Origin of the sequence: Photobacterium marinum, assembly GCF_000331515.1 — a bacterium.
In the GTDB taxonomy this organism is placed as follows: domain Bacteria; phylum Pseudomonadota; class Gammaproteobacteria; order Enterobacterales; family Vibrionaceae; genus Photobacterium; species Photobacterium marinum.
Window position 1 is genome coordinate 115,343 of sequence record NZ_AMZO01000033.1, and the last position, 57,671, is coordinate 173,013.

The 57,671-nt window shown below is 52.2% G+C and carries 58 protein-coding genes (2 of these 58 running past the window's edge); 20 read left to right on the plus strand and 38 right to left on the minus strand.

Annotation, left to right across the window (positions count from 1 at the left end; genetic code table 11):
* The 3 genes from trmH to C942_RS19605 all read left to right on the plus strand — a co-directional run.
* Positions 1-533 carry the 3' portion of a tRNA (guanosine(18)-2'-O)-methyltransferase TrmH gene (trmH, locus tag C942_RS19595; protein ID WP_007469464.1) on the plus strand. Its footprint begins 175 nt before the window's first position, so the window shows 533 of its 708 coding nt (coding positions 176-708); its start codon lies off the left edge, out of view; the stop codon is at positions 531-533.
* A gap of 20 nt (positions 534-553) precedes the next feature.
* On the plus strand, positions 554-2,635 hold the full coding sequence (recG, locus tag C942_RS19600; RefSeq protein ID WP_007469466.1) for an ATP-dependent DNA helicase RecG: 2,082 nt from the start codon (positions 554-556) through the stop codon (positions 2,633-2,635).
* 375 nt (positions 2,636-3,010) lie between these two features.
* Positions 3,011-4,381, plus strand: a complete 1,371-nt coding sequence (locus tag C942_RS19605) for a uracil-xanthine permease family protein (protein ID WP_036801282.1) — start codon at positions 3,011-3,013, stop codon at positions 4,379-4,381.
* Positions 4,382-4,463: 82 nt separating this feature from the next.
* Here the strand turns inward: C942_RS19605 and envZ are convergent, their stop codons facing one another.
* Together envZ and ompR are read right to left on the minus strand one after the other, a co-directional pair.
* Entirely contained in the window at positions 4,464-5,801 is a 1,338-nt protein-coding gene (gene envZ, locus C942_RS19610) for a two-component system sensor histidine kinase EnvZ (protein WP_007469468.1), read from the minus strand.
* Positions 5,802-5,828: 27 nt separating this feature from the next.
* Positions 5,829-6,551 carry an osmolarity response regulator transcription factor OmpR gene (ompR, locus tag C942_RS19615; RefSeq protein WP_007469470.1) on the minus strand — a complete coding sequence of 241 codons (723 nt, stop codon included), beginning with the start codon at positions 6,549-6,551 and terminating at the stop codon, positions 5,829-5,831.
* 406 nt (positions 6,552-6,957) lie between these two features.
* Here ompR and C942_RS19620 point away from each other — a divergent pair, with 406 nt between their 5' ends.
* The 4 genes from C942_RS19620 (at position 6,958) to C942_RS19635 (ending at position 13,262) form a co-directional block, all read left to right on the plus strand.
* A complete protein-coding gene (locus C942_RS19620; protein ID WP_007469472.1) occupies positions 6,958-8,001 on the plus strand; it encodes an SGNH/GDSL hydrolase family protein in 1,044 nt (347 codons plus the stop codon).
* Complete coding sequence (locus C942_RS19625) at positions 7,998-10,097, plus strand: methyl-accepting chemotaxis protein (RefSeq protein WP_036801239.1); 2,100 nt, start codon at positions 7,998-8,000, stop codon at positions 10,095-10,097. Before C942_RS19620 ends, C942_RS19625 begins: the two co-directional genes overlap by 4 nt.
* 220 nt (positions 10,098-10,317) lie before the next feature.
* Positions 10,318-10,791: a transcription elongation factor GreB gene (gene greB / locus C942_RS19630; RefSeq protein WP_036801242.1), complete on the plus strand. Its 474-nt coding sequence runs from the start codon at positions 10,318-10,320 to the stop codon at positions 10,789-10,791.
* 143 nt (positions 10,792-10,934) lie between these two features.
* Complete coding sequence (locus C942_RS19635; RefSeq protein ID WP_007469478.1) at positions 10,935-13,262, plus strand: Tex family protein; 2,328 nt, start codon at positions 10,935-10,937, stop codon at positions 13,260-13,262.
* Between the two features lie 84 nt (positions 13,263-13,346).
* Here the strand turns inward: C942_RS19635 and C942_RS19640 are convergent, their stop codons facing one another.
* From C942_RS19640 to bioH, 3 genes are all read right to left on the minus strand, one after another.
* The gene (locus C942_RS19640; protein WP_036801245.1) at positions 13,347-13,808 is read right to left on the minus strand and encodes a hypothetical protein; all 462 of its coding nucleotides are present in this window, start codon (positions 13,806-13,808) and stop codon (positions 13,347-13,349) included.
* Positions 13,809-13,849: 41 nt separating this feature from the next.
* Entirely contained in the window at positions 13,850-14,221 is a 372-nt protein-coding gene (locus tag C942_RS19645) for a hypothetical protein (RefSeq protein ID WP_007469484.1), read from the minus strand.
* A gap of 108 nt (positions 14,222-14,329) precedes the next feature.
* A complete protein-coding gene (gene bioH / locus C942_RS19650; protein WP_007469486.1) occupies positions 14,330-15,100 on the minus strand; it encodes a pimeloyl-ACP methyl ester esterase BioH in 771 nt (256 codons plus the stop codon).
* 313 nt (positions 15,101-15,413) lie between these two features.
* Here bioH and C942_RS25540 point away from each other — a divergent pair, with 313 nt between their 5' ends.
* Positions 15,414-15,854, plus strand: a complete 441-nt coding sequence (locus tag C942_RS25540; RefSeq protein ID WP_232428199.1) for a ComF family protein — start codon at positions 15,414-15,416, stop codon at positions 15,852-15,854.
* Positions 15,855-15,977: 123 nt separating this feature from the next.
* The gene (nfuA, locus tag C942_RS19660) at positions 15,978-16,556 is read left to right on the plus strand and encodes a Fe-S biogenesis protein NfuA (protein WP_007469490.1); all 579 of its coding nucleotides are present in this window, start codon (positions 15,978-15,980) and stop codon (positions 16,554-16,556) included.
* Between the two features lie 184 nt (positions 16,557-16,740).
* Here nfuA and C942_RS19665 read toward each other — a convergent pair whose 3' ends face one another.
* The 6 genes from C942_RS19665 to C942_RS19695 form a co-directional block, all read right to left on the minus strand.
* Positions 16,741-17,133: a 3D domain-containing protein gene (locus C942_RS19665; protein WP_007469491.1), complete on the minus strand. Its 393-nt coding sequence runs from the start codon at positions 17,131-17,133 to the stop codon at positions 16,741-16,743.
* A 104-nt stretch (positions 17,134-17,237) separates the two neighbouring features.
* Positions 17,238-18,587, minus strand: coding sequence for an MATE family efflux transporter DinF (gene dinF / locus C942_RS19670; protein ID WP_036801248.1), 1,350 nt, complete (start codon positions 18,585-18,587; stop codon positions 17,238-17,240).
* 153 nt (positions 18,588-18,740) lie between these two features.
* Positions 18,741-19,658: a heme o synthase gene (cyoE, locus tag C942_RS19680; RefSeq protein ID WP_007469498.1), complete on the minus strand. Its 918-nt coding sequence runs from the start codon at positions 19,656-19,658 to the stop codon at positions 18,741-18,743.
* Between the two features lie 4 nt (positions 19,659-19,662).
* Positions 19,663-20,715, minus strand: coding sequence for a COX15/CtaA family protein (locus C942_RS19685; protein ID WP_007469500.1), 1,053 nt, complete (start codon positions 20,713-20,715; stop codon positions 19,663-19,665).
* Between the two features lie 9 nt (positions 20,716-20,724).
* Complete coding sequence (locus C942_RS19690; protein ID WP_007469502.1) at positions 20,725-21,264, minus strand: hypothetical protein; 540 nt, start codon at positions 21,262-21,264, stop codon at positions 20,725-20,727.
* On the minus strand, positions 21,261-21,938 hold the full coding sequence (locus C942_RS19695) for an SURF1 family protein (protein WP_007469505.1): 678 nt from the start codon (positions 21,936-21,938) through the stop codon (positions 21,261-21,263). The genes C942_RS19690 and C942_RS19695 overlap by 4 nt, the downstream gene beginning before the upstream one ends.
* Before the next feature lie 24 nt (positions 21,939-21,962).
* Here C942_RS19695 and C942_RS19700 point away from each other — a divergent pair, with 24 nt between their 5' ends.
* Positions 21,963-22,169: a DUF2909 domain-containing protein gene (locus C942_RS19700; RefSeq protein ID WP_007469507.1), complete on the plus strand. Its 207-nt coding sequence runs from the start codon at positions 21,963-21,965 to the stop codon at positions 22,167-22,169.
* Positions 22,170-22,210: 41 nt separating this feature from the next.
* On the opposite strand, the gene C942_RS19705 is transcribed toward C942_RS19700, so the two are convergent.
* From C942_RS19705 to lexA, 6 genes are all read right to left on the minus strand, one after another.
* Positions 22,211-23,116 carry a cytochrome c oxidase subunit 3 gene (locus tag C942_RS19705; protein WP_007469508.1) on the minus strand — a complete coding sequence of 302 codons (906 nt, stop codon included), beginning with the start codon at positions 23,114-23,116 and terminating at the stop codon, positions 22,211-22,213.
* Positions 23,117-23,125: 9 nt separating this feature from the next.
* Entirely contained in the window at positions 23,126-23,689 is a 564-nt protein-coding gene (locus C942_RS19710) for a cytochrome c oxidase assembly protein (protein WP_007469510.1), read from the minus strand.
* Positions 23,690-23,698: 9 nt separating this feature from the next.
* A complete protein-coding gene (ctaD, locus tag C942_RS19715) occupies positions 23,699-25,309 on the minus strand; it encodes a cytochrome c oxidase subunit I (RefSeq protein ID WP_007469512.1) in 1,611 nt (536 codons plus the stop codon).
* A 13-nt stretch (positions 25,310-25,322) separates the two neighbouring features.
* Positions 25,323-26,432: a cytochrome c oxidase subunit II gene (gene coxB / locus C942_RS19720; RefSeq protein ID WP_086004408.1), complete on the minus strand. Its 1,110-nt coding sequence runs from the start codon at positions 26,430-26,432 to the stop codon at positions 25,323-25,325.
* A gap of 367 nt (positions 26,433-26,799) precedes the next feature.
* Positions 26,800-27,597, minus strand: a complete 798-nt coding sequence (locus C942_RS19725; protein ID WP_007469516.1) for a class I SAM-dependent methyltransferase — start codon at positions 27,595-27,597, stop codon at positions 26,800-26,802.
* Between the two features lie 143 nt (positions 27,598-27,740).
* Complete coding sequence (gene lexA / locus C942_RS19730) at positions 27,741-28,361, minus strand: transcriptional repressor LexA (protein WP_007469518.1); 621 nt, start codon at positions 28,359-28,361, stop codon at positions 27,741-27,743.
* Between the two features lie 333 nt (positions 28,362-28,694).
* Here lexA and plsB point away from each other — a divergent pair, with 333 nt between their 5' ends.
* Entirely contained in the window at positions 28,695-31,145 is a 2,451-nt protein-coding gene (gene plsB / locus C942_RS19735) for a glycerol-3-phosphate 1-O-acyltransferase PlsB (RefSeq protein WP_007469520.1), read from the plus strand.
* A 360-nt stretch (positions 31,146-31,505) separates the two neighbouring features.
* Here plsB and ubiA read toward each other — a convergent pair whose 3' ends face one another.
* Both ubiA and C942_RS19745 read right to left on the minus strand, forming a co-directional pair.
* A complete protein-coding gene (gene ubiA / locus C942_RS19740) occupies positions 31,506-32,366 on the minus strand; it encodes a 4-hydroxybenzoate octaprenyltransferase (RefSeq protein WP_007469522.1) in 861 nt (286 codons plus the stop codon).
* Positions 32,357-32,905, minus strand: a complete 549-nt coding sequence (locus C942_RS19745; RefSeq protein ID WP_007469524.1) for a chorismate--pyruvate lyase family protein — start codon at positions 32,903-32,905, stop codon at positions 32,357-32,359. Before C942_RS19745 ends, ubiA begins: the two co-directional genes overlap by 10 nt.
* 169 nt (positions 32,906-33,074) lie before the next feature.
* On the opposite strand from C942_RS19745, the gene C942_RS19750 reads away from it, so the two are divergent.
* Positions 33,075-33,488 carry a flagellar basal body-associated protein FliL gene (locus C942_RS19750; protein WP_007469526.1) on the plus strand — a complete coding sequence of 138 codons (414 nt, stop codon included), beginning with the start codon at positions 33,075-33,077 and terminating at the stop codon, positions 33,486-33,488.
* Positions 33,489-33,560: 72 nt separating this feature from the next.
* Here C942_RS19750 and glpD read toward each other — a convergent pair whose 3' ends face one another.
* The 9 genes from glpD to ftsY all read right to left on the minus strand — a co-directional run bounded on the left by glpD (position 33,561) and on the right by ftsY (position 43,451).
* Positions 33,561-35,081, minus strand: coding sequence for a glycerol-3-phosphate dehydrogenase (gene glpD / locus C942_RS19755; RefSeq protein WP_007469528.1), 1,521 nt, complete (start codon positions 35,079-35,081; stop codon positions 33,561-33,563).
* A gap of 207 nt (positions 35,082-35,288) precedes the next feature.
* Complete coding sequence (locus tag C942_RS19760; protein ID WP_007469530.1) at positions 35,289-36,050, minus strand: DeoR/GlpR family transcriptional regulator; 762 nt, start codon at positions 36,048-36,050, stop codon at positions 35,289-35,291.
* A 97-nt stretch (positions 36,051-36,147) separates the two neighbouring features.
* Positions 36,148-37,521, minus strand: a complete 1,374-nt coding sequence (gene glpT, locus C942_RS19765) for a glycerol-3-phosphate transporter (RefSeq protein WP_007469532.1) — start codon at positions 37,519-37,521, stop codon at positions 36,148-36,150.
* Between the two features lie 265 nt (positions 37,522-37,786).
* On the minus strand, positions 37,787-38,629 hold the full coding sequence (glpG, locus tag C942_RS19770; RefSeq protein ID WP_007469534.1) for a rhomboid family intramembrane serine protease GlpG: 843 nt from the start codon (positions 38,627-38,629) through the stop codon (positions 37,787-37,789).
* Between the two features lie 21 nt (positions 38,630-38,650).
* On the minus strand, positions 38,651-38,980 hold the full coding sequence (gene glpE / locus C942_RS19775) for a thiosulfate sulfurtransferase GlpE (RefSeq protein ID WP_007469536.1): 330 nt from the start codon (positions 38,978-38,980) through the stop codon (positions 38,651-38,653).
* A 521-nt stretch (positions 38,981-39,501) separates the two neighbouring features.
* On the minus strand, positions 39,502-40,362 hold the full coding sequence (gene rpoH / locus C942_RS19780; protein WP_007469540.1) for an RNA polymerase sigma factor RpoH: 861 nt from the start codon (positions 40,360-40,362) through the stop codon (positions 39,502-39,504).
* A gap of 133 nt (positions 40,363-40,495) precedes the next feature.
* Positions 40,496-41,422 carry a permease-like cell division protein FtsX gene (gene ftsX / locus C942_RS19785; protein ID WP_007469542.1) on the minus strand — a complete coding sequence of 309 codons (927 nt, stop codon included), beginning with the start codon at positions 41,420-41,422 and terminating at the stop codon, positions 40,496-40,498.
* Complete coding sequence (gene ftsE / locus C942_RS19790; RefSeq protein ID WP_007469544.1) at positions 41,412-42,080, minus strand: cell division ATP-binding protein FtsE; 669 nt, start codon at positions 42,078-42,080, stop codon at positions 41,412-41,414. Before ftsE ends, ftsX begins: the two co-directional genes overlap by 11 nt.
* A gap of 3 nt (positions 42,081-42,083) precedes the next feature.
* The gene (ftsY, locus tag C942_RS19795; protein WP_007469546.1) at positions 42,084-43,451 is read right to left on the minus strand and encodes a signal recognition particle-docking protein FtsY; all 1,368 of its coding nucleotides are present in this window, start codon (positions 43,449-43,451) and stop codon (positions 42,084-42,086) included.
* A gap of 84 nt (positions 43,452-43,535) precedes the next feature.
* Here ftsY and rsmD point away from each other — a divergent pair, with 84 nt between their 5' ends.
* Together rsmD and C942_RS19805 are read left to right on the plus strand one after the other, a co-directional pair.
* Entirely contained in the window at positions 43,536-44,141 is a 606-nt protein-coding gene (gene rsmD / locus C942_RS19800; protein ID WP_036801253.1) for a 16S rRNA (guanine(966)-N(2))-methyltransferase RsmD, read from the plus strand.
* A complete protein-coding gene (locus C942_RS19805; RefSeq protein WP_007469550.1) occupies positions 44,138-44,404 on the plus strand; it encodes a DUF1145 domain-containing protein in 267 nt (88 codons plus the stop codon). Before rsmD ends, C942_RS19805 begins: the two co-directional genes overlap by 4 nt.
* A 69-nt stretch (positions 44,405-44,473) precedes the next feature.
* On the opposite strand, the gene C942_RS19810 is transcribed toward C942_RS19805, so the two are convergent.
* From C942_RS19810 to C942_RS19830, 5 genes are all read right to left on the minus strand, one after another.
* Entirely contained in the window at positions 44,474-45,061 is a 588-nt protein-coding gene (locus C942_RS19810) for a YhgN family NAAT transporter (protein ID WP_007469552.1), read from the minus strand.
* A 154-nt stretch (positions 45,062-45,215) separates the two neighbouring features.
* A complete protein-coding gene (locus tag C942_RS19815; protein ID WP_036801287.1) occupies positions 45,216-45,455 on the minus strand; it encodes a YecH family metal-binding protein in 240 nt (79 codons plus the stop codon).
* 86 nt (positions 45,456-45,541) lie between these two features.
* On the minus strand, positions 45,542-45,859 hold the full coding sequence (locus C942_RS19820; RefSeq protein WP_007469556.1) for a putative signal transducing protein: 318 nt from the start codon (positions 45,857-45,859) through the stop codon (positions 45,542-45,544).
* An 85-nt stretch (positions 45,860-45,944) separates the two neighbouring features.
* A complete protein-coding gene (locus C942_RS19825; protein WP_007469558.1) occupies positions 45,945-46,568 on the minus strand; it encodes a lysoplasmalogenase in 624 nt (207 codons plus the stop codon).
* A 1,018-nt stretch (positions 46,569-47,586) separates the two neighbouring features.
* Positions 47,587-47,952, minus strand: coding sequence for a hypothetical protein (locus C942_RS19830; protein WP_007469560.1), 366 nt, complete (start codon positions 47,950-47,952; stop codon positions 47,587-47,589).
* 251 nt (positions 47,953-48,203) lie between these two features.
* Here C942_RS19830 and C942_RS19835 point away from each other — a divergent pair, with 251 nt between their 5' ends.
* A complete protein-coding gene (locus C942_RS19835; RefSeq protein ID WP_007469562.1) occupies positions 48,204-48,536 on the plus strand; it encodes a DUF2500 domain-containing protein in 333 nt (110 codons plus the stop codon).
* Between the two features lie 32 nt (positions 48,537-48,568).
* Here the strand turns inward: C942_RS19835 and C942_RS19840 are convergent, their stop codons facing one another.
* Together C942_RS19840 and C942_RS19845 are read right to left on the minus strand one after the other, a co-directional pair.
* Entirely contained in the window at positions 48,569-49,573 is a 1,005-nt protein-coding gene (locus C942_RS19840) for an acyltransferase (protein WP_007469564.1), read from the minus strand.
* 120 nt (positions 49,574-49,693) lie between these two features.
* Positions 49,694-50,416 carry an SDR family oxidoreductase gene (locus C942_RS19845; RefSeq protein ID WP_007469566.1) on the minus strand — a complete coding sequence of 241 codons (723 nt, stop codon included), beginning with the start codon at positions 50,414-50,416 and terminating at the stop codon, positions 49,694-49,696.
* A 241-nt stretch (positions 50,417-50,657) separates the two neighbouring features.
* Here C942_RS19845 and C942_RS19850 point away from each other — a divergent pair, with 241 nt between their 5' ends.
* Positions 50,658-51,494 carry a LysR family transcriptional regulator gene (locus tag C942_RS19850; protein ID WP_007469568.1) on the plus strand — a complete coding sequence of 279 codons (837 nt, stop codon included), beginning with the start codon at positions 50,658-50,660 and terminating at the stop codon, positions 51,492-51,494.
* A 67-nt stretch (positions 51,495-51,561) separates the two neighbouring features.
* Here C942_RS19850 and C942_RS19855 read toward each other — a convergent pair whose 3' ends face one another.
* Both C942_RS19855 and rhtB read right to left on the minus strand, forming a co-directional pair.
* Complete coding sequence (locus C942_RS19855) at positions 51,562-52,809, minus strand: EAL and HDOD domain-containing protein (RefSeq protein ID WP_007469570.1); 1,248 nt, start codon at positions 52,807-52,809, stop codon at positions 51,562-51,564.
* A gap of 94 nt (positions 52,810-52,903) precedes the next feature.
* Positions 52,904-53,521 (minus strand): homoserine/homoserine lactone efflux protein, encoded by a 618-nt coding sequence (rhtB, locus tag C942_RS19860; protein ID WP_007469572.1) that lies wholly within the window; start codon positions 53,519-53,521, stop codon positions 52,904-52,906.
* 230 nt (positions 53,522-53,751) lie between these two features.
* Here rhtB and C942_RS19865 point away from each other — a divergent pair, with 230 nt between their 5' ends.
* Both C942_RS19865 and C942_RS19870 read left to right on the plus strand, forming a co-directional pair.
* Positions 53,752-54,753, plus strand: coding sequence for an alpha/beta fold hydrolase (locus C942_RS19865; protein WP_007469574.1), 1,002 nt, complete (start codon positions 53,752-53,754; stop codon positions 54,751-54,753).
* Between the two features lie 100 nt (positions 54,754-54,853).
* On the plus strand, positions 54,854-55,654 hold the full coding sequence (locus tag C942_RS19870; RefSeq protein WP_007469576.1) for a Cof-type HAD-IIB family hydrolase: 801 nt from the start codon (positions 54,854-54,856) through the stop codon (positions 55,652-55,654).
* Positions 55,655-55,755: 101 nt separating this feature from the next.
* Here C942_RS19870 and C942_RS19875 read toward each other — a convergent pair whose 3' ends face one another.
* A complete protein-coding gene (locus C942_RS19875) occupies positions 55,756-56,214 on the minus strand; it encodes an EVE domain-containing protein (RefSeq protein ID WP_007469578.1) in 459 nt (152 codons plus the stop codon).
* Positions 56,215-56,275: 61 nt separating this feature from the next.
* Here C942_RS19875 and C942_RS19880 point away from each other — a divergent pair, with 61 nt between their 5' ends.
* Positions 56,276-57,304 (plus strand): COG3650 family protein, encoded by a 1,029-nt coding sequence (locus tag C942_RS19880; RefSeq protein WP_007469580.1) that lies wholly within the window; start codon positions 56,276-56,278, stop codon positions 57,302-57,304.
* A gap of 98 nt (positions 57,305-57,402) precedes the next feature.
* Positions 57,403-57,671, plus strand: the 5' portion of a protein-coding gene (locus C942_RS19885) for a tRNA-uridine aminocarboxypropyltransferase (RefSeq protein WP_007469582.1). The gene runs 310 nt beyond the window's last position; 269 of the gene's 579 nt are visible here — the first part of the coding sequence; the start codon lies at positions 57,403-57,405; the stop codon falls past the right edge of the window.

A 57,671-nucleotide genomic window follows, 5' to 3' on the forward strand; every position in this document is an offset into this window, starting at 1 on the left:
TCCTGAGCAATACATCAGCCGGTGCCCGTAACTGGGTTGAGCTGGAAACCCACGATTCCATGGTTAATGCCGTCAGTACCCTGAAAACCCAGGGTATGCAGGTGCTGGCAACCAACCTGTCGGATACCGCCATTGATTTCCGTGAAGTGGATTACACCAAACCGACGGCCATTATCCTCGGCGGCGAGAAAAATGGGATCACGCCTGAAGCACTGGCCCTAGCCGAGCAGGACATCATTATTCCAATGGTGGGTATGGTACAGTCTCTTAATGTTTCGGTTGCCAGTGCCCTGATCCTCTACGAAGCGCAGCGCCAGCGCCAGCTTGCCGGCATGTACGACAGGGAAAAGACCCAACTGCCGGACGACGTAGTCCACCGTATTCTGTTCGAGCGCGGCCACCCGGTACTGGCCAAAGTTGCCCGCCGTAAAGGCCTGCCTTACCCACCGCTGGACGAACAAGGCCAGATTGTCGCTGACGATGAATGGTGGAGCATCATGCAGGCAACCGAGCCGAAGCGAAAAGCCAAATAACAGCGAAAACAGGAACAGCAATGAGCGGACAACTACTTGATACCATAGCCCTGACCGAACTGTCCGGCGTTGGGGCCAAGATGGCAGAAAAGCTTGAAAAAATTGGCCTGCACACGGTCCAGGATCTGCTGTTCCACCTCCCCCTCCGCTATGAAGACCGCACCCGGATCTGGCCGCTGGCCAACGTAATGCCCGGTCAGCACCTGACGGTGCAGGGCGAGATCCTCAGCAGCAATATCAGTTTCGGTAAACGTCGAATGCTGACGGTGAAAATCAGCGACCAAACCGGTACGGCAACGCTGCGTTTTTTCAACTTCAACGCCGCAATGAAAAACAGCCTGAGCGAAGGTAAGCAGGTCAAAGCCTATGGTGAGATCAAGCGGGGCAAGTTCGGGCTGGAAATCATCCACCCTGAGTACCGGGTCTTTTCCGAACCAACAGAACTCAGCGTTGAAGAGACCCTGACCCCGGTCTACCCGACCACCGACGGCCTGCGCCAACTGACCCTGCGTAACCTGACCGATCAGGCAATGGTTCTGCTCGACAAAGCCGCAGTGCGCGAGCTGCTACCGGAAGGTTTGTATGACCGTCAGATGACACTGTCTCAGGCCCTGCACATCATGCACCGCCCGACACCGGACGTTTCGCTCGACCAGCTTGAAGAAGGCAAACATCCGGCCCAGCAACGGCTGATCCTTGAGGAGCTGCTGGCCCAGAACCTGTCGATGCTGGCTGTGCGTAACAAGAGCCAGCAACATGACGCCTGGTCGCTGCCGCCAAGCGATACCCTTAAACAGAAACTACTCGACAGCCTGCCGTTCAGCCCGACCGGTGCCCAACAACGAGTAGTAGCCGATATTGAGCACGACCTGGCCCAGCCGCATCCGATGATGCGCCTGGTGCAAGGGGATGTCGGTTCAGGCAAAACCCTGGTCGCCGCCCTCGCCGCCTTGCGGGCTATCGAGCACGGCTATCAGGTTGCCCTGATGGCTCCGACCGAACTCTTGGCTGAACAGCACGCCATCAACTTTGCCAACTGGCTGAAACCAATGGGAATTGAAGTTGGCTGGCTGGCTGGCAAGCTCAAAGGCAAAGCACGCGACAGTGAACTGGCTCGGATTGAAAGCGGCGAAGCCAAAATGGTCGTCGGCACCCATGCCCTGTTCCAGGAGCAGGTGGTGTTTAACAACCTCGCACTGGTGATCATTGATGAGCAGCACCGCTTCGGTGTCCACCAGCGGCTGGAACTGCGGGAAAAAGGGGCCAGCAACGGCCATTACCCGCACCAGCTGATCATGACGGCTACGCCAATCCCGCGAACCCTGGCGATGACCGCCTATGCCGACTTGGAGACGTCCGTCATCGACGAGTTGCCGCCGGGCCGGACACCGATCCAGACCGTCGCCCTACCGGACTCGCGCCGGGCTGAAATTATCCAGCGGATCCACTCTGCCTGCCTCAACGAAGGCCGTCAGGCTTACTGGGTCTGCACCCTAATTGATGAATCCGAAGTACTGGAGGCCCAAGCCGCCTCCGATACGGCCGATGAGCTAACAGCCCAGTTGCCGGAGTTGAAAATCGGGCTGGTACACGGACGGATGAAACCGGCAGAAAAACAGGAAGTGATGCAACGCTTTAAAGAAGGTGAACTTCACCTCCTGGTTGCCACCACTGTGATTGAAGTCGGGGTCGACGTGCCTAACGCCAGCCTGATGGTCATTGAAAATCCGGAGCGCCTGGGTCTGGCTCAGCTCCACCAGTTGCGCGGTCGCGTCGGTCGGGGCAATGTCGCCAGCCATTGTGTCCTGCTCTATCATGCCCCGTTGTCCAAAACAGCCCAGAAACGCCTGGGCGTACTGCGCGAAAGCAGCGACGGCTTCGTGATTGCCCAGCGGGATCTGGAAATCCGCGGCCCCGGTGAACTGCTCGGCACCAAGCAAACCGGTATCGCGGAATTCAAGGTTGCCGATCTGGTCCGCGACCAGCATCTGATCCCCCAGGTCCAGAAACTGGCGCGCTATCTTCACGACAATTACCCGGATAACACCAAAGCGATTATCGATCGCTGGCTGGGTCAGCGAGAAAATTACTCCAACGCCTAACGTCAGCTTAATTGCGGCCAGAAACTGTAAAAAACAGGCTTTCTGGCCCGCTTTTCCATTGATACATTCGATTTGATTCGCCACTGTGATCCCGGCATCCCAGTCAACATCTGCAACTACACACTTTACTTAACTTTTCCGACCTTAACCCCGGCTTCTCCTGCTAACAGAAAATAATTCAAACAAAATCACGCAAACGTTTGCTATTTGCAGAAAGATAATTACAATAGCGCACAAATTTCATCCACCCCCTCTCTCCCGGTGACGGTCTGGATCTGATTAACAGCAATCACAGAGTTATCCATCCGCCACGGACTGCTACCCATTCAGCGTAATAGTCGGGACCACAGAGAGACACCAAGGAAATACATGGCCATGACTCGCCAACACAGTGATATCGAAACACCTGTAAAGTCCGATCTGATTTACCGTCTTGAGGACCGTCCGCCCCTACCGCAAACCTTGTTCGCCGCGGTCCAGCACCTGCTGGCCATGTTTGTTGCCGTCGTCACCCCGTCGCTGATCATCTGCCAGACCCTCGGCATTCCGGCAGGCGATACCAATACGATCGTCAGCATGTCACTGTTTGCTTCAGGCATTGCCTCTTTCATCCAAATCCGCACTTTCGGCCCGGTTGGCTCCGGCCTGCTCTCGATTCAGGGCACCAGCTTTAATTTCCTTGGTCCAATCATCGGTGCCGGGCTGGCATTGAAAGCCGGTGGCGCAGACGTGCCGACCATGATGGCGGCAATTTTCGGCACAATTCTGGTTGCCTCTCTGACAGAAGTACTTATCTCCCGCGTCCTGCAACACGCCCAGCGCGTGATCACCCCACTGGTGTCCGGCATTGTGGTTACCCTGATCGGCCTGACCCTGATCCAGATCGGCCTAACTTCCATGGGCGGCGGCTATGCCGCGATTGAAAACGGTACCTTCGGCAGCTTGGATAACCTGATGCTAGCCGGTACGGTTCTAGGCCTGATTGTGCTGTTGAACCGGGTGAAAAACCCGTACCTGCGCGTCTCATCCATTGTGATAGCCATGGCTGCCGGCACCCTGCTTGCCTGGATGAACGGCATGGTAGACAGCTCCCGTATGAGCAACGCCGAACTGATTGCGATCCCACAGCCAATGCAGTACGGACTGGGCTTTGAGTGGTCGTTGCTGATCCCGTTGGTCATTGTCTTTGCGATCACATCACTGGAAGCCATCGGTGATATCACTGCGACATCAGAAACCTCTGAGCAGCCGGTTGCCGGCCCGGTTTATATGAAACGCATCAAAGGCGGCGTGTTGGCAGACGGTATCAACTCGGCAGTGGCCGCAGTGCTCAACAGCTTTCCGAACTCCACCTTCAGCCAGAACAACGGCATCATCCAGCTGACCGGAGTTGCCAGCCGCTACATCGGCTACTTCGTGGCGGGTATGCTGGTTCTGCTTGGCCTGTTCCCTGGGGTTGCTAACCTTGTTCAGCTGATCCCAGAACCGGTGCTGGGCGGTGCGACCATTGTAATGTTCGGCACCATTGCCGCTTCCGGCGTACGGATCATCTCCCGTTGCGAGCTGGACCGCCGCGCCATCCTGATCATGGCCCTGTCTTTCTCTATGGGTCTGGGTATCGCCCAAAAGCCGGAGATTCTTCAGTTCATGCCGGAATGGATTAAGAGCATCTTGTCATCTGGAATGGCGGCAGGCGGTATCACGGCGATTATCCTGAATCTGGTTTTGCCGGAAGAGAAAAAATAACAGCAAGAAATAAAGCCGATAAAAAGAAAGCGAGAGCCACACAGGCTCTCGCTTTCTTTTTATGTAGACGAATTCTAGATAATTAAAGCTTCTTAGCTGCGTCCAGCGGCAGGTTAACCTGTACCTTCAAACCACCATCACTGCGGTTGGTAACGGAAATCGCCCCTTCATGCTGATCAATAATCCGCTTTACGATTGCCAGGCCAAGACCGGTCCCTTCCGATTCACAACCACGGGCAGTATCTCCCCTAGTCAGCGGCTGAAACATCTTCGCTACCTGATCCGGTTCAATCCCCGGGCCGTCATCTTCAACACAGAACCAGGCAGTCTTGCGATCGGCGGTTACACCGCTGGCAATCCTCACCCAGCCGTTACCATAACGCAGGGCATTGGTTACCAGGTTGGCTACCGAACGCTTGATCGCAACCCCGTTAACGTGCACCACGCCGGGAATATCATCCAGCGCCAGCTCAATCTCATGTTCATAACCGCCTTCGGTTTCCGCCACTTCCTGCAGCAGTAAGTTGAGCTCAAGCGCTTCTTCTTCCTGCTTTTTGGTCGATTTGAGGTAATCCATAAACTGGCTGATGATCTCGTTACACTCTTCGGTGTCCTTAATCATACTCTCAGCCAGATAACTGTCTTCCGGCGACATCATCTCAGTTGCCAGCCGGATCCGAGTCAGCGGTGTGCGCAAGTCATGGCTAACCCCAGCCAGCAGCAATGCCCTGTCTTCTTCCAGCTGCTTGATGCCTTCCGACATGCGGTTGAACGATTTGGTTACCGCACGAATTTCCGATGCACCGCGCTCAGGCAAATGCGGTGGCGTCTCTCCCCGAGCAACTTGCAAAGCGGCTTTCTCCAGTGCCACCAGCGGGCGGTTCTGGATCCGGATAAACAGCCAACCACCGGCAATCACCATCAAAGCTATCACCAGGCTGTACTGGAACAGCGGCGCAAAATCCTCTTCCTGCAATTCAGACAATGGGATCCGCATCAGAAAGCCCGGCATCGCCGCGCAGCGCATCCACAACACATAGCTGTCCGCCCCCAGCACCAACCGCACTTCCGTCGGCGCTTCCAGAGCCCGGGTCATCTCTTCGCTTAGGTATTCAATCTCGGTGGCCTGCAGGAACTCCTGGTTATCCGGGCTGCCATCCGGATGCAGGGTAACCCCCAACTGCTCCAGCAACCGCCGCCGGACCGGGGTATCAAGGTGGAAAGTCTCACCGTCAGCCAGCTCAACATCTTCTTTGAGCATCAGCCGCACTTCATAGGCCAGAATCCGGTTGAACTGTTGCAAGCTGGGCAGCAAGGCATAGTTCAGGACGGCCAGATAAGAAAAAATCTGGCTGGCTATCAGCAAGCCAGCCAGCAGGATCAGGGTACGGGTAAACGTACTGCGCGGGAACATCCGCATTATGATTGCCTCAGATTAGGATTCAGTTTATGCCTCTTTGCCGTCAGGAACGAAGACATAGCCCAAGCCCCAGACCGTCTGAATATAGCGCGGACGACTCGGATCTTCTTCAATCATCCGGCGCAGGCGGGAAATCTGAACGTCAATCGAGCGCTCCATCGCTGAATATTCACGGCCGCGGGCCATGTTCATCAGCTTATCACGGGACATCGGTTCCCGGGCATTGGTCACCAGGGCTTTCAGCACCGCAAACTCACCGGACGTCAGTGGCATGGATTCATCACCGCGGAACATCTCACGGGTACCCAGGTTAAGGCGAAACTCACCGAACTCAATCATCTTGCCTTCGGCACTCGGTGCACCCGGTACTTCGATGATCTGGCGGCGCAATACGGCACGAATACGGGCCAGCAGCTCACGCGGGTTAAACGGCTTCGGCAGATAATCATCAGCACCGACTTCAAGGCCGACAATCCGGTCAACTTCATCGCCCTTGGCGGTCAGCATCAGGATCGGCAACATGTTATTGGCATTGCGCAGGCGGCGGCAAATCGACAGGCCATCCTCCCCCGGCAGCATCAAATCCAATACCATTAAATGAAACGTTTCGCGGGCCAGCAAACGGTCCATCTGCTCACCGTTCGCTACGCTGCGGACCTGGAAGCCCTGCTCCGACAGATAGCGCTCCAACAGCGCACGCAGGCGCATGTCATCATCAACAACCAGAATCTTAAAATTTTCCTGCATCATTACCTACCTGCATCATCTTCGCACCAAAAATCACCACAGTGCATTTGCTGTTTATGTTACCCAAACCACCCGGCGGTTACCCCGCAAACAGAGAAATAAATTGTTACGTATTATGTCCATAGTGCACAAAACTTAAGTCGTGCCCCGGCTAACAATTTCACGATTAATTTTTCCTATATGAGTCAGGTTTGTCTCATTCACCATGTATATCAGATGGTTAGCACTGATAAATTTGATAACAAAATACCATTCCCTATAATCACAATAATCAATTGCTTGCACTGAATTTATACATACAAATCATCGTTGCATAGCAATCTTCTATTCTGTCACAACATACATCTGTAACTGACACCATGCAATTGCACTCCACATTGCCGCAGTTACATCAGCCAAGATAACAATCATGAAAAAATTCGCACTAACGACACTTCTGACTCTATTGCCATTCTGCTCCCATGCCGCAGAATTCGACCACATCACCAACTTCGGTGACAGCCTGTCCGACATCGGCAACAAGCACATGATCACCGTTGATATGAACCAGGCAACGTCCGGCAAAATCGGCATCCGTGCCGCCAAGCCAAACTTTGACGGTCGCTTCAGCAACGGACCGGTATGGACGGAATACCTGGCCGGTTTCCTTGCCAAACCAGCACCAGTTCGTGGTCACGGTGAAATTGACAGTCAGGTTGTACTAAAAGATCAGGCCGGCAAACAAATCACCTACCACTATCACCATAACGCGCTGCCAGGCACCAACTGGGCTGTCGGCGGTGCAATGTCCGGCCTTGGCAACTTCCTTGATATTGATGCCGCCAAAGGCTTCACTGCCAAGTCCGGCCTTGATGTACTGACTAACACTGGCCAACAAATCAAACTGCACATCGCCAACAAAGGTCAGTTCACAGGCAATGAGCTGGTCAGCTATATGAGTGGTACCAACAACCTGTGGTTCACCCTGTTCGGCGATCTTAACCAGACCGGTGACAAGGCCGCAGGCTTCGCCCTTACCGATATCGAAAACCTGATCGATGCCGGAGCCAAACAAGTCCTGGCCGCCAACATCCCTGACTTTATCGATGCACCGTGGTTTGCCGGCCAACAGGAAAAAACCACCCGTTTTATCCAGTCACACAACCAGGCACTGAAAGTCGGCCTGGACCAGCTGGCTGCAGCCCACCCGGACGTCGAGATCTATTACTTTGATGCCTTTGCTCTGTTCAACAAAGTCAGCAACGAGGTGAAAACCAAAGGTAAATATCAGGACAAGGAGCTAGCGATCACCCTAACAAACGTGACTGGCGAAGCTTACAGCTATGCAACCGGCAAAGTCATTGCCCAACCGAACCGCAACCTTTTCTGGGATGGCCTGCACCCGACAACGGCAATGCACAAGATCATGGCTAAAGAAGCGGCCAACCTCGTCATAAGCGGAAGGACATTATGAATTTCAAATCCATACGTCACCAAATCATTATAGGCGCGGCAACGTGCCTGTTTTTCTCGCTGCTGGCAGTGCTAATGGTTGGAGTGAAATACTCCAACCAGCTGGAAGAGATGGTCTACGGCAAAACCCATGCTTTTGCCGATCACACCCTGAGCCAGCTGCTCGAGGAAACCGGTAAGTTCCATTCTGGCCAGATCCAGAGCCAGCTGTCGGTGGCGATGAACTCGGTCGAGGCCATGGCCAGCGTCATCTCCGGAATGGCAGATAACCGCGACGGACAGAACAAAGTCACCCGTGAAGAACTGTCACTGATGGTGCGTGACTTGCTGGCTGGCAACCAGCAATTCCTCGGTACTTATATTGCATTCGAGCCGAATGCCTGGGATGGCAAAGATGATATTTACGAAGCAATCGACGGCAAAGGCCAGTTCAATGTGTACTGGACCCGCAGTGGCGACAACCAGCTCAAGCCGTCATCAGTCGACACGGATCGCTTCTACATTCAGAAGCAGACTAACAACGGCACCCGCGTCAGTGAGTGGTATCTGTGCCCGGTCGAAAGTGGTCGCAGTTGCCTGATCGACCCTTGGGCCTATAACGTTCAGGGTCAACAGATGCTGATGGCCAACCTGGTTGCCCCAATAAAAGCTAACGGTCGCCCTATCGGTATGATTGGTATCGACCTGTCGGTGAATTTCATCAATGAACTGGCACTTAAACTTCAGAAAGAGAAATTCGGTCCGAATGCCCATATCAGCATTATCAGCTACCGCGGGGTAGTCGCAGCCGATACCGCCCCGGACGCGAAGCTGGGTAATGTCCTGCCGGACTGGAACCGATACCGCTCTCAGTTCCAGGCTGGCCAACAGCTGTGGCTATCAACCGACAAGTACTCAAGCCTGGCAACCCCGATTAAAGTCGGCAACACTGCAACTTCGTGGATGCTGTGGATCTCGGTACCGAAAGCCGAGCAGCTGAGTGAAATTAATAAACTGCAACACGAGCTGGAATCCTCCTTCGATGAGTTCCTCAACAGCCAGGTTCTGGCCGGGGTACTAATCTCCGTAGCGGCACTGGCCGTGCTGTATATTCTGGCCAAGCGCATCTCCACTCCGATCCAGCAGGTGGTTCAGCTGGTACAGCAACTCAGCCAGGCCGGAGGGGATCTGACCTACCGGATGGATGTCACCCGTAAAGATGAAACCGGCGAGCTAATGTCTGGCATTAATACCCTGATGGCTTCCCTGCAGGGGATGATCCGCGATATTGCCGGCTCCGTCGGCCAGCTGAAGCAAGCTGCCAACCACTCAGCCGATATAGCCCAAACCTCGCATACCGATGTCCAGCAGCAACGTCTGGAGCTGGAACAGGTGGCCACCGCGATTAACGAAATGGCCTGCACCGCCAGTGAAGTAGCCAACAACGTCGCCAATACGGCCGGCTCGGTGGAAGAAGCCAACCAGGCGATCACCCGCTGCGGTAACGTAGTCAATGACAGTGCTGATATGGTCAACCAGCTGGGCGAGGCAATGGAAAACGCCACCGCAACCATTACCGAACTGGAAACCCAGAGCCATCAGATCCGCTCGATTCTGGAAGTCATCCGTACTATTTCGGATCAAACCAACCTGCTGGCACTGAATGCCGCCATTGAAGCGGCCCGTGCCGGCGAACACGGCCGGGGATTTGCGGTTGTCGCCGATGAAGTCCGCCAGTTGGCATCCAAGACCCAGAGCTCGACAGAAGAAATCCAGCAAATGGTCGACCGCTTCCAGAGTCAGATCCAGATGACCGTCGATACCATCACCAGTAGCCAGACTTTCAGCCACAATAGCATTGAAGGCAGCAAGAAAGCGGTTGAAGAGCTGGATGCACTGATGGCAACCACATCAACCATCCAGGAAATGATGTGCCAGATTGCCACCGCCGCCGAAGAGCAGCATCAGGTGACGGAAGACATCAACCGCAATATCAGCGCCATCACTGACATCACCACCAAAGCCGCGCAAGGTGCGGAGATGTCCAGCCACGAGGCGCAGGGCATGCTGACCCAGACCAGTGACGTCGAAGCCAAACTGAACAAGTTTAACTTCTGATCATAGGCTCTGAGCTAGCCCCCCTTTGTTCAGGCCCGCCCTAAAGGTTCGGGCCTGAACGAAATCACCGCCAGGCCCCTCTCGGATAAAATCTGTCCCCGCCAAATGAGAATTCTCCCGCCTTCTTGATTTTCAGCCACAATATTTTCAACCGGTGAGATTGACGCCACCGACAAACCATAAGACTATTTGGCAGGCATTAGGAAGCTGGACAACAACAATGAAGACCAACTTAATCACGCGCGAAGGCTACAACAAGCTCAAAGACGAGCTCGATTTCCTGTGGAAAGAGGAACGCCCTGAAGTCACAAAGAAAGTCACCTGGGCCGCCAGCTTAGGCGATCGCAGTGAAAACGCGGATTACCAATACAACAAAAAGCGCCTGCGCGAAATCGACCGCCGGGTCCGGTATCTGCGCAAGCGGCTGGAACAGGTCCAGGTGGTTGACTACTCACCACAGCAAGACGGCAAAGTCTTCTTCGGAGCCTGGGTCGAAATTGAAAACGAAGACGGCGAAACCAAAACCTTCCGTATCGTCGGCCCGGATGAAATCTACGGCCGCAACGACTACATCTCTATCGACTCCCCAATGGCCCGGGCCCTGCTGAAAAAAGAAGTCGATGACGAATTTGAAGTCAGCACGCCAGCCGGCAAAAAAGAGTGGTTCGTCAACCACATCCGGTACGTCAAATAACCATGAGCTGACAAGAACCTAACACATAATACCGAACACCCGGCTACCCTTGTTATAACAACCGGCCGGCACTCCGGTATATTCCAATAATAACGACAGCCCGCGGAGCCGGGCTGCCCTGAACAACCAAGAGATACCAACGGATGAGCAACGCTATCAATCAGACGATTGCCAGAGAACTCGCGGTACGCGAAGACCAGGTAAAATCAGCCGTCACCCTGCTGGATGACGGTAACACAGTTCCTTTCATTGCCCGCTACCGTAAAGAAGTCACCGGCGGACTGGACGATACCCAGCTGCGTAACCTTGAATCCCGCCTCGGTTACCTGCGTGAACTGGACGATCGCCGCCAGGTTATCCTCAAATCCATCACTGAGCAGGGTAAATTAACAGCGGAGCTGGAAGCCGAAATCAAAGGTGCCGACAGCAAAACCCGCCTGGAAGATCTGTACCTGCCGTACAAGCCAAAACGCCGCACCAAAGGCCAGATTGCGATTGAAGCGGGCCTTGAGCCGCTGGCAGAAACCCTGTGGAACCAGCCGGAAAACGAGCCGGAAGCCACCGCCGCACAATACCTTGATGCCGAAAAAGGCGTGGCTGACACCAAAGCCGCCCTGGACGGCGCCCGCGCAATCCTGATGGAGCGCTTTGCCGAAGACGCAGCCCTGCTGGATAAAATCCGCCGCCATTTGCAAGGCAATGCCGAACTGACCTCCCGCGTTGTAGAAGGCAAAGAGCAGGAAGGTGCCAAATTCAAGGATTACTTCGAATACAGCGAACAGCTGAAGCAGATCCCGTCACACCGAGCCCTGGCGCTATTCCGTGGCCGTAACGAAGGTTTCCTTCAGCTGTCTCTCAATGCCGACCCGCAGCAGGAAGAAGGCGTACGCGGCTCTTACTGCGAAGTGATGATTGCCGACCACTATGGTGTGAAACCGGGCAGCCAGCCGGCTGACAGCTGGCGCAAGCAAGTGATCAGCTGGGCATGGCGCATCAAGATCCTGATGCACATGGAAACCGAGCTGATGAGCGCACTGCGAGAAAAAGCCGAAGACGGTGCCATGCAGGTATTTGCCGACAACCTGAAAGATCTGCTGATGGCCGCCCCAGCTGGCCCGCGCGTCACCCTGGCTCTGGACCCAGGCCTGCGTACCGGCTGTAAGGTCGCCGTGGTTGATGAAACCGGCAAGCTACTGGATACCGCCACCATCTATCCGCACCAGCCGCAGCGTCAGGTTGCCCAGTCCGAAGCGACTGTTCTGGCCCTGATCACCAAGTACAACGTCAACCTGATCGCAATCGGTAACGGCACCGCATCCCGCGAAAGCGACAGCTTTGTTACCACCCTGCTAAAAGACAACAACCTGAAAATCCAGAGCGTGATGGTGAGCGAAGCCGGCGCCTCGGTTTACTCAGCATCCGAACTGGCGGCCAATGAATTCCCGAATCTGGATGTGTCACTGCGTGGTGCTGTATCTATCGGCCGCCGCCTGCAGGACCCGCTGGCCGAGCTGGTGAAAATCGATCCGAAATCTATCGGTGTCGGTCAGTACCAGCACGATGTCAGCCAGAGCATGCTGGCCAAGCGCCTGGATGCCGTAGTCGAAGACTGTGTAAACGCCGTCGGTGTGGATGTGAACACCGCGTCACCAGCACTGCTGACCCGAGTTGCCGGCCTGAACGGCACCATCGCCCAGAACATCGTTAACTACCGTGACGAGAATGGCCGCTTCGAAGCCCGCACCACACTGAAGAAAGTCGCCCGCCTCGGTCCTAAGGCATTCGAACAGTGTGCCGGTTTCCTGCGGATCATGAGCGGTAAAAACCCGCTCGACAGCTCAGCGGTTCACCCGGAATCCTACACCGTAGTGAAAAACATTGCTGCTGCCAACGATAAAGCCCTGGATGCGATTATCGGCAACAGCGAGTTCCTGCGCGGCCTGAAAGCCGCCGACTACATTGATGATAAATTCGGTCTGCCAACCGTGACCGACATCATCAGCGAGCTGGACAAGCCGGGCCGCGACCCGCGTCCGGAGTTCAAGACCGCGACCTTCGCCGAAGGCGTCAATGAAGTGAAAGACCTGGTTCCGGGAATGATCCTGGAAGGTGTAATCACCAATGTCACCAACTTCGGTGCCTTTGTCGATGTCGGTGTTCACCAGGATGGCCTGGTGCACATCTCAGCCCTGTCCGACAAGTTCGTATCTGACCCGCGCGAAGTCGTCAAAGCCGGTGATATCGTCAAGGTCAAAGTGATGGAAGTGGATCTGCAGCGCAAGCGTATCGGCATGTCAATGCGCCTGAACGACGAGCCAGGACAGGAAAAACCGGCCCGCAAACCACAAGGCCAGCGCCAGCAGCCTCGTGAGCAGCGACAGCCTCGCAATAACCCACGTAATGCCCCGGCAGGCAACAGTGCGATGGGCGGTGCCTTTGCCGCGGCTTTTGCCAACGCGAAGAAGAAGTAAAACACCCGAAGCGAGTTTCCAGTGATAACAAAAGAGCCGGCAATAAATGCCGGCTCTTTTTTGATTCACTGTGAAATATTCTTTCTATAGCACAACCAGATATTCAGTCGGCGGATTGGGGACCACAGACTGGGCGTAGTAGTGAGCTACCACCCCTTTAGTGCGCTCGGTATCGCTGATTTTCTCCAGCTCATCAAGCAAGTCTCTCGGCAACTTAATGTGCATTGAGTAGCCCAGCTCACTGACATCTTTGGTATAAGTGTCAACCGACAGGGCCTTCACCAACTGCTCCATGTCCTCCTGGTAACCATAGTTTTTTTCGGCCACCGGCAGTTCATTGTAGTCAGGGTGTTCGCTGGGATCCCAGGATGGCTTCTTTAGCTGCTTTTCCTCACTGCTCAGCGGTTTTTCCCGTGCTGATTCAGCGGCCTGATTCGGAGGAACAATTTTTTCACGCACACGATTATCCCGCGCAACCTGTTCAGTTGGCGGGTTAACGGAAGGAGCAATAGTCGGGGCTCCCACTTGTACGGGTGAAACAATCATGCTGATGCACTTCTCCGGCCATCAGCTGATGATGGGGGTAATCAGGCTATCGCGAGCAATACCGTAGCAACCGTACCCAGAGCTGACAGCACTTGCCCTGCAGTATAGAAATCATCGGTATTTTGCTTCACTTCATCTGGGTGATCCATACCCAACGCACCGTAGGCAAATGACTCTGCCTTCGTTGCTGCCTGTGGGTTATCCTCATCAGCCTTGGTGTTATGTTTGCCCGCATCTGCCGCCTGCATACGCTTCGCCTCTTCCGAGATCGACACCGTACTGTCACCGGCACCTGCGGTTAATGTTTTATCTGCCGCCTGAGTCCCTTCCGCAGCTTTGGCTGAAGCTGCAGCTGACGCCTTGAGCGTCGCCGGCGAATAAGTATTTGTACTCGCAACACTTCCTACTGTCATTATGGCCTCTCTCTGTCACAGAGCAACTCCATTTATAATGTTATCGGCAACATAAAAAAAAAGTTTACAAAAATGTTGCCGATCCGCCACACATGACAGGGGGAATGATCAGTGATGCCCAGTAAACAAACGCAAGGCCTGCACAAATTCTTCCGGATGGGAAATAAACGGCGCATGTGATGCAGAGGCAAACACTTGCCGTTGCGACTGCGGTGCCAACTCATCCAGCTCAGAAGCAACTTTCACTGGCACCAATCCGTCCAGTCGACCGTACAGGCGCAGCCAGGGCTGTGAAACCTCGCTCAACTGCTCGCGCAAATCCACCTCGGCAAGCTGTTTTAAGCCAATTTCCAGCGCACTAGGAGCAGGCTGAGGACGTGATAGAACCGCCTGTTTCAGCTGCTTGATATCCTGCCTTGCCGTCGGACTTCCCATCGCCTGCAGCGCCATAAAGCGCTCAACCGTCTGTTGGAAGTCTTCCCCCAACTGGCGACGAAAGTCGTCCAACACCTGAGGTTTAATTCCCCGCCATGTGTTTTGAGCTGCAAAGCGCGGTGAACTGGCCACGGTCACCAGTTTGCCGACCCGCTCAGGCGCCAATAACGCCGCCCGGGTAGCCACCAGCCCGCCAAGGGACCAGCCTAACCACACTGCAGACTCTGGTGAGTTTTCAAGCAATATGTATGCCATTTCATCAACCGATTCCGCAGACAGTTCCCGGCTATGTCCGTAACCCGGCAAATCCACCGCATGTACGCGGTAGTGCGGCGTCAACAGAGGCAACAACTGCTGCCAGACCGCTCCGTTCATTCCCCAACCGTGAATGAGAACCAGATCCGAACCTTGCCCTTCAGTTTGCCAGTGAAGCTTGGCTGTCATTTATACTTCCTTCTTTAACTACGGAACAGGCTGGTTGCAGCCTGACAGGATGGCAAGGATGTTATCCCCTTCATCACTGAGATCAATCTTTCAGTGGACCAAGCCGCAATGCCAGCTGTGTCACCTGCCGCTACACCGCGGTGAGGCGTTCTGGTGCCAGCACTGCCTCAGTCATTTTCCCCAACCACCCTACTGTACTCGCTGCGGCAGCACAACTCTGCCCCTGGTCAGCCGATGCGGCCGATGCCTGTCGAAACCGCCACCGTGGCAGCACATCTACCGGCTCGGCGAATATGACTTCCCGCTGCGCCAGTTGGTTCACCAATTCAAATTTCGCCGCAAATTCTGGCTGGCCGAGCCTCTGGGACAACAGATTGCCCTGCAAATAACGAATCCGGCACCGCTGCTAATCCCGGTTCCCTTGCATCCGCAGCGGCGACTGTGGCGCAGCTTCAACCAAAGCACCTTGTTGGCCCGAGCCATTGCCGATATAACCGGCAGCCAATGTCAGCCGGATACCATCCGCCGCACCCGCAATACCAAAGTGCAACGGCAACTCAGCAGACAGGAGCGAAAGAGAAACCTGCGCCGGGCCTTTATACTTAAAGCAAAAGCCCTTCCCGACCATGTCGCAATTGTCGATGACGTCGTGACCACAGGCAGCACAGTGGCCGAACTGACACGATTGCTGCTTCGACACGGGGTAAAACAGGTCGACATCTACTGTATCTGCTATACCCCTCCGGCAAAATGATCTAAAAAATCACCTGGATATGTGATGAAATCATAGTTGCGAAGAATAAGGGGTGATAGAAAGGGCGTCTCGGAGTAGAATAGAATTAATCTTACTAATTAAGTCAGGTATTACGTCGTGTCTATGATTATTATTACTGAAAATGCTCAGCAGCACTTCGGCAAGCTTCTTGCCCAGCAGCCGGAAGGTACCAACATCCGCGTATTCGTGGTTAACCCGGGTACACAAAACGCAGAATGCGGCGTGTCCTACTGCCCGCCTGAAGCCGTTGAAGCCAGCGATACTGAAATCAAGTTCGACCTGTTTTCAGCCTATGTTGATGAGCTAAGCCTGCCTTTCCTGGAAGATGCAGAAATCGATCTGGTGACAGACAAAATGGGTTCGCAACTTACCCTGAAAGCACCGAATGCCAAGGTTCGTAAAGTGTCTGACGACGCTCCACTGATGGAACGTGTCGACTACGTTATCCAGACTCAGGTTAACCCGCAGCTGGCCGGTCACGGTGGCCATGTATCCCTGTCTGAAATCACTGAAGACGGCATTGCAATCCTTCAGTTCGGCGGCGGCTGTAACGGCTGTTCTATGGTTGATGTAACGCTGAAAGAAGGCATCGAGAAAGAATTGCTGGCTCAGTTTGCCGGTGAACTGACCGGTGTTCGCGATGTCACTGAACACGCACGCGGTGAGCACTCTTACTACTAATAGTGCCAACCTGAATAAGAGCCAGACAAAGCAAGTGTTGCCAGCTCGCTTCCCTACCGATCAGGGCAACACTTTCTCATCCAGTTCTAATCCAGCCCGGTTACAGGCAGAAAAAACCAGCCGTTGAAGGCTGGTTTTTTATATCTGCTCAGTTTTCAAATTAACTGAATATCACTTCTGACTATCAGACTTTAATTACTGTAATCGTCACTTTGCGACGGCCCCAGTTTTTCGCAGCCCGGACATCTGTCCCCATGTAGATATCAATCTTGCGGGACCAGCGCTTGTTCATTTTATCCAGCACCACGTACTCACCCGGCAAGCCGGAGATCTTAACCCTAGTTCCACGAGTGAGCCCCATTTTCAGCAAATCGCGGGATACCGCAATGGCTTTCATTCCCGGCTTTAGCCGATCACCCCAGGCGGCAATACTCGGATTATCATTAGTCTGCGCACGTACCGAATTATAGGCTGTGGCAGTAACGCGCAACGATTTCCCCTGAATACCAGCCTGTGCCGAAGCTCCCCAACCCAGTGCCATCAGCGCAAAAAAGATCCCGATGATTGCTTGTTTCATGTCGACTACCTGTTCATAAATCGTTCGCATTTTAAACAGACATATACTCTGACAGGTAGTATTTTTTGTTGGAAATTTAGCCAATCTCAGTTGCAAAAGGCTAACTAATTGTTTGCATAGGCCGACTCAAGAAAAATATTTTTCTGCCACTGATACGTAAAAATCACGGCCAGACTGATCCCGCGCATCGCCATAAATCCGAGCATTGCGCCCCATAAAGCATGGTTGCCCCATCCACTCAGCAACCACCAAACTACGAAAAAGAAACAAATCGCGACAAACATACTGTTACGCATCTCGGTACCACGTGTTGCACCGATAAAAATCCCATCCAGCAGAAAGCACCACATAGATACCAAGGGCACAGCAGCCAACCAAGGCAGATACTGCGCGGCCTCCTGACGCACGGCAGGAATATCTGAAATCACACCAATGATCTCGCGACCAAACAGGGTGAAGGCCAGCGTCAACACCAGCGAGATGATCAGGCTCCAGAAGGTCGTCCCGATCAGAGAGCGGCCAAGCGCATCACGGCTACGCGCCCCGATCGCCTTACCCACCAGCGCTTCCATCGCATAGGCAAAGCCGTCCATCGCATAAGAGACCAGCATCAGGAAACTCATCAGTACAGCATTGGCCGCCACCACGTTATCTCCCAGAGTCGCGCCCTGAAATGTCATAAAGGTAAATGCCGTCTGCAAGCACAGGCTGCGCAGGAAAATGTCGCGGTTCAGTTTCAACAACCGCCCCATACCATGGCGGACCGAGCTGATTTTCTCCCGCAGCTGCGGCAATGCCTGTGACAACCAAACCCGAGAAACAAACCACAGCCCCAACCCCAGGCCACTGTAATCTGCCAGCACCGATGCTGCTGCCGCGCCCTGTACTTTCCAGCCAAAGCCAAGCACAAATAGCATATCGAGTACGATATTGACCACGTTAGTGATGATCAGCAGCCACATTGGCAATCTGGCATTCTGGGTTCCCAGCAGCCAGCCCATGATCACCAAGTTAGCCAATGCTGCCGGCGCCCCCCAAATCCGAATCGAGAAATATTGCCCGGCGTAGGTTTTCACCTCTCCGCTGGCACTGCTGAAATGAAAGATGGTCTCGGCAACCGGCTGATGGAAAACAATCAGCAGCAAAGCCAGCAACCACGCCAGCGCAATCCCCTGAACAAATACACTGGCCTGAGCATCTTTGTTGCCTGCCCCGTATGCCTGCGCGCTCAGCCCGGTGGTCGCCATGCGCAAAAATCCCAGCAACCAGAAGGTCACGTTAATCATGGTGCCGCCGACCGCAACGCCGCCGAGATACCAGGCATGATCCAGATGCCCGATCACCGCCGCATCCACCAGCCCCAGTAAAGGCACAGTGATATTGGACAACACCATTGGAAGCGCCAGAGCAAATACCTGGCGATGTAAGGACACATCCCTTAACGCTTTGAACACAACAGACCTCGACCAAACCGGTGCCGGTGCTGAGCCGGGACCGGTATCAATTCATACCGGCCCACAGTGTAGCGGGTTGCCGGCAGTGACAAAAGCCGACTGGAAGGGGGAATCGATAATTATGTCAGCTGTTCAGCTCGTCATTCAGCGCCATCAGACCCATATCATCAACCAATGATCGGCCAGCAGCACCACAAACAACGCCAGCAGGTGCCAGATTGAGTATTTGAACGTCGCCCAGGCATGCCCCGTCTCATCGGCAAACTTCAGCTTCAGGGCATATCCGATAAAACCGAGATTGAGCACCGTGCTGCCTGCCAGATACAATCCGCCGCTCATACCTGTCAGCCAGGGCAATAAACCGACCAGCGCCAGCATCACGGTATAGAGCAATACCATAGTTTTGGTAAATTCGATGCCATGGGTTACAGGCAACATGGGGATCCCGGCTTTGGCATAATCATCACGACGATGGATTGCCAATGCCCAGAAGTGCGGCGGCGTCCAGGTAAACACCAGCATCACCAGCAGCAAAGCATGGGGTTCAAACTGACCGGTGACGGCTGTCCAGCCGAGCAACGGCGGTGCCGCGCCAGCCAGACCGCCAATCACGATATTCTGTGGTGTGGCATGTTTCAGCCACACCGTATAAACCACGGCATAGCCAATCAAGCTGGCAAAGGTCAGCCAGGCAGTCAGGGCATTGAGCATCCAGAGCAGGCCGAAACCTGCGACCATCAGTACTGATGCGAAAACCACTGCCTTGTGGGTTTCAATTCGCCCTTTAGCCAGCGGGCGATGATAGGTCCGCGCCATCTGGGCATCAAACCGACGATCCAATACATGGTTAAAAGCCGCAGCCGCCGCAGACTGCAAACCTATACCGGCAAGACCGAGCACCACAGCCTCTACTGGCGGAATACCGGGCACAGCCAGGCACATCCCGACCAGCGCAGTCAGCAGCAACATCGCCACCACCTTAGGCTTGGTCATTGTCAGATAATCCTGCCAGATCCGCTGACGGCGGACCGCTTTGATACCGGCGTCACCGGCAACCTGTAGTTTGGCCATAATGTCAGCCCTCCTTTGCTTTGGCTACATGCGCTACATACCAGTCACTGCGAACTGTCGTCCGACGACAATAGAGGTGATAGTTGGTCGCCACCAGTGTCAGTAACAGCAACACGCCACCCAGATTATGTCCGACAGCCACCATCAGTGGCAGACTGGCGACCACATTGGTGATCCCCAATCCCAGCTGGAACAGCAACACGCTGCCCACAGCTATACCAGAGCGCCGCATACCGGATTGCAATAGCTGCCAGATCAGCACCAGCAATACCAGCGTGGTCACCGCAGCACCCAGGCGGTGGGTTACATGAATCGAAACCCGCTGCGAATAATCAAGCACACCATATTGATAGCTGTCATGTTCCGGCTGGATCAGGTTAAATGCAGTCGCATCAAACTGCCCTACCCAGTCCACCTCACACACCGGCAACTGGGTACAGACGACCGCCGCATAGTTGGCTGCCGTCCACCCACCGAGCGCCACCTGCCCGACAGTCACCAGCAAAGCAACAGCCGCCAGCACAGAAAGCCATTTGCCTCCCGGCGCAAAAGAAGGCCTTACAGACGAGGTAACTGACGCCTCCCGTCGATGGATCCGGAGTGCCAGCAGCAACAGCAATGCCGCAGTGGTGAAGCCCCCGAGCAAATGCCCCATCACCACCACTGGCATCAGTGCCATGGTGACAGTCCACATACCGAGTACAGCCTGAAAAATGACAGTACCGAGCAACAAGGCCGGCAGCAGTCGTGGTGTATTCCGGCGGCGCCAGGCAATCACATTGATGGCGAGGATCAGCAGGCCGAGGGTGCCGGCAAAATAGCGGTGAACCATTTCATTCCAGGCTTTTTCTGGTTCGACGGGATGATCGGGGAATGCGGCCTCAGCCTGCTGTAATTGAGACTGGGCCTGCGGCACACCGGCAAAGCCGTAACAACCGGGCCAGTCAGGACATCCCAGCCCGGCTTCCGTCAGCCGGGTATAGGCACCCAGCGCGATCACGCAAAGGGAAAACAAAAAGGTCAGACAGACAAGAGACTTAAAGCTGAACAACCGCATAGGCTCTCCTTAGCCAATTTTAGATACCTTCAACAACCGCCTGAGATCACGCAGCAGATCCTTGCCCTGAGCCAGCACAGCATCTTTCCCCTTCACCAGGGGATAAGCCATCATGACGTTACCCAAGGGGTCAGCGATATAAATCGCATGGGCCCCGTATTCCAGGGTGTGAAGCTGAGTGATGACATGCTCGGGCACCCGCTTCGGCTCCAGCCCCTGCAAGAATTCAGCTTGCAGCTCCGATGGTTTCGTCTCCGCCACCAGCACCAGCGCATCAACCCGCTCCTGACCGGCACCGACAGCCTGCGGGATCTGGCGCAGGTTAAACAGCGCCCCGGCGCAGCCTTCATCACATTCATCTGGCATCAGATACACCAGCTGCCATTTCCCGCTCAGCCCCAGCCATTCCGATGCCAAAGGTGAAGCCAGCAGCTGACCGCGATTCGTCACCCCGCCCTGATACCAGTTCAAATCCAGAACCAGTTTGGCCAGTCCTAACGGCAGCAGAAATACCGCCAGCAACAGCAATAACGTTCCGTGTTTTTTCATAACTTACTCCGTTTCAGCCACCAGCCAGCCAAGGCAAATATTGCCGCTGCCATCAGAAACCACTGAAGAGCATAGGCATAATGCTTATGCGGGCCTGTCACTACCGGCGTCCAGGTCTGCTGCAGAGCAACCGGATGTTCCGGGTCGATCTGCAACACCCAGGGCAACAGGGCGAGTTCCATTTTCTCGCTCAATTTCTGAATATTCAGGTTCTGCACCCGCAGCGGCCATTCCGCAACAAGCGGTGCCTGTTTGAGCTCTATCAGCCCGGATGGCGGAGCGATAACCCCGGCCAGCCTCAGTTCGCCATGATGTTCCGGCAGAACCGGGATCTGCTCCCGGTAAGCCGGGGCTGCGATCCAGCCAAGATTCACCAATACCCAGGCACCATCGGCAGCAAACGGATACAACACGTGGTAGCCGACACGGCCCTGATAAGTCTGGTTATCCAACAGCACGGCCCGACTGTGATCAAAGGCACCGCGCAGAGTCAAACCGTACCAGCGAGGATCTGACGGCAGACTGTCGAGACTGTAATACATCTGCTCGCTGCGATATTTGAGCGCCGAGCTCAACGCCTGCTTTTCCTGCGCCCGCGACATTTGCCACAGCCCCAGCTTGACCAATGTTGCCAGGACAACCACAGTAAAAAGTATGAAACCAATCCTTCGCATACCCCATATTCCGTTGGAGTGCCTATGTTGCTGAAAGCGATTCTTGTCTGCCTGCTGGTGTTTATTATCTTTAACCTGTTCCGAGCGCTGCCGGTGATGCTCAAAGGCCAGCGCGGCCAGCCCATGTCACGCTACCTCGGCCGCCGGATCATGTTCTCCGTTCTCCTGTTCGTCGTGCTGCTGGTTGCCATCGGCACCGGTTACATCACCCCGAACCCTCGTCCTTATTAACTAGCCCTTATTAGATGAGGGCCAAAGATTCAGGCCGTCTCTCAGAGGATATATACAAACACGAACAGCCCGAGCCACACCACATCCACAAAGTGCCAGTACCAGGCTCCGGCCTGGAAGGCGAAATGATTCTCCGGCGTGAAATGCCCGCACAGCACCCGCAGCCAGACAATAAACAAAATCACAGTACCCAGCGTGACATGAAGACCGTGAAATCCTGTCAGCATGAAAAAAGTATTACCGTAAATCCCGGCATCTAAAGTCAGACCCATATCTTGGTAAGCGTGGATATATTCCACCCCCTGCAGATAGATAAACAGGCTGCCGAGCAGGACGGTCAGCAGCAGGAACAACGTCAGCCGGGCGCGGTTGCCCTGCTCCAGAGCAGTATGGGCGATATGTATCGTAACTGAAGACGTCAGCAGTATCAGGGTGTTATAAAGCGGCAGACCCATCGGCCCCATGGCCTGGGTTTCCGTCCCGCCGGGGGTCATCACCAGCGGCCACTGGGCGATAAATTCCGGCCACAGCACGGCATGGGTCATTTCATTGTTTCCGGCCCCACCCAGCCAGGGCACAGCGATCATCCGGACATAAAACAGAGCACCGAAAAACGCGGCAAAGAACATAACTTCAGAGAAAATAAACCAGCTCATCCCCTGGCGGAACGAGCGATCCATCTGATGGCTGTAAAGGCCGCCCATAGATTCATGGATCACATCCCGGAACCAGCCCACCAGCATCAGCAGCAGAATCCCGACACCGGACAACAGGATCCACGGCCCCTGACCGTTGAACAAATCCCCGACAGTCGCCCCGGCTCCGAGGGCAATCAAAAACAGCGCAATCGCCCCGACAATCGGCCAGGCACTCGATTCCGGCACATAATATGGCTCGTGCTCAGGAGTCGATAAGGATTGGTCATGCTCAGTGTATGGATTAGCCATCTTTCAACCTCACTGCGTCTGTGCCGTTTCCGTCGGCGGGGCGTTAAACAGGGTATAAGCCAATGTCAGGGTATGGATGTCATCGGGCAACTCAGGATCGACATAGAACACCAGCGGTAACTGTGCCGAAGCCCCTGCTGCCAGCGGCTGACGGTTGAAACAGAAACATTCAATCTTGTTAAAGTAACGGGCACCGGTTCCTGGAGTAACGGAAGGCACCGCCTGGCCTACGGTTGCTTCCGAGGTCAGGTTACGGGCCGAATAATTGATAGTTCGGGTCTCACCGGGATGGACAACCAAACGCCGCACTTCCGGCTCAAAAGTCCATTCCATCCCCGGACTGATATAAGCCACAAACTCGACCGTTACCTCGCGCTGTATATCAACTCTGGCACTTTCCGCCGTCGGACCATCAGCCGTCTTGCCGTTGATCCCGGTGATATCGCAAAAAACGTCATACAGCGGAACAAGGGCAAAAGCGAAACCGAACATCGCGACTGCCATAGCAACCAGAGACCAGGTTGAACGCCGCTTGCCGCGAGCGGCCTGTGATGATTCAGGGTGCCTTGCCATTCCCGCCTCCTAGTCAATCTTCGGCGGCGTAGAGAAAGTATGGTGCGGCGCCGGTGATGCCACCGTCCACTCCAGCCCTTCCGCGCCGTCCCACGGTTTGGCCGATGCCGGTTCTCCGCCGCGAACACATTTGATCACCACCGCCAGAAAAATCAGCTGTGAGAAACCAAACAGGAAGCCGCCAATACTGACCACCGCATTGATATCCGCAAACTGCAGGGCGTAATCCGGGATCCGGCGCGGCATGCCAGCAAGGCCAAGGAAATGCATCGGGAAGAACAGGATGTTGACCGACACCACCGAGCACCAGAAATGCCACTTCGCCAGCTTTTCATCGAACATATGTCCGGTCCATTTCGGCAACCAGTAATACGCCGCCGCCATAATGGAGAAGATGGCCCCCGATACCAGCACATAATGGAAATGCGCCACCACAAAATAGGTATCGTGATACTGGAAGTCTGCCGGAGTAATCGCCAGCATCAGCCCGGAAAAGCCGCCGATAGTAAAGAGCACGATAAAGGCGATGGAAAACAGCATCGGTACCTCAAAGGTCAGCGAGCCGCGCCACATAGTCGCCACCCAATTGAACACCTTCACTCCGGTCGGCACCGATATCAGCATAGTGCAGTACATAAAGAACAGCTCGGCGGCCACCGGCATCCCGGTGGTAAACATATGGTGAGCCCAGACCAGGAAACTCAAACCGGCAATTGAGGCGGTGGCATAAACCATCGAGCTATAACCAAACAGCTTTTTACGGGAAAAGGCAGGGATAATCGCCGAAACCACACCAAAACTCGGCAAAATCATGATATAGACTTCAGGGTGACCAAAGAACCAGAAGATATGCTGGAACATCACAGGATCGCCGCCACCAGCGGCATCAAAGAAGCTGGTGCCGAAGTATTTATCGGTCAGCACCATGGTCACAGCACCGGCCAGCACCGGCATCACAGCAATCAGCAGGAAGGCGGTGATCAACCAGGTCCAGACGAACAGCGGCATCTTCATATACGTCATGCCCGGTGCCCGCAGATTCATTATGGTGACGATGACATTAATCGCCCCCATGATGGAGCTGATCCCCATGATATGAACTGCGAACACAAATAGGCCGGTACTTGCCGGGCTGTATGTCGTCGACAGTGGCGCATAGAAAGTCCAGCCGAAATTCGGACCGCCCCCTTCCATAAACAGCGATGCCAGCAACAGGGAAAAAGCAAACGGCAGGATCCAGAAACTCCAGTTATTCATCCGCGGCAGTGCCATATCAGGAGCCCCGATCATCATCGGAATCATCCAGTTGGCCAGCCCGGTAAAGGCTGGCATAACAGCACCAAAAACCATGATCAGGCCGTGAACCGTGGTCATCTGGTTGAAGAAATTCGGGTCGACCAGCTGCAATCCCGGCTGGAACAGCTCGGCACGGATCACCAGAGCCATCGCCCCGCCGGTCAGGAACATGGCGAAGCTGAACATCAGGTACAGCGAACCGATATCCTTGTGATTAGTCGTAAACAGCCAGCGTTTCAGGCCTGACTGATGGTGGTGATCATGCTGCTCATGCTCAGTCGCGTTTTCATCGATCTCGGTCTGTTCGCGCAACATATCCGTCATCGTCCCTCTCTCCCTAAAGCTCCTGACCATCAAGAACAGCCTGAACATCGGCCGCCTGCACTGTATCGCCGGTATTGTTACCCCAGGCATTTCGCTCATACGTCACGACCGCCGCCAACTCTTTGAGGCTAAGCTGCGGACCGAATGCCTGCATTGCCGTACCGCTCTGGCCATGTACCACAATGCTGATATGTTCCAGCTTCTTAGCCGGATCAACCGACACCCCCTGTCCGGCCAAAGCCGGGAATGCGCCGGGCAACCCTTCACCATTTAACTGGTGACACATGGCGCAGCGGGTGCCGTAAACCTGTTCACCCAAGCTCATCAGCTCATCCATCGACATCTCCATTGCCAGCAGACGCTGCTCTTCCTCACGGGCCTGCTGCTGGGCCACTTTGGTCGCCTGCAGCCACTGGTTGTAGTCATCCTGCTCCTTGGCGATCACCACGATAGGCATAAAGCCATGGTCTTTACCGCACAACTCGGCGCACTGACCACGATAGATGCCGGGCTTATCAATCCGAGTCCAGGCTTCATTAATAAAACCGGGGTTGGCGTCTTTCTTCACTGCAAAATCCGGCACCCACCAGGAGTGAATGACATCCTGGGAAGTGATCAGGAAACGAACTTTCTGACCCACCGGCAGCACCAGCGGGCGATCAACTTCCAGCAGATAGTTATCGCGCTTGTCGCGTTTATTCTCGATCTGGGCTATTGTGGTCGCCAAAAGTGAATAAAATTCAACATCTTCATCGAAATAGCGGTAATGCCATTTCCATTGCGAACCGGTGACCTGGATAGTGATGTCTGACTCTGATGAATCTTCCATTGCCAGCAAGGTACTGGTGGCCGGAATCGCCATAAGAATAAGAATGATGAAAGGGATCACCGTCCAGATGATTTCGACTTTAGTGCTCTCATGGAATGATGCTGCCACAGCCCCTTTCGACTTACGGTGATGAATAATGGCCCAGAACATCACCCCGAAAACTGCAATACCGATGGCAATGCAGATATAAAGAATGGTCATGTGAAGATCGTAAACGCGCTGGCTGACTTCGGTGACACCGGGGGTCATATTAAGGCGCATAATTTCGGTTTCAGCCGCGACAGGCAGTGCCATCAATGCCGCCGGCAATCCGCTGAACAATTGGCGAATCGTCACCAGGATCCCTCCCTTTCGTCCTTCCACAATCACCCGGCAGCCTGCCGGGAAATAGAAAATACCCATACTCTCTATGAGTTAATCTAGACTATTTTTGATTAACACTTTATTTACAATTAACTTAGGACAGGATCGAAGAAACCAGCAATAAATTGGCGGGAAAAAGTATGCAGCAAAGCAGTATAGTCCGAGGCAGGCCAGACTACTCAAAACAGAAAAGTGCAGAATAAAATGCCAGGTAACAGCAGGAAGGTTATATCAAACTGAACAATAGCCAGAATAAAATAGTCTGAACTGGCAACTCCAATTATTGTCCAGTCTGATATTACAGCCGGATATGCACCAGTACCGGGGTCAGGCGGTATTTCAGGTTAGGGATTTTCGCAATCCAGCGCTGCCATGGACGCCAGCGGGAGCATGAGTGATCCAACGGGCTATGGCTGCTGACCAGCTCAGCCCAAGGAAGCCAGTTCAATATCTGGCGTACCGGATCCTTGTAGCCATGCCGATAAGTATCAGCACCCATCTTCTGCGCCATTGCGGACTCACAACGATCCCCGGCAATAACAAAACAAGCTTCTATCTGACTGAAGTGGCAGCCGATACGCTGAATGAAATTCGCCAGTTCATTATCATTACATTGCAGCAAAGCCTGATCGCACAGCAGCAATACCGGGGCATTCCCCGTCGCCGGCAGCGCCTTAAGCCAGGATAAGTCGGTTACCGAACCCTGACGCATGGTATAGCGCTCACTACGGTGAAACAGACGCTGTCGCCACAACAGGTTTTCATCGGTATCCAGCTCGAACCAGCGGCAACGGCCGTTATCAAGACGGTAGAAACGGGTATCCAATCCCGCCCCGACATTAATGATCCAGCCATTGGGATGACGCCTGAGAAACTGTTGGACCAAACGGTCACACTGCAGAGTAAGGGTGGCATGCAGCAACTGGCGTTCAGTAACATTACCAGCGAGGCAATCAGGTTTGAGGTGGCATTGACTACAGGCCGCAGCAGCAACCGGGTCATAGATTAGCCCGTCATCAACCAAACTCTCGCGGCTACGTAGCCAGAGCGGTTGGAGCAAGGCAGTAGGAATATTGTAGCGGGAAGAATTGGCCATTATCATCTCCGTATGAAAGCAAGAAGATGATAATGACTATCATTAACTTTTGCAAAACATTCTGTTCAAAAAAATGGCTATTTTTACACCTCAGACGGCATAAAAACAAAGCCTGTCAGCAAAAGCTTTTTGTTGGCAGAGAGTTACATCCAGTCGCCGTTGCGGATCACCCCGACAGCAATACCTTCGATGGTCAGCTGCTGGTAATTCAGATCGACAACAATCGGCTCGAACTCTTCGTTTTCAGCATGTAGCAGCACCTGGGAACCCTTCTTCTCCAGACGCTTAACGGTGACATCGTCTTCCACCCTGGCCACCACAACCTGACCGTTGTGAACGTCCTGGGTTTTATGCACAGCCAGCAAATCGCCGTCCATAATACCGATGTCTTTCATACTCATACCATTAACCCGCAGCAGAAAATCAGCGCGGGGTTTAAATAATGCCGGATCGACTTCGTAATGAGTTTCCACGTGCTCCTGAGCCAGAATAGGCTCACCCGCAGCAACCTGACCGATCAGCGGCAGGCCCTGCTCTTCAGAACTCTGGGTATCCAGCAGCAGGCGAATGCCACGAGATGCTCCGGGAATGATCTCAATCACTTCTTTACGCGCCAATGCTTTCAAGTGCTCTTCGGCAGCATTGGCGGAACGGAATCCAAGTTCACGGGCTATCTCAGCACGTGTTGGCGGCATTCCAGAATCTTCAATTTTTGCTTTGATCAAATCAAAGACTTCTTGTTGGCGCGGCGTTAACGGCTTCATGGCTCACCCTGTCTGTTTATACAGTTCACTGTGAGTATATCCAGTGTTCACTGGCTTGAAAAGGCAATTGTTTACGAAAAGAGCAATTTACCAAATGACATAAAAGGCAGGTTGCTGTTAAAGCAAGGGTTTTGCAGTTAAGTCCGGCGAAAAACCGCATAACTTCTCGGAAAAGTGTGATAAGCAGCAAATGGCACAAAAAAGAACAATAAGTTACAGAAAATCTGATGCAAATTTGATATTCAACCAAAACTATGTGGCATTTAGCAGCAAACCCGCTGGCATTTTCTGCTATTCTTGCCACGCATTAAGAATTCGAGGCTAGTAAAAGATATGTCAAGTTGGCAGAAAATCTATCGAAATTTATTAAATTTGCCGCTTTCTCTGCTGGTTAAAACGCATTCCATCCCTTCAGATCCAATGGCGGATCTGGAATTAGATTTAGAACGACCGATTATCTATATTCTGCCGTTTTGTTCTAACACAGATTTAATGACCCTGCGCAGCAGCACAGAGGCACTGGGATTGCCTGATCCGCTGCAACCACTGGAGATTGGCGGTAAGTCTTACGTCCGTTATGTATACATTGCCGAAGGCCCGAGCGTGTTCGGCTCCGACAGTGAACTCCCGCAAGAATCCAAAGACCTGTTCACCGCCCTGCTTGAGCACCACAAACAAGACAGCGAGCTGGATGTCCAGGTTGTTCCGGCATCTATCCTATGGGGACGCAAACCTGGTAAGGAAGACAACCAGAAACCGACCCTGCGCCCGCTGAACGGACCGGAAAAATTCTTCACTATCTTGGCCCACGGCCGCGACTGTATGGTACGCCTGAGCCCGGCGGTATCGCTGCGTTATATGGCCGACCACCACGGCACCGACGATTCCATCGCCCACAAACTGGCGCGTGTCGCCAAGATCCACTTTTCGCGTCAGCAGCTGGCCGCTTCCGGTCCTAAGCTGCCGGATCGCCAGGCCCTGTTCAAGCGCCTACTGGCATCCAAGGCAATCGAGAAAGTCGTTGCCGAAGAAGCAGAAAGCCGCGACGTGCCGGTAGAGAAAGTACGCAAAGAAGCCATTGATATGATGGAAGAAATTGCTGCCAACTTCTCTTATTCACTGATCAAGCGCGGTGACCGCTTCCTTGGCTGGCTGTGGAACAAACTCTACCAGGGTCTGAATATCCATAACGCCCAGCGCGTCCGTCAACTGGCCCAGGACGGTCACGAAATCGTTTATGTTCCGTGTCACCGCAGTCACATGGACTACCTGCTACTGTCTTACGTTCTGTACCAGGAAGGCTTGGTTCCACCGCACATCGCTGCCGGTATCAACCTGAACTTCTTCCCGGCCGGTCCGATTTTCCGCCGTGGTGGTGCTTTCTTTATCCGCCGCAGTTTCAAAGGTAATCGCCTGTACTCAACCGTATTCCGTGAATACCTGTCTGAGCTGTTTGCCAAAGGTTACTCGGTTGAATACTTCAGCGAAGGTGGCCGTTCCCGTACCGGACGCCTGCTGCCGGCGAAAACCGGTATGCTGTCGATGACCATCCAGGCAATGCTGCGTGGCCTCAACCGCCCGGTAACTCTGGTGCCAGTTTACATCGGCTATGAACACGTAATGGAAGTAGCAACCTATGCCAAGGAGCTACGCGGCAAACGCAAGGAAAAAGAAAACGTCGGCCAGGTGCTGCGTACTCTGCGTAAACTGCGCAACCTCGGCCAGGGTTATGTGAACTTCGGTGAGCCTATCTCGCTGAACCACTACCTTAATGACAAGGTGCCTGAATGGCATAACGATGTCGACCCGATTGAACCGCCGCGCCCGCAGTGGCTGAACCCGGTGGTCAATGAGCTGGCCAATAAGATGATGACTCACATCAACGATGCGGCAGCCACCAACGCCCTGACCCTGAGCGCCCTGGCCCTACTGGCATCACGCCAACGTGCGCTGAGCCGTGAAGAGCTGGAGCAGCAAATTGACTGCTACCTGCAACTGCTGCGCAATGTACCGTACTCAGAGCAATGCACCATGCCGGATAACACCGCGGCAGAACTGGTTGGCCACGCCATTGATATGGATAAGTTCATTGTTGAGCGTGACAGCCTGGGCGACATCATCTCGCTTAACCGTCAGCAGTCAATCCTGATGACATACTACCGCAACAACATTATCCACCTGTTTGCGATGCCGTCGCTGATTGCCCACATAGTGGTTCAGCACCAGCGCCTGAGCAAGGATGCACTGCATGAGCAGGTTGAGCTGTTGTACCCGTTCCTCAAAGCAGAGCTGTTCCTTCGCTTTGAAAAAGAGGAACTGACTGAGGTAATCAATGCCCAGATCGACGAACTGATTCGCCAGCGCCTGATCCTGAAAGAAGGTGATGATATTGCCCTGAACAGCGCCCGTATCGGTCCGCTGCAGCTACTGGCACGTACTATATCTGAAACACTGCAGCGCTATGCGATTGCCCTGACCCTGCTACGCTCTGAGCCGCAGCTGATGAAGAGCGATCTGGAGCAACAGAGCCAGATGATGGCCCAGCGCCTGAGCCGACTGCACGGTATCAATGCGCCGGAATTCTTCGATAAAGGTGTATTTGCCACTCTGGTGAAGACCCTACGGGCGGAAGGCTACCTCAATGAGGACTGCCACGCGGTATCGCATCCGGTAGAAAACCTGGCCGAACTGTTGGCTGCACTAGTTTCACCGGAAGTAAAACTGACAATCCAGGCAGTAATGAACCGGGAAGAAAAAGTAGAAGAATCCGAATCCGCAGCCTGATAATACAAGGCTAGGGTTCAGTTCCTTATACCAAATTCAGCAGGTCCTCCGGGACCTGCTTTTTTTCGTCGGTATTCCGCCACACAGCTTTAGAGCTATCATGTTCCAATTACTCCCAAAGCTGTACTTGGCTAGCAAAACCCAACTTAATAGACTGAATTTAAAGAGCATAATAAAATTCACCAGCTATACCACTTCCTCGTAAGTACAGCCTAGGGAGCTTTGGGTATATCGGTGGTAAAAACCTCTCTTAACCACCATTAGCTTTCTAACAGATAATCACAGGCACAAAAAAAGCGCCGGATAAAGGCGCTTTTGCATGATCTGCTAATGACAGACAGCTAACTGATTTGTGAACAACTAGCCGATACAAACACTGGCCGCAATACCAACCCAAATCAGCATTCCGACATAGTTGTTGTTCAGGAAAGCACTGAAGCAAGGACCGCGCTCTCGGCCGCGGATCAGCATTTGCTGGTAAACAAACAATGCCGATGCCAGTAGCAGGAACCAGAAATACAGCTGGCTCAGTGACAATATCGCGCCAACGGCAATCAGGAATACCAGGGTGCCTAACTGCAACAATCCGACGATGACTTTATCGAATTTACCAAACAGGATAGCCGTTGATTTGATACCAATTTTCAGGTCGTCATCGCGATCAACCATGGCGTATTGGGTATCGTAAGCAATCGTCCACAAAATGTTGGCTGCGAACAACAGCCAGGCAACAACCGGCAATTCACCGGACTGCGCAGCGTAAGCCATCGGGATCGACCAGCCAAACGCGATGCCCAACACCAACTGCGGCAGATGGGTATAGCGCTTCATAAACGGGTAAGTTGCCGCCAGCAACAAACCAACCGCAGACAACATAATGGTCAGGGTATTCATGGTCAGCACCAGCAGGAAGGACACCAGCACCAGTAGGCCAAACAGGCCCAGTGCCTCACGCTCGGTGATCCTGCCCGACGGCATCGGCCGCTGTGCCGTTCGCTTCACATGGCCGTCAAAATTGCGATCGGCATAATCATTAATCACACAACCTGCCGCCCGCATAAAAATCACCCCGAGCACAAAAACCGTCAGGACATGCCAGTCCGGCATTCCATCCGCTGCCAGGAACAATGCCCACAGGGTCGGCCACAGCAGCAGTAAACTACCAATCGGACGATCAAACCGCGCTAACTGCCAAAAGGCTTTAGCTTTGCTTATTTCCAACTTTGAGTCTCCTTCGCATAAACAGGGGCTGCATCCAGAAACAACTCAGCGACCAGCAGGGGCTTATCGTTAATCCACAACCGCGAACGTCGAGCCCACATCGGGTCATCTTTCGTGCCAACATTGGCCACCATCAAGGCATCACGTCGCGCACTGCGATCGGTAAATACCCGAAAACCTAACGGCATTTCACCCAGCTGCTCTAAATCGCGCTCCGGGCCAGTCAGGGTTGATAACGGGATCAGTGTACGGGCAAACACCCAAGGTTCCCCGTCTCCTTTCAGGACAACTTTGCGTACCAGGCAGTCACCATCACCAATCAGTGACCGTTCATCATCGGTCAATTGCGACGGGTCTACCCGGAACTGCTCTATCAGGGATACGCTGAAATGCTCACAATAGCGCTGAAATCGGCGCGACAATGAATCAGGTTCAAGCAACCAATGCCCAAACTCAGTCCCTTCAATGGCTGTTTCTTCCGGTGCCTGCCATTTGGCACGAGCCAACAAGGGCTTGTACAACTGCTTGAATTTCGACATTTTTCTAATAAAAAGTATACCAACCTGTCATCAGGGGGTTGGTAGAGTACGGTTAATTTATTACCATGAGGAAACACTATTGTAGCAAGCTGTAACGGGTACGAATATCGTTACGATCGAAAGAAAGCAAATCATTACCTGAAATCCCGATAAATCCATGAGTGTAATAATGAGACAGATTATCTTAGGCTTCACCCTGCTTTTTGCCACTCTGCTGGCTCCGTTTAATGCTTCGGCAGAAGAAGAAAAAGCCGCAAGCCCGCAATACACTTATTACACCCTGTCCCCGGATATCACAACCAACTACTACACCCAGGGCAAACGCATCGGCTATCTGCGCCTTCAGATTGACCTGATGGTAGCCGACCCGGATTTGATCAAAATTGTCGAGCACCACTCCCCGCTGATCCGTGATGCCATCATTACCATTATTGGCCAGCAACCAGAGGCCAAAATCAAATCTCTGGCCGGACGAGAAGAAATCCGCCAGGCTTGCCTCAACAAAGCCAATGAGCTGTTGATTGCAGAAACCCGACAGAAAGTGCTGACCGAGCTGCTGTTTACCAAATACCTTTATCAGTAAGCTCGAATTAACGGGTCACAGGTATAAAAAAGGCGCTTCAGCGCCTTTTTTACTATTTACTCGCCACAACTTCTAAGCTGCAGCAACCGAACCGGCCTGACGCTGCTGATCAATATACTCGACAACCGCTATCTGCTGCCCGGCATCGAGATACAACCCCAGCTTACTGCGCCGCCACAGCACATCTTCTGCCGCCTGAACAAACTCATGCTCAATCAGGTAATCAAGCTCGCAAGCATACAGGCCCTCACCGAAATGCTGTCCCATCTCAGCTTCACCGCTGATCCCTTCCAATATTTTCAGAGCACGCGTACCGTAATTGGTCGCCAGGCGCTCAACCGTGAAGTCGGATAACCAAGGACACTGGTGCTGCAACCGGGCAGCCAGGCTTTGGCGATCAAATTCCACGTCACCGCCCGGCAGGCAAGCGTTCGCCGTCCAGGAGGCCCCCATTTTCGGGAAGAAGGGTGCCAGCTTCACCATCGCCGCTTCAGCCAGTTTGCGGTAGGTTGTCAGCTTACCGCCAAAAATAGACAGCAACGGCGGGTTGTTCCCTTCCTGCTCCAGCTCAAGGGTATAGTCGCGGGTGATCGCCTGCGGTGAATCAGATTCATCATCACACAGCGGGCGAACACCACTGTAAGTCCAGACCACATCATCACGGGTCAGCTTGCGGGTAAAGTGGTTGTTGTAGACATCAAGCAGATAACGGATTTCATTGTCATCAATCGCCACATCACGAGGATCGCCATGATATTCCACATCAGTGGTACCGATGATCGAGAAACGATCCAGATACGGAATCACAAACACAATCCGGCTGTCTTCATTTTGCAGAATGTAAGCCTGGGTCTGATCATGTACTCGCGGCACCACAATATGTGAGCCCTTGATCAAACGGATATTGCGCGGTGATGCCTCTTCCATACTCTGATCAAAAAAAGTTTTCACCCAAGGACCTGCTGCATTAACCAGAGCATGAGCCCGGCGCTCAAACGTCTCACCGGACAAAGTGTCTCGCACGGTAACCCGCCACAACTCTCCTTCCCTGACCGCCTGCTCTACCTTACAGCGGTTACGAACCTCCCCGCCACGCTCTGCCACTTCCATGACATTGAGGATCACCAAACGAGCATCATCAACCCAACAATCGGAATACTCGAACCCCTGAGTAATTTCCGGCACCAGTACAGAATCCTGACCGAACTTTACCCCATGGCTGGCTGGCAGTGTGGTTCGCTTACCCAAGTGATCATAAAGAAACAGACCGGCACGGATCATCCAGGCCGGGCGCAGATGCGGACGGTGCGGCAGGCGAAAACGCATAGGATGCGCAATGTGTGGGGCCTTACGCAACAGAACTTCACGTTCTGCCAGCGCTTCACCGACTAAGCGAAATTCATAATGCTCCAGGTAACGCAGACCGCCGTGGATCAGCTTAGAGCTGGCTGAAGATGTAGCTGATGCAAAGTCCGCCGCTTCGTACAGACCGACCTGCAGCCCGCGTCCAGCTGCGTCCGCCGCAATGCCGGCACCATTGATACCGCCCCCGACGACAATCAGATCCAAGACTTCCTTTGCTGTTTCCCGCATAGACACCTCAATCAATATGGAATAAGTTCGAAAATGTTCGTTTACGTTCGATATCGAGCATAATAGATCATAAATTGATTAAGATCATTATTTTTTGTTTTCGATTTGTTACAAAAACCATGTAGTTATTAGGGCTTTAACAAAAAACGGGCTGCCATTACTGGCAGCCCGTTTGCAAGAATCTGTCTGTTTATCGCAAGCGATGGATCAGCTGATGATTTCCATATGAATTTCATTTTCCGCTAGCCGCTTGGCCAGCTCAGCCGGAGGCTCCTGATCGGTAAACAGCATATCAATCTGGCTGATATCACCAAGGTTAACCATGGCATTACGGCCAAACTTAGTATGGTCGACCCCTAGCAGCACACAGCGACTATTCTCAATAATTGCCTGTTTCACCCGAACTTCATGGTAATCAAAATCCAGCAGCGAACCGTCAAGGTCTATGCCGCTGATCCCCATAATGCCGAAATCCAGACGGAACTGGGAAATGAAATCCAGCGTCGCTTCACCGACAATCCCGCCGTCGCGATTACGCACTTCGCCACCGGCCAGAATCACCCGAAAGTCATCTTTGCCGGTCAGGATACTGGCAACATTGAGGTTATTGGTCACAATACGCAGGTCATTGTGGTCAAGCAAAGCACGGGCAACCGCTTCTGGTGTCGTGCCGATATCAATAAACAAGGTTGCCCCATCCGGGATGTGTTTGACCATGGCCCTGGCAATCTTGTCTTTCTCTGCCAGCTTCATCACCTTACGGGTGCTGTATGAGGTATTGACGGAGCTTGAAGGAATGGTGGCACCGCCATGGTGACGACGGATCTTGTTATCCGCGGCCAGCTCATTGAGATCACGACGGATAGTTTGCGGGCTCACGTTAAAACGCTCGACCAAATCATCAGTGCTGACATAGCCGTGGGTTTTAACGAGATCGATAATTTCCTGATGTCGTTTACTTTGCTTCACTACAGACGCTGCTCCTAGTTGCAACAAGGCTCCGCGATTGCGAAGCCTTGTCATATTACCTAGAGCGTTATAAAGATGCCAATGATGGCGCTCTCAATCACGCATTTTGTTGTTCAGCTTTAGCTTCCACAACTTCCTTATGAAGCCGGCTTTCACCAATTAGTGCCAGGGTCAGGAAGAAGATAGACAGACCACAAGAAGCAGTCAGTACCATGAAGCCGCCGTCCCAACCGAAGTGGTCAACGGTGTAACCCAAGACAGCGTTCGCCGCTACCGCACCACCAAGGTAACCGAACAGACCAGTCAGACCTGCTGCTGTACCTGCCGCTTTCTTCGGAGCCAGTTCAAGTGCATACAGACCAATCAGCATAACCGGACCGTAAATCAGGAAGCCGATAGCAACCAGTGCAATCATATCGATGGTTGGGTTGCCCGCCGGGTTGAACCAGTAAACCAGTACCGCAACAGTAACCAGTGCCATGAACAGGATACCTGCCGGAGCACGGCGGCCTTTGAAGAATTTATCAGACATCCAACCACACAATAGCGTACCTGGAATACCAGCCCACTCGTACAGGAAGTAAGCCCATGAAGACTTATCCACGGTAAAGTGTTTTGCTTCACTCAGGTATACCGGTGCCCAGTCCAATACACCGTAGCGGATCATGTAAACAAAGGCGTTTGCAACTGCAATGAACCACAGCAGTTTGTTGTTAAATACATACTTGAAGAAGATTTCCTTCGCTGTCATCTCTTTCTCGTGAGACTCATCGTAGCTGTCAGGATAATCATCTTTGTGTTCTTCGATTGATGGCAGGCCACAAGACTGCGGAGTATCGCGCATTACCAGCAGGGTAAATGCTGCAACCAACAAAGCAAAGAAAGCCGGTACGTAGAAAGCAGTGCGCCAGTCATCATTGAATGCCCACAGACCCAGCAGGAACATAGGACCAATCAGGCCACCACCCACGTTATGGGCAACGTTCCAGACCGATACAATCTCACCACGCTCCTTACGAGACCACCAGTGAACCATGGTACGGCCACAGGCAGGCCAACCCATACCCTGGAACCAGCCGTTCAGGAACAGAAGGATAAACATAGCCGCAATACTACTGGTCGCCCAAGGCATAAAACCGAAGCACAGCATAACAATGGCCGACATCGACAAACCAGCGGCAAGGAAATAACGCGGGTTAGATCGGTCTGACACACTACCCATCAGGAATTTAGACAGGCCGTAAGCAATAGATACCGCAGCCAGGGCCACACCCAGGTCACCGCGGCTGTAGCCGTATTCTTCAATCAGGTAAGGCATTGCCAGACTGAAGTTTTTGCGAACAAGGTAGTAACCGGCATAGCCAAAGAAAATACCAATGAAAAGTTGCCAACGCAGGCGCTTATATACGGGATCGATCTGCCCGTCAGGGAGACGCTCCGTATGTGCAGCAGGTTTGAAGATGCCAAACATAAGATGTTCCTTAAAATTTTGTTGTTTTAGCGATGGTTTTTGCGTAATCGCAAATGTAGGGCGAGCGAAAATAATCGGTTGCGCTCAAGGTATGCAAATTATTGCGCGAATAGTGAGTTTAAAATGTGAAAAGAATCAAAAACGAAGATTTAATTTCCATCTATGGTGCTTTTACTCTAAAACTTTGACATATATCCGGAAAAAACAAGCATAATCAGTAGGTAATAAAGTGAAAACAGCAGGCAAGAAATCTTGCCTGTAGTCATCAGGAAATGCTCTGGCGCCGCCCCTTGGCGTCCAGCAATGCCAGCCCGCAGCCACTAATCAGGCCAAACAGGTGAGCCATATTGGCCATATTGACCCCCAGCGGCTGAGCAAAGCCTAAAACCAGCCAAATCAGCATAAAGGCGACATAAGATTTAGGAATAGTCAGCCCCCGCTCCGGGGCCAACCAGCCCATCCACCAGAAATATCCCATCAGCGCATAAACCACGCCCGACAGGCCGCCGAAATTTGGCCCATGCAACCAGAACTGAGCGAAGCCGGAGATCAAAGCGGAAATCAGAAACACCTGCATCAACTTGCTACTACCGCTATGACGCTCCAGCTGACCGCCGAGCAACCACCACCACAGACAATTGAAGACGATATGCACAGTCGAAAAATGCAGTAATGCGTGAGAGAAGAAGCGCCAGATCTGCCATTGGTCACCATCCATAAACGGAAAGTGCAGCCAGTTGAACACCGGTTGCTGCAAGCCAAACAGCCACAACGCATAAATCGCAATAGCGACCACCATCACCGACAGGCAAAAAGGCCCAGCTTTAGCTTTGATGATAGCCAGCAGATTTGGGCTACGATAATGAATCTTCGCAGTCCGGGTTTCAGCCACCTGCCATGATGCCGCCAGATATTTACTGTCGCCAGGATTAGCCAGGAACATATTCAACTCAGCCTGCACCTCAATCAGATGCTGTGCATCATTCAACCAGATGGCAAACATTCCCTCCGGCTCCGGGGCCATAGTCAGATTTATCCCACGCGACGCCATATAATCAATGAACGCCTGCGCCTGGCGAGGATTGTTCAGACCGGCTAAACGATACATTCAGTTCTCCACTAACAGGGCTCAAGCCTGTGAAATACAAGGGTAGGCCTGTCGGCGCCAGGCCTCAAAACCACCATCAAGGCTATATACAGTATCAAAGCCCTGATTAACAAGATATTGCGCAGCTCCCTGACTGCTGATGCCGTGATAACACATCACAACGACCGGCTGCTCAAAATCCACCAGCTCCATAAACTGAACAATTGTATCATTAGTCAGGTGAAAGGCTGACTCAGCATGTGACTGAGCATATGACTGAGGATCACGGATATCCACCAACACCGCCTTCAGGTCTTCCTGCTGCAACAGCAGGTAAGCCTGCTCTACCGAAATGTGCTCAAACTGATCCATGGGCTGCCTCATTATTCTTTCTCAACATTGGCTAACTGAGTCAATAGCCGAAATAGTATGTAATTGTCATTGGGTGATCTTCGTGGCAGAAAAAATGTGATGATCATCCGTTCTAGGATCCCGACCGGAGCAAATCGCCCGGGATACTGCCACCGCATCATTGTACCCCACAAAGTTACTCACAACCTCACAGAGATAGTAAGGCTATCAACAACAGCAACCTCCTTTACTGAGATCAGGCAGGACAAGGTTTCTTTCGTTACCCCCACTCCATCAAACTTATTCACTGATCATTTTGCCACCAGCTGTGGAAAAAACTGTGAATAGCGTTGATAATGTGTTTTGCTAGATTTGGATCCACTACATATAGATTGGATCCGATCAAAAGCTGTGGATAACCTTTCATTTGATCCACAAAGCTACTCACATATGTGATTTATCTCCCAGAAATCAGGAACAAAAAAGCCGGCTCTAGGCCGGCTTTCTTTAATTCAATCGTGTGGATAAAAAATCGAGGATCCTTAGATCACATCACCCACAGCTTCTTTCAGCTTTTTCATGGCATTTTTTTCAAGCTGGCGGATCCTTTCCGCCGAAACGCCATAATGATCCGCCAACTCTTGCAGTGTGGTTTTCTCATCATCTAACCAGCGGGAACGGACAATATGCTGGCTACGCTCATCCAAACTTGCCAATGCCAATGACAAACGGTTATTGGCATAGCTTTCCCAGTTGTTTTCTTCAAAGCTCAGCGCAACATCCGAAGACTTATCTTCCAAGTAATAAACCGGGGCCGACGGAGCACCATCACGATCATCATCGTCAGACGGCATCTCAAAAGTAGAATCCTGAGCGGCTAAGCGCGATTCCATCTCTCTCACTTCGCTGGCATCCACACCCAACTGTTCGGCAACCATCTCGACTTCTTCATTATTGAACCAGCCCAGACGTTTCTTCGCCTTACGCAAGTTGAAGAACAACTTACGTTGCGCCTTGGTGGTCGCAACTTTAACGATCCGCCAGTTACGCAAAACATACTCGTGGATCTCAGCTTTGATCCAGTGGACAGCAAACGACACCAAACGTACACCCACTTCAGGATTGAAGCGTTTAACCGCTTTCATCAGGCCAATATTGCCTTCCTGAACCAGATCCGCCATCGGCAGGCCATAACCTGAATAGCCTCGGGCAACATGTACCACGAAACGCAGATGAGACATAACCAGCGCCTTCGCCGCGTTAATATCACCATCATAGTGAAGACGCTCAGCTAACTCGCGTTCCTGCTCCGCCGACAGCATCGGGTAGCTGTTGACGCTCTGGATATAACCGTCCAGGCTGTCTGCAGAAACTAAAGCCATTGATGTCATCTCTTGTGCCATTCAATCAACCTCGTGTGTTGTTTGTATCTATTTTGAACCAATGAGAAATCACTTTAACCTGTAATGATGCCCAGAATTCGAGCACCTTTGCAAGCAAGTCGCGTAATTTACATCATTTATAGAGTCAAAAACGTCAGATCGGTTCAATTTCTTTCAAATGGCGACCCGCCGAAAGGCGTGCAGCCAGCAGGCCAAGAAACGCTGCCACCATAAACAAAATCAGGGTTTCGTCCCAACGCAGGCCGACCAAACGGTAACTGCTGTCATATAACGCAGCCAGTTTTGCCACCGCGTTATCAAGCAGTATAGTCACAATCGCGGTCAACACCCAGGCAACAGCTGCCCCGATAAAACCATACCAGGCACCGGTATAAAGGTACGGGCGCAGAATAAAACTATCAGTCGCTCCTACCAGCTTCATCACCTGAATTTCGTTTTTATGATTCTGTACCTGCAAGCGCAGAGTATTACCGACAATCAGAAAGACCGCAAACAACATCAGGCCGGACATCAAAGTTGCCATGGTTACGGCCAAATCCTTAATTGCCGCCAACCTCTGCAGCCAATCGCTATCAAGACGAACTTCGTCTACGGTTGGCTCGGTACGAATTTTGGCAGCCAATTCTGTGGCACGCTCACTGGTTTGCCACTCCGATGCCGGACGCACCACCACTACCGATGGCAACGGGTTTTCATCCAGCAGGCTAAGAGCCTGATCAAAGCCGGCATGATCACGAAAATCCGCCAGGCCTTGCTGCGGTGAGATATACTCCACCGATTCAATTTCCGGCCAGCCACGCAGCTGATCGCTGAACTGGTTAGCAACCGGTTGAGAAATATTCTGATCTAAATAGAGGGTCAGTTGGGTCGGGTTCTGCCAAGCCTGGGCAACCAGGGCGACATTTTTCGCCAGCAGATAAAAACTGGCCGGTAGAGTCAAGGCAAAAGAGAGCACCGCCAGGGTCAATATATTGCCCAGCGGCCGCCGCATCAATTCTTTCAGTGCCCCCAGGCATTGTTGCTTATGCACGGCAAAATAGCCGGTTTGCTCACGCGCCACGTGCTATCTCCCTCAAATGTCCTTGATGTAGGTCCAACCGCCGGTAGTCATGGGTACTCAGCAGCGACGTATCATGGGTCGCCATCAGCACACTCACCCCTACCCGGTTAAATTCTTCAAACAGTCGCATCACTTGCTGCGATAACTCGGCATCCAGGTTACCGGTCGGCTCATCCGCAACCAGCAGGCGCGGCTTGTTCACCACCGCCCGGGCAATCCCGACCCGCTGCTGCTCACCACCGGAAAGCTGAACAGGCAGACAGCGGGCTTTATCCAGCAGGCCAACCTTGTCCAGCGCTGCCGAAACCCGGCGCTTGATGTCTTTTTCCGATGCCAGTTCCACCCGCAGCGGCAAAGCTACGTTGTCATAGACACTGCGATCCATCAGCAACTTGTGGTCCTGGAAAATAATCCCGATATTGCGGCGCAAAAACGGGATCTGACTGTTATCGAGACGGGTAATATCATGACCGTTAAAGAAAATCTGGCCATCACTCGGCCGTTCAATCGCACAGATCAGTTTCAGCAGGGTACTCTTGCCCGCGCCGGAATGTCCGGTCAAAAACGCCATCTCTGCCTGTCGCAGATGAAAATCCACTTTTTGCAGGGCCTGACGGCCACCGCGGTAAACCTTACTAACCTGCTGAAACCGAATCACGATTTATTCCTCGTCACTAAATAACGCTGCAATGAACTCATCAGCGGCGAACGGACGCAAATCTTCAATACCTTCACCGACACCAATGTAGCGGATTGGAATATTGAACTGATCGGCAATGGCAAAAATTACCCCGCCTTTTGCTGTACCATCCAGCTTGGTAATGTTGATACCAGTCACCGGAGCAACTTCACTGAACAGTTTCGCCTGGCTGATCGCATTCTGGCCGGTACCGGCATCCACAGTCAGCATAATTTCATGCGGCGCCTGCGGATCGACCTTCTTCATTACGCGAACAATCTTACGCAGCTCTTCCATAAGGTTGCCTTTGTTCTGCAAACGACCTGCAGTATCAGCAATCACCACGTCGATATTTTTGGCTTTCGCCGACTCAATGGCATCGAAAATAACCGAAGCACTGTCAGCACCAGTATGCTGGGCAACCACTGGCACGTTATTACGCTCACCCCATACCTGCAGCTGTTCAACAGCAGCGGCACGGAAGGTATCACCCGCCGCCAGCATCACTGACTTGCCTTCATTCTGGAATTGCTTAGCCAGCTTACCAATGGTAGTTGTCTTACCCACACCGTTCACACCGACCATCAGGATCACGAACGGCTTACGGGTAGTATCAATCACCAGCGGCTGCTCGACTTTTTCCAGCATATCGCCCAGTTCATCTTTTAGCAGAGCATACAGGGCTTCACCGTCCTTCAGCTCCTTGCGATCGGCTTTTTCAGTCAGGTTCTCAATAATTTTCAGCGTAGTGTCCATGCCCACATCGGCAATCAACAACTGCTCTTCCAACTCTTCAAACAGCTCGTCATCGATCTTCTTGCCACGGAACAAGCCCATAAAGCCGGAACCAAAGTTGGTCTTGGTTTTCTTCAGGCCACGCATCAAGCGGCTAAAGAAACCCTCACTCTTCGGCTTTTCCTGTTCATGAACCTCATGTTCCTGAACTTCAGGTTCAGGTTCAGCTTCGGTTTCCTCTACAGCTTTAGCTTCTTCGGCAACCTTAGCTTCATCAGCTGCTTTCGCCGCCTGGGCTTCAGCCTCTTCTGCAGCTTGCGCCGCTGCCAAAGCTTCCGCTTCTTCTGCCGCCTTGGCCGCCGCCAGTGCTTCGGCCTCTTCAGCAGCCTGTGCCGCCGCCACAGCTTCCGCTTCTTCTGCCGCTTTTGCCTTGGCAGCCGCAGCCTCTTCTTCAGCTTTAGCTTGCGCTACTTCGTCTTGTGCCGGCGCCTGTTGTTCAGCACCCGCTTCAGTTTCGACCTCTTGCTGGTCTTTCAGTTGTTCAGTTTGCTCGGTTTGTTCTTCAGAACCAAAACCCAGCCACGAGAATAATCCGCGTTTCTTTTTTTCTGCCATTGGCAAATCCTAGAGCTTGATTGGTACAATTTGCAGCCTAAAAACAGGTGTATACTATCATTTTCTAATCGGTCGAAGAAATCTATGACGAGACGCAGACAACAATCAGGGCGAAATATGCCAAATAACCGCCGAGAAGGATTCGTAAGAATCATCAGTGGTCGCTGGCGCGGGCGTAAACTACCGGTCCATGATGTTGAAGGTCTCAGACCTACCACTGATCGCGTAAAAGAGACAGTTTTCAACTGGTTAGCTCAGGATCTTTATGAGGCCAAATGCCTGGATCTGTTCACTGGCAGCGGTAGCCTGAGCTTCGAAGCCCTGTCCCGCGGCGCAGACAGCGTCACTATGATTGAGCTGGATAAAAAAGCCGCCGATCAGCTGGAAAAAAACCGAGCAACGATCGGTGCGGACAACGCCACCATCCATAATACGGATAGCCTGAAGTTCCTGAGCCAGCCTGGCACACCTCACGACGTGGTCTTTATTGATCCCCCGTTCCGCAAAAACCTGCTTCAGGATGTTTTCAGCCTGCTGGAAGAGAATGGCTGGCTGGCACCGCATGCCATCATTTATATTGAAGCAGAAAAAGAGCTGGGCGAGCTGGATACCCCATCCCACTGGCATTTACACAGGGAAAAAACAGCCGGTCAGGTCTGTTACCGGTTATTTGAAAGAGAGGAAGCATGAAAGCGCTGATTTTATTAGCCAAGGCGGCAATTGGATTCGTCTGGCTGGTTTTGCTGGTTAATATTTTCTACCCGTTCCCGGGCGTTGCCGCGATGGCACTGTATATCATGACCGGATTTTTACTGATGATGCACGGCCTGCAGATGCTGATCTTCATCGGTGCTTTCGGTGACAAAATCGAAATGAGCCGCTGGGAAAAGTGGTCAATTCTTATCTTTGGCATCTTTGCCCTGCTGGATATCCGACGCAAGCATATGATGTAGAAGCGAGAAGCGAGAAGCGAGAAGCGAGAAGCGAGATCAGATTCTGATCTCGCTTTTTTATTTCAACAATTAAAAGCCAAAGAACTTGCGGATTCCGTCGAGGAACATCTGAGTCGACATCATAATTAGCAACAGGCCCATCAGGCGCTCGACCGCCTTCAGTCCTCTTTCACCCAGCAGGCGATTGAACACTTCGTAGAACATCAGGATCACAAACGATGCGCCCCATGCCATCAGCACCGCCAGCACCCAGTCCCAGGTTCGTCCCGGCTCCTGGTTTGACAGCAGCAACAGCGACGCCAGTACCGACGGTCCGGCAATCATCGGGATAGCCATCGGCACGATAAATGGCTCTTCACCGGCAGCCAGCCCGGTCACCCCACCCGGCTGCGGGAAAATCATCCGAATCGCAATCAAAAACAGAATAATACCGCCTGAAATACTGACTGTTTCCGCCGATACATGGAGGAAATTCAGCATCTTCTGACCGCCAAACAAGAACATCAATAAGATGAACAACGCAATCAAAAGCTCACGCACCATGATAATACGTCGTCTTTTCGGCTCAATATGCCGCAAAATAGACAACATTACCGGTAAGTTACCCAGCGGATCCATGATCAAAAATAGCATGACCGCCGCAGAAATGATTTCCACAGAGCAGACCTCAGACAGAGATTAAAGACAGAAAGTTAAGAAAAACTACGGTATCAGCAGGGACGCTGACAAAGAGGGGAAAAGTATATCAAAAGAACAGCAAGATGGCGATATTTTTACCACCTTGCCTGCAAATTCTCTCAGGGAATGAGAATCAGTGGTTACACATGCGTTCTTTATTGGCTGCAATGGTATCGCCATTCTCTACAACCTTGCGGCGATCCAGCAGGAACGTCAGCAAAGCATCAAAGGTCAGGCCTTCCTGGCTACAGGTATGAAAACGAACATCTTCACCATATTCAGCAATAACCGCTTGTTTTAAAGACTCTTTGGTATATGGCGCCTCAGCAGCCAACAGCATATTAAGAACGTTATGGGCATGGATCTGGTTCATGGTTTCACTCGCAGTCATCAAAAAGGGATAAGCTGATTAAACCACACTAGCGACGGGCCAGATTGACCCAGAACAAATTATTGCATTTAAAATGTATGTTTATCATGTCCGCACTGCCAGCATATTTCAAACTGCCCTTCGTTCTGCTCTCCGCAGTTCGGACAACGCCAGTCAGGATAATCCGCATTTTCATAACGCTCGATCAGCACTCGGGCTGCCGTAACCTGGTTTTCGCAAACCCAAATCCCGACCTGTACCACATCAGCAGGCAGTTCGCCGGCCGCGGAACCCAGGCTTTCACCACTGAGCTGCACCGCTATATTTTCATTCTCCAGCATGCCTTTAAGGCTGTGCGCCTCAAGATTATTCGCAGCGTTATACACCTTCACCCATGGTTCATTCATCTCGCACTCCTTGCAGCACAGCCGCCGCTCTGACAATGAATTAAAGACAAAGACCGCAATCAGCCCAGTTCACTTCCCTTTGCCGTTAAGCTAACAGTGACGCCACAAACAACGCCTGAGCCAGATAATAACTGGTCATCACCACTGCCGTTGCTGAAGTAAGGGGACCGCGGAAGCGGTTCATCGCCAGCACGGTGTCTGACAACATAAAGACTAATGCACCGGCAAAAGCCAGCACACTGGCAGTGGAGCCGACAGTCAGCCAGAACTCACCTGCCGCCCAAGCCATCTGTACTATCACTGCAATATACAGAGCAACAGGCAAGATCAGTGAACCAAGGGAAGGCAGGAAAAGCAAAAACACAATGATCCCACCGGCAAACAACAAGGCTGGCAGCCACCAGATGATATTGCCTTCAAACTGACTCCAGAATGCCAAGGAATAGGCGATATGAGCCAGCAAAAAGCTTACCAACCCCTGAACAAAGCGGTCTTTGGGCAACATCAGTAAGATATCACCGACAACCGACAGTATCAGGCCGACAAAAATCGCCTGATGATAAAAACCATCCAGCCCTGACTGCCAGGCCACCACCATCAGCAATACCATGGTGAACGGTTTGAACAGGTAGTACTGCCACTTAGGTCCGTTATAAGCGGCTGTAATATGTAACAGAGCGGAAAAAGAGATGGCTAACCATACCCACATAACTTCACCGATATCATTATTGTTATAAGCAGGAACAGTTTAGAAAGCCCGCAGTGATTGTCTAGCTATGAACGACGAGAACTAGACACCGATTAAAAAAACATAAGGGATCAGCTGGCTGAAAACAAAAAAACAATTTTCCGATACACAGCACACAATATAAATAACGACCAACCTGAGTCTGATAGCTCGTAGAAATCAACATAAAGCCGGGCATTCACCGCCTGAGATAAATGAATAACACTTTATTGCCATCAATCAGTCACCAACTAAGCAGAAAAGCGTCAAAAATACGTCTTTACGCCATAGTTAACACCATTTTAAATCAATAACTTAAATGCAAAAACCGTATTTAAGCATCACAATCTCGACCTTGACTCCCATCATCGGCAGTTTCGCTCTCAGCCAGCAGTCACTTATCCCGACAAAACTCATTCAAGAATAATTATCTACAATCAGTGAGATCAGCGTCACAGTTAACTGTTGTCAGTATGTAACACACCCTTCAAATCACCAAGTTGAGCCTGTCAGCCGACACCGATCGCCCAAAAACCAACAATCTCAAGAAAAACAAAAAAAACCAGAAAAACGCAGAAACAAAACCCTTAAATTCAATAACTTAAACAAGAAAGAGCACAGCACAATCACAGAGATCACATTTTAAACACCTCAAAAAACACAATTTAATAGCCCTAAAACAGCCATTATTAGATAACAAAACTTTACTTTTTCCACCAGAATCACATTAGGGCTTGCCTAAACCCCAAAAACAGTGCTATTCTTTAAACCAAGTTAAGATTAGCAGCTAATAAGGAGCCTACCTATGATTACTTCATCTCAAAAACAAGGGCTTATGATGATCGCAGTGGTTGTCGGTTTAATGACGCTGCCTGTAATCTACTAAGCAAAAAATAAATTCATGAAAAAAGGTGCCTGAAGGCACCTTTTTTTGTTTTCACGCACAATGTAGAAAGAACCGGAAATCATCCCTCAAGGGGCGATCAAATGAGGGGGAAAATCAGGGAGTCAGGTTAATACGATGCCAGTGTTCTGAATAGAACCATACCGCCAGAGCAGTGAATCCAAGCACAACCAATGCTGCCACCGTCCAGACAAAACGGCCGCTTCGTGGTGTTAGCTCCTCTTCACAGTCCCGACATGCCGCCAGGAACCCGGCTTTATCATCCAGTTTGTACCCTTCTTCATGGACTGTCTTGTTACGTACAGTCGCGATAAATCGCAGCTTGGGGATAATTTCGTGGGGCAGACGCTCTTCACAGCTAGTGATCAGCTGGTGTAACCCTTTACCTTCCGCATGGTAGCGTTCGCGAAGTAAGTGCTCTATGCGCCTTGTACGAGTCACGACGAGTTCAATATTGGCCATAAACAGACCTCCTTTCTGCTCTCTTGTTTCTACCTTACCGTGACTTTCGAGGCATGCCCAGCCCGATAACATTGATTTACATTACATTCCTGCAGATTTGTACCAAAAGCACAATCTCTTCCCAATATCATCATTGCCATGATCGCAACCAATAAACTCCAGCCAGGTTCACGCTTTTTCCTCTCCGCTATATTCCCTTAACGACCACTCCATAATAATGGCAGTATTCAAACCATCAGGGAGTTCGCGTCATGCCTATAGGGATTGTGCTGGCACTTATCACCTTACTTATCATTTCTGTTTTGTATTTTTTCTACTCCTATCGCCGCCATACCCTGGGCGACAATGCCCCCGAGCAACAAATCGATGTAAAAGTGCTCGATAAACAAAGTATCCCTTTAAGCAACAGCCAGCCCGGTGAAGATAACGAAGAGTACTGGCTTTACGTCCAACCCTGTGCCGGTGGCCCGAAACGTGAGTTCAGGATTGGCATCCACTATTACCATGCCTTAAATCCCGGCGACCACGGCACCCTGACCTACCGGGGCTTAAGCTTCATCCACTTTGCTCTTAAGCGCAGTTAGCACTTGTTAACAAAAGCACTTCGCCGGCTCGGTTAAGGGACCAGCCAGGCAGTTTTGGTATTTTTGGCCAGTATCCAGCTGGCCAGTAACGCCAATGCGGTACAGATCAATGTCCAGAACGGGATCATTATCAACGGGTGGGCAAAATAGAGGTCATATTCGCGGATTGGCCACAGGAAGATGGGGTGAAGCAGATAAATCCCCAGGCTATAGCGACTCATAAACGCCATCCGTTCCAGCCAGAACGGACTGAGGCGCTCTCCGAGATAACGGCACACGGCAAACACCATTGCCGCAATCAGTGCAGTATTCAGCGTTTTATAAGACAGCCAGCGCCCGACTGTATATGCCCCGGCACTGAAGCTGTTGCTGACAACCATATAGTCAGTCAGCAATAAGCCGGCTATTCCCAGCACCAGCAGCGATTTTAATGGCGGCCACTGATAACAAAACAAGCCATAGCCGAGAAGTAAGTACCCGCTATACAAAATCAGCTCGTGGCTCCAGAAACCGTCAATCTTAAACAGAAACAAGGTGGTTAGCACCAGCCAGACACAAGTCAGGCCGATCACCCCCCCCCGATCCGTTTTTCGGACGTAATAGTTCAGGAACGGCACAACAAAATAAAGGGGGATGAAGTAGTAGAAAAAACCCAGATGGTAATAGGTTTCATGGAAAGGCATCGCCTTAAGGGTTTCCCATGCCATCGCAAAGGTATAACCGGAAGCCGACAAACCTGACAGCGCAGCATAAAAGACAGACCATACCAGAAAAGGAACCAGCACCTTACCCAGCCGCCGCCGGACATAATAGCCAAAGTTAAATTCCCGGGTATCCGAGAGCATCAGGGCACCGGTGATCATAATAAAAACCGGCACGGCCCAGCGGCTGAAGCTGTTAAAGCTGATGGCGGTGAACCAGCTGCTATCAGCAATAATCCCCAGCTGTTCACGATAAGGCCCCAACACATGGATCACCACCACCGCAACGGCTGCGACACAACGCATCAAGTCGAAATAGACAATTTTCTGCCTCACCTGCCAGCCTCCACACTACTATACAATTCCTATTGCTCTAATATAGCAGTCAGCCGGAGTAAGTTGCTGAACTTACTCTGGCTTTTAAGAATAACTAACAGAAGAATGACATTGATGTCATTACGGCTGCTGGCGTGTTGCTGCCAGAACAATCTCACGGATACACAGGTTCTGCGGCTGCTGGTAAGCAAAGCTGATAGCATTGGCAATATCCGTTGGGGCAATCACACCGCCCATACCATCTTTCCACTCTTCGTAACCGGCTTTGATATCATCGCTGGTCGTATGGCTTAGTAGCTCAGTTTCCACCGCACCCGGTGCGATAGTAATGAAGCGAACATTGTCATCCGCCACTTCTTCACGGATGTTTTCCGTAATAGCGTGAACTGCAAACTTAGTACCACAGTATGCCGCATGGTTCGGGAAGGTCTTACGGCCGGCAATCGAGCTGATGTTAATCACCGTACCGTGCTGACGGGCTTTCATCGCAGCCAGTACGACGTGAATGCCGTTTAGCAGGCCCATCACGTTCACATCGAACATAGTTTTCCATTCTGCCGGATCCTGCTCATGTGCCAGTCCCAAAAGCATCATGCCGGCATTGTTGATCAGACAGTCAACCGGACCGAACTGCGCTTCAGCCTCTTCAACCGCAGCAGCGAAAGCCTTGGCATCAGTCACATCCACTTTACGGCAAAGTGTGTTTGGCAAATCAAGAGCTTCAAGGCGTTCCACACGACGCGCCAACAACAACAGCGGATGACCTTCCGCTGACAACTTGCGTGCCGTCGCTTCACCGATACCCGAACTTGCACCAGTAATAACAATCAGAGACTTAGACATAGTAAAACCCTTTGTAATAGACAGAGAAAACAGTATCAACGGCCGGCACCAAATTGATGGCGCTACTATATCGGGCTTGCCGGGCGGCGAAAAATACCGATTTTTTCTGCTTATCATAAGTTTTAGCTATGGATAAAAAGACCAGCAGACCACTTACATCAACCTAGCCTGTTTTGGTTTCTGCCTGATTAGCCGCTATCCTGTGGCCATTGCGATGGTCTGATAACTCACGAGTCACCCTATGGATTTACGCCTGCTGCGCTTTTTCGTTGCGGTCTATGAAGAAAAAAACATTACCCTGGCAGCAGAACGCTGCTTTGTCTCGCAACCATCTATTTCCAACGCCATCAAGCAGTTGGAAGAGGAGCTCAACACCCGTCTGTTCGTCAGGCACAAAAAAGGGGTCGATCTGACAGATGAGGCCCATTACCTCTACCCGCTGGCGATCAGATTGCTGGGCGATATCAACCGCCTGCCGGAGCTGTTCCAGCAGCGTACCGAATGCCTGCCGCTGAAACTGGCAAATTTCCCGGATTTGAGCCAGTCACAGATAGCCCGGGTACTGGCCGAGCTGACACAGCATATCCCTAACTTATTGCTGGAACTGGTTGACCATGACGCACCCGCCGATGCCCGGCTAACGCTGGATATCTTCAAGGCCGAAGACGAAATTTTCCTGCCGCTGTGGGATGAGGACTATGTGCTGTGCATGCAGCCGGACCATCCGCTTGCCGCGCTGGATAAAGTACTGCCGGAGCAGCTTCATCAGCATGATTTTATTGAGTGTCCACCCTGTGAAGCCCACCAGCAAACTATCGGCCTGCTGGCCTGTGACGGACTGGCGGTGAACCTGGTTGCCAAAGCCGAACACAAAACTCAAGTCATGCACCTGGTGCAGGCTGGGTTGGGAATCTCTTTCCTGCCGACCGGAGTACTGGAAACCACCAATCAGCTGGTTACTGTACCACTCGATGGGCCTCGAATGTTCCGCCGCCTGGGACTCTGCTACCCATCAAACAAGACCCTAAACCCCGCCCTGACCGCCACCATTAAAGTGCTGAGCCAGTACCAGCCATAATTTTTCTATAGACAACAAAAAAGCGGTGACCACCTATGCTGTCACCGCTTCTGTTTAATACTAGATATTACTGTTCTTTGGGTACAGACTCATCCGGTGGCTCTGAAGCACTCAGATACTCAGATGACCAGCTCAGGGCATGATGGAAGCTCTTGGCCACCAGTTCCTCATTCAGCTTCAGAACCTGACAATATTCACTCACTTTCGCCCAGTCGGCCTGCTCATAGGCATCCAGCAATGCCAGAAACTGCCCCAGCTCACCTTGTCGCTTCAGCAATGCCGCCTGTACTTCCGGCTCCAGCGGCAACAGCTCCAGCAGTTGCTCCAGTGAATTATCCAACAATGCATCCAACAGAGAAAACAGGCCGGTCAGGAACGCCTTGTCTTTCATAAAAGGTAAGCGGCTGCTGGAAGCCAACATCTCGCACATCCGTGCCCGTTGCAGCGACAGTGAATACAACTCTTTCGGTTTGTCGATCGCAGCATGGGCCGTCGCTACGGCGCTGACGAAAATCTTGATTTTCTCTTCACCAAGGTAGACCAGCGCCTGTTTAAAGGAACTGATCGGCTCAACCACCCGCTGCGCGGCGGTATTCACATAACGCAGCAACAGATACGACAACGACACATCACTGGCAATGATCTGCTCAACGCGGGTGAAGTTCACTTCCTCGCGACAGATCTCCTGCAACAGGCGAACCGTGGTCAGCTTTTCCGGTTCCACCTGGCGGTTTTTCAACAGCTCAGGCTTACTGAAATAGTATCCCTGGAAAAAATGGAAGCCGGCCTTTAATGCTGCCGCGTAATCTTCATAAGTTTCGACTTTTTCAGCCAGAAATTTAATTTTACGGGTGCGGTTCTGCCTGACAAACTGACAGGCCTGCTCAACCCCCGTCTTCATCAGATCCAGTTTAATAATGTGAATATAAGGCAGGAAACGCTGCCATTGCGGCGCCATCTCAAAATCGTCCAGGGCGATCACATAGCCTTGACGATAAAGGTGCTTAATCGCCAGAAACAGCTCTTCATCCGGGGTACAGGTTTCAAGTACTTCAATGATCACCTTGCGCTTAGGCAGCAGCATAGGTAAAAGGCGGATCAGGCTCTCTTGCGGGAAGTTGATAAAGGTTCGCTGACCGGCTGTCGCCAGGTTATCGCCGACAGCCATATAATTTTCCACCAACAGGCGACAAGTCGCCTTATTGGCTTCAATCACCGGAAACGCATTACTTTCCCCGTCACGAAACAACAGCTCATAGCCGACCGTACGCTGTTGGCGGTTAAAAATTGGCTGACGCGCGACATAAGAGTACATGGTGCCCGGGTAAATCCTTAATAGATTGAAATAACGAAAAAATACGAAATTAAGGCCAGATTATACCAGCCGCCACATACCTTTTCCGCATATATCAGGCCCGAGCAGATGCCAGCAATGCACCGCAGCCGATAAACATCGAACCGAATAAGCGGTTAAGACCTGACATAATCTTTGCTGAACGAATATACCCACTCAATCTTGATGCTAATGTGACGTAACACAACATCACGGTAGCATCGACTGCAATTGTCGTAATTCCAAGTACAGCCAGCTGCATACCCTGAGGTTCAGCCGGATTGATAAACTGCGGGAACAGTGCAACCAGGAACACAATAGTCTTAGGGTTGGTCAGATTAACAACCACAGCCCGGCGAAACAGCTGACTGGCCGTTACGCTGGAAGACATCGAAGCCAGATCCAACGCAGCTTTCTCGCGCCATTTCTGAATACCCAGCCATACCAGGTATACCACCCCAACCCACTTAATCACGGTAAACGCCAGAGCAGATTTAGCGACAATAGTACCCAGACCAACGCCCACCAAAACAATGTGGAAACCCATTCCAACTTGTAGTCCCAGAATCGAAGCCAATGATTTACGCCAGCCGTACATCATGCCATTACTGATAGAATTCACCGTGCCGGAACCCGGTGCCAGACTAAACACAATTGCCGTTGCCAGATAGGCCAGCCAAACTTCGATACCCACAACTACTCTCCGAAACCGTGAAAACCTGATTTACTGTGCGAATAAAGTATTTGACATACTTCATAGCGACACAAAACGGCTACAAGTTAACAGTAGTTCAGTCACTAAAGCAACGCTCTCATATGGAAAGGGATCACTTTAAGTTATACTGATACGTAGATTTTGCCATTGGCTTATGCGGCCGACCGCACACAATCATCTATCACAGTTCGAGAACTCCGAGATACGCCATGACATTCCAACCACCGCACTATTTCAACTTTACCCAGGAATCCCAGTACAGCGACACCATGGCTGGTCCTGTTGCGGATTTATGGCAACACCGCATGGAAGGAATGTTCGAAGGGGTCGACCATGTCAATGTCGGCTGGGTCAGCCTGACTGGCTTCAATCATGACAAAGCTATCATCGTAGTTAACGGCAGGATTGAAAGTTACTGGAAATACCAGGAGCTGTTCTATGATCTGGTTCGCCAGGGCTACGATGTGTTCGCTATCGACCATCGCGGTCAAGGCGTTTCTGATCGGATGGCTGAAGATAGCGAACTTGGCCATGTTGAAGAGTTCGACCACTACATCAGCGACCTGAAGACCTTTTTCGATACCGTGATCGCGCCAAAAGGCTATCAACAACACTTTATGCTGGGACACTCCATGGGCGGTACCATCGCCAGCCTGTTCCTGGCCGAATACCCATCGCTGATCGACAGTGCGGTTCTCAGCGCCCCGATGCACGGCATCAATATCAACAACTGGATGAAGCCGATTGCTTCTCCGCTGGCCCGCGTGGTTGAACAACTCCAGCGCCAGCCGGACTATGCGCCGGGACAAGTGCCTTATTACCCGAAGCCGTTCCACGACAACCCGCTGAGCCAATGCGAAATCCGTTACCAGTGGTTCCGCGAGCTGTATGAAGAAAAACCGGAACTAAAAATCGGCGGTCCGAGTGCCCGCTGGGTATGGCAAGGGATCGCCGCCGCCAAACGCAGTATTGATCTAGCACCCAAAATCACCGCCCCGGTTCTACTGCTGCAAGGCAGTGCCGACCGCATCATTGATAATCAGGCACATCTTCAGTTCTGTGATGCGATGCAGCAGGCCAACCGCAATTGTCAGCTAACCGTCATTGAAGGCGCCCGACACGAGCTGTTATTCGAAGTTGATAAATACCGCCATCCGGTATTGGCCGCTACAATCAACCACTTTCATAAAGCGGAAAAGCCGGAAAGCTAAATTAACCTCTTTTCTCCGGCATAAACTGGTTTAAAATTGAGCTCAGTTTCCCCTTTTCCCATCAGGGAAAAGGGCTCCGTTCCTTATGCCGAGATTTTCCATGTACAAGATTGTTGCTTCCGACCTGGATGGTACCCTACTGACCCCCGACCACAAGATTGCTCCTTTCACCAAGCAAGTGCTGAACCAGCTTCACCACTCCGGAAAAGATTTCATCTTTGCCACCGGCCGCCATCATATCGACGTTGCCGGTATGCGCGAGCATCTTGGGATCCCGGCTTACATGATCACCTCTAACGGTGCCCGGGTTCACAACAGCAATGGCGATGTGATTTACCAGCAGGACGTTCAGCCGGAAGTGATCCGCGGCATTATTGAAATGGCAAAGGCAGATCCTGAACTGAAAATCCACATCTACCGCAACGATGACTGGCTGCTTAATAAAGAAGATCCAACGCTGAGCGATTTCCACGAAGAATTTACATATCAGCTGTTCGACGTCGACAACCCGCCGCTGGACGGCGTTGCCAAGATTTTCTTCACCCGTGATGACCGCAGCCACGACAAACTGGTTGAATGGGAAGACCGCTTCAATGCTGACTTCGGCGATAAAGCCAATATTGCTTTCTCAACCCCGTGGTGCCTGGAAGTGATGGATGCCAAAGTCTCTAAAGGCCATGCCCTGGAAGCTGTGGCCAAAGAAAAAGGCTACAGCCTGCAGGACTGCATTGCTTTCGGTGACGGAATGAATGATGTGGAAATGCTGAGCATGGCCGGTAAGGGCCTGATCATGGGCACTGCTCATGACAAAGTAAAATTGGCCCTGCCTGAAAACCGCGTGATCGGTGCCTGCCACGACGAGGCGGTCGCGCACTACTTAGCTGACAACCTGCTGAAGTAACAGCTCAAGAGCCAGATAAAAACAGACTGAGCACAGGCCTCGCCTGTGCTCATTAACTCTGTTCCCAGATTAAGCTCAGTTAACCTATAAACGTCACCAGATCAGAACTGACCGGTCATCTGCAGAATTTCATTCCACTGGGATTCGGTTACCGGCATGATGCTGAGACGGTTGCCACGCTTAACCAACGGCATCTCATCCAAAGCCGGGTTGGCCTTGAGCCGCTTAAGGGAAACCAACCGCAGGTGACGCTGGTATTCAATATCCACCATCACCCAGCGCGGATTGTCCGGGTCTGATTTCGGGTCATAATACGGCCCTTCAGGATCAAACTGAAAATGATCCGGGTACGCTTCCCGAACCACTGTCGCGATCCCCACGACACCGACATCCTTACAGGATGAATGGTAGATAAACACCTGATCTCCGACCTTTATCTCATCCCGCATCATATTTCGGGCCTGATAGTTACGTACCCCTTCCCAACAGGAAACTTTTTGCTGCTTAAGGGTGTCTATCGAAAATGTATCCGGCTCTGTTTTAAATAACCAATAGGCCATAATTGTTCTCGTTATCGTCATGACTTTACCGCTTCTCAGCCTAACATACCGGGAGATCCGAATGACACACCTGCGACAGGCACTACCGGCCATCGCCCTGATGACCTTACTGACCGGCTGCTCCGGCCCGTCTACTTCTGAACCGGTCGATATCACACCGGCTGACAGCCAGCAGGCTGACGCCAGTGGCAACAAGGTTCAGGCCTTTATGCTGCGTGGCAGTGTCGTGCTCGGCCATGAATCCTACAGCATCCAGCCCTGCGGCAGCACCAAACAGTACTGGCTCACTATTCCGCCGACAGAACGCCAGGCACTGGCAGACATCACCCGCCCGGGCTACGAGCCAATGTACGGTGAGTTTATCGGCTACCTGGAACCGGCTCCTGCTGACGGCTTTGCCGCCGACTATGACGCCCGCTTTCAGGTCAAGCAAATCAACCTGATCTCAGCCGAAATGACTCAGGGCTGTGCTCAAACGCCCCATCAAACCCGCGCCTTTGGCCATGAGCCTGGCTGGGTAGTCGAAATCAGCGGCAACCAAGCCAGCCTGCTTCGCCCGGATAACCAGCGCCAGCAACAGATCATCAGTAAAAAGCGAATCCAGTCCGGTCTGCAGCATTATCAGGGCGATGCTTTCCAACTCGACCTGACTAAACAGCAATGCAATGACACCATGAGCGATTCCCTGTTTGGCTGGCATGCCGAACTGAGCTGGGAAGGCAATTCCTATCGCGGCTGTGCCACTTTGGGCTCAGTCGATATCACCCGGCACTGGGTCGGCCGTTATCAGGGAACCTCATACATTGGCGGCAATCCGGCACTGACGACCACAGTCACCCTCAACCCGGATCACTCAGCCACTACCCGCTATGATTACCCGTCCGGCGATCCAAGCACTCATGAAACCGGCTTCTGGCAACAGGCCAGCGATAACACAGTCCAGGTAGTAATGACCAAACACCAAGGCCGAAGGCTAATCAGCCAACGACTGTTTACCCTCGACGGCGATCGCCTCACGACCCGCGAAGAAACCGTCAGCGGCCAGACCTACAGCCTGGGCAACGATGGTCTGAGCCTGAAGAAGCAATAATTCCAAATCCCCGACAGGGATAAGCCACTGCATTGCTCTTGTTGCCGGGGATATGTCACACTCCCCGGCAGCAATCTGTTCAATCACGAGAATCCACTATGTCCTGTCCCCGCTGTGGCTTTAAGCACAACTGCATCTGTGCCGAAGAACCGCAACTGAGCTGCGAAGCCCGCTTTGTCCTGCTGACTCACCCGAAAGAACTCAGTAAAGACACCAACACCGGCGAGCTGATGCTGCGCACCCTGCCAGACTGCCAGCGCTATACCTGGGATAGGGTTAACCCACCAGCCGAGTTGCTGGCACAACTCAAAAGTGAGCGCTATTCTCCGTGGCTGTTATTTCCGAGTGACGAGCAATACCCGGCGAT

Excerpts from the sequence above, each read along its gene's own strand:
- recG (WP_007469466.1), top strand. The coding sequence starts at position 554 with ATGAGCGGACAACTACTTGATACCATAGCCCTGACCGAACTGTCCGGC.
- C942_RS19605 (WP_036801282.1), top strand. The coding sequence starts at position 3,011 with ATGACTCGCCAACACAGTGATATCGAAACACCTGTAAAGTCCGATCTG.
- envZ (WP_007469468.1), bottom strand. The coding sequence starts at position 5,801 with ATGCGGATGTTCCCGCGCAGTACGTTTACCCGTACCCTGATCCTGCTG.
- ompR (WP_007469470.1), bottom strand. The coding sequence starts at position 6,551 with ATGATGCAGGAAAATTTTAAGATTCTGGTTGTTGATGATGACATGCGC.
- C942_RS19620 (WP_007469472.1), top strand. The coding sequence starts at position 6,958 with ATGAAAAAATTCGCACTAACGACACTTCTGACTCTATTGCCATTCTGC.
- C942_RS19625 (WP_036801239.1), top strand. The coding sequence starts at position 7,998 with ATGAATTTCAAATCCATACGTCACCAAATCATTATAGGCGCGGCAACG.
- greB (WP_036801242.1), top strand. The coding sequence starts at position 10,318 with ATGAAGACCAACTTAATCACGCGCGAAGGCTACAACAAGCTCAAAGAC.
- C942_RS19635 (WP_007469478.1), top strand. The coding sequence starts at position 10,935 with ATGAGCAACGCTATCAATCAGACGATTGCCAGAGAACTCGCGGTACGC.
- C942_RS19640 (WP_036801245.1), bottom strand. The coding sequence starts at position 13,808 with ATGATTGTTTCACCCGTACAAGTGGGAGCCCCGACTATTGCTCCTTCC.
- C942_RS19645 (WP_007469484.1), bottom strand. The coding sequence starts at position 14,221 with ATGACAGTAGGAAGTGTTGCGAGTACAAATACTTATTCGCCGGCGACG.
- bioH (WP_007469486.1), bottom strand. The coding sequence starts at position 15,100 with ATGACAGCCAAGCTTCACTGGCAAACTGAAGGGCAAGGTTCGGATCTG.
- nfuA (WP_007469490.1), top strand. The coding sequence starts at position 15,978 with ATGATTATTATTACTGAAAATGCTCAGCAGCACTTCGGCAAGCTTCTT.
- C942_RS19665 (WP_007469491.1), bottom strand. The coding sequence starts at position 17,133 with ATGAAACAAGCAATCATCGGGATCTTTTTTGCGCTGATGGCACTGGGT.
- cyoE (WP_007469498.1), bottom strand. The coding sequence starts at position 19,658 with ATGGCCAAACTACAGGTTGCCGGTGACGCCGGTATCAAAGCGGTCCGC.
- C942_RS19685 (WP_007469500.1), bottom strand. The coding sequence starts at position 20,715 with ATGCGGTTGTTCAGCTTTAAGTCTCTTGTCTGTCTGACCTTTTTGTTT.
- C942_RS19690 (WP_007469502.1), bottom strand. The coding sequence starts at position 21,264 with ATGAAAAAACACGGAACGTTATTGCTGTTGCTGGCGGTATTTCTGCTG.
- C942_RS19695 (WP_007469505.1), bottom strand. The coding sequence starts at position 21,938 with ATGCGAAGGATTGGTTTCATACTTTTTACTGTGGTTGTCCTGGCAACA.
- C942_RS19700 (WP_007469507.1), top strand. The coding sequence starts at position 21,963 with ATGTTGCTGAAAGCGATTCTTGTCTGCCTGCTGGTGTTTATTATCTTT.
- C942_RS19705 (WP_007469508.1), bottom strand. The coding sequence starts at position 23,116 with ATGGCTAATCCATACACTGAGCATGACCAATCCTTATCGACTCCTGAG.
- C942_RS19710 (WP_007469510.1), bottom strand. The coding sequence starts at position 23,689 with ATGGCAAGGCACCCTGAATCATCACAGGCCGCTCGCGGCAAGCGGCGT.
- ctaD (WP_007469512.1), bottom strand. The coding sequence starts at position 25,309 with ATGACGGATATGTTGCGCGAACAGACCGAGATCGATGAAAACGCGACT.
- coxB (WP_086004408.1), bottom strand. The coding sequence starts at position 26,432 with ATGGCACTGCCTGTCGCGGCTGAAACCGAAATTATGCGCCTTAATATG.
- C942_RS19725 (WP_007469516.1), bottom strand. The coding sequence starts at position 27,597 with ATGGCCAATTCTTCCCGCTACAATATTCCTACTGCCTTGCTCCAACCG.
- lexA (WP_007469518.1), bottom strand. The coding sequence starts at position 28,361 with ATGAAGCCGTTAACGCCGCGCCAACAAGAAGTCTTTGATTTGATCAAA.
- plsB (WP_007469520.1), top strand. The coding sequence starts at position 28,695 with ATGTCAAGTTGGCAGAAAATCTATCGAAATTTATTAAATTTGCCGCTT.
- C942_RS19745 (WP_007469524.1), bottom strand. The coding sequence starts at position 32,905 with ATGTCGAAATTCAAGCAGTTGTACAAGCCCTTGTTGGCTCGTGCCAAA.
- C942_RS19750 (WP_007469526.1), top strand. The coding sequence starts at position 33,075 with ATGAGACAGATTATCTTAGGCTTCACCCTGCTTTTTGCCACTCTGCTG.
- glpD (WP_007469528.1), bottom strand. The coding sequence starts at position 35,081 with ATGCGGGAAACAGCAAAGGAAGTCTTGGATCTGATTGTCGTCGGGGGC.
- glpT (WP_007469532.1), bottom strand. The coding sequence starts at position 37,521 with ATGTTTGGCATCTTCAAACCTGCTGCACATACGGAGCGTCTCCCTGAC.
- glpG (WP_007469534.1), bottom strand. The coding sequence starts at position 38,629 with ATGTATCGTTTAGCCGGTCTGAACAATCCTCGCCAGGCGCAGGCGTTC.
- glpE (WP_007469536.1), bottom strand. The coding sequence starts at position 38,980 with ATGGATCAGTTTGAGCACATTTCGGTAGAGCAGGCTTACCTGCTGTTG.
- rpoH (WP_007469540.1), bottom strand. The coding sequence starts at position 40,362 with ATGGCACAAGAGATGACATCAATGGCTTTAGTTTCTGCAGACAGCCTG.
- ftsY (WP_007469546.1), bottom strand. The coding sequence starts at position 43,451 with ATGGCAGAAAAAAAGAAACGCGGATTATTCTCGTGGCTGGGTTTTGGT.
- rsmD (WP_036801253.1), top strand. The coding sequence starts at position 43,536 with ATGACGAGACGCAGACAACAATCAGGGCGAAATATGCCAAATAACCGC.
- C942_RS19805 (WP_007469550.1), top strand. The coding sequence starts at position 44,138 with ATGAAAGCGCTGATTTTATTAGCCAAGGCGGCAATTGGATTCGTCTGG.
- C942_RS19815 (WP_036801287.1), bottom strand. The coding sequence starts at position 45,455 with ATGAACCAGATCCATGCCCATAACGTTCTTAATATGCTGTTGGCTGCT.
- C942_RS19820 (WP_007469556.1), bottom strand. The coding sequence starts at position 45,859 with ATGAATGAACCATGGGTGAAGGTGTATAACGCTGCGAATAATCTTGAG.
- C942_RS19825 (WP_007469558.1), bottom strand. The coding sequence starts at position 46,568 with ATGTGGGTATGGTTAGCCATCTCTTTTTCCGCTCTGTTACATATTACA.
- C942_RS19830 (WP_007469560.1), bottom strand. The coding sequence starts at position 47,952 with ATGGCCAATATTGAACTCGTCGTGACTCGTACAAGGCGCATAGAGCAC.
- C942_RS19835 (WP_007469562.1), top strand. The coding sequence starts at position 48,204 with ATGCCTATAGGGATTGTGCTGGCACTTATCACCTTACTTATCATTTCT.
- C942_RS19845 (WP_007469566.1), bottom strand. The coding sequence starts at position 50,416 with ATGTCTAAGTCTCTGATTGTTATTACTGGTGCAAGTTCGGGTATCGGT.
- C942_RS19850 (WP_007469568.1), top strand. The coding sequence starts at position 50,658 with ATGGATTTACGCCTGCTGCGCTTTTTCGTTGCGGTCTATGAAGAAAAA.
- C942_RS19855 (WP_007469570.1), bottom strand. The coding sequence starts at position 52,809 with ATGTACTCTTATGTCGCGCGTCAGCCAATTTTTAACCGCCAACAGCGT.
- C942_RS19865 (WP_007469574.1), top strand. The coding sequence starts at position 53,752 with ATGACATTCCAACCACCGCACTATTTCAACTTTACCCAGGAATCCCAG.
- C942_RS19870 (WP_007469576.1), top strand. The coding sequence starts at position 54,854 with ATGTACAAGATTGTTGCTTCCGACCTGGATGGTACCCTACTGACCCCC.
- C942_RS19875 (WP_007469578.1), bottom strand. The coding sequence starts at position 56,214 with ATGGCCTATTGGTTATTTAAAACAGAGCCGGATACATTTTCGATAGAC.
- C942_RS19880 (WP_007469580.1), top strand. The coding sequence starts at position 56,276 with ATGACACACCTGCGACAGGCACTACCGGCCATCGCCCTGATGACCTTA.